57 protein-coding genes and 1 pseudogene (2 of these 58 only partly in view) are annotated in these 56,807 nt (G+C 55.9%); 42 read left to right on the top strand and 16 right to left on the bottom strand.

Features of this window, described 5'->3' with window-relative positions:
* On the top strand, positions 1-275 hold the end of the coding sequence (locus BLV48_RS03530; protein WP_091823191.1) for an ATP-binding cassette domain-containing protein. It extends 1,600 nt beyond the left edge of the window; the window shows 275 of its 1,875 coding nt (coding positions 1,601-1,875); its start codon lies off the left edge, out of view; the stop codon is at positions 273-275.
* Here BLV48_RS03530 and BLV48_RS03525 read toward each other — a convergent pair.
* The 3 genes from BLV48_RS03525 to pgi all read right to left on the bottom strand — a co-directional run bounded on the left by BLV48_RS03525 (position 272) and on the right by pgi (position 3,670).
* Entirely contained in the window at positions 272-712 is a 441-nt protein-coding gene (locus BLV48_RS03525) for a universal stress protein (protein WP_091823188.1), read from the bottom strand. The two genes, BLV48_RS03530 and BLV48_RS03525, sit on opposite strands and share 4 nt — an antisense overlap.
* A gap of 79 nt (positions 713-791) precedes the next feature.
* Positions 792-2,039, bottom strand: coding sequence for a UDP binding domain-containing protein (locus BLV48_RS03520; RefSeq protein ID WP_091823185.1), 1,248 nt, complete (start codon positions 2,037-2,039; stop codon positions 792-794).
* On the bottom strand, positions 2,033-3,670 hold the full coding sequence (pgi, locus tag BLV48_RS03515; protein WP_254774960.1) for a glucose-6-phosphate isomerase: 1,638 nt from the start codon (positions 3,668-3,670) through the stop codon (positions 2,033-2,035). Before pgi ends, BLV48_RS03520 begins: the two co-directional genes overlap by 7 nt.
* Before the next feature lie 195 nt (positions 3,671-3,865).
* Here pgi and BLV48_RS03510 point away from each other — a divergent pair, with 195 nt between their 5' ends.
* Positions 3,866-4,372, top strand: coding sequence for a hypothetical protein (locus BLV48_RS03510; RefSeq protein ID WP_091823178.1), 507 nt, complete (start codon positions 3,866-3,868; stop codon positions 4,370-4,372).
* A 41-nt stretch (positions 4,373-4,413) separates the two neighbouring features.
* Here BLV48_RS03510 and BLV48_RS03505 read toward each other — a convergent pair whose 3' ends face one another.
* Complete coding sequence (locus BLV48_RS03505) at positions 4,414-5,133, bottom strand: DNA topoisomerase I (protein ID WP_091823175.1); 720 nt, start codon at positions 5,131-5,133, stop codon at positions 4,414-4,416.
* Positions 5,134-5,309: 176 nt separating this feature from the next.
* On the opposite strand from BLV48_RS03505, the gene topA reads away from it, so the two are divergent.
* The gene (gene topA, locus BLV48_RS03500; RefSeq protein ID WP_091823171.1) at positions 5,310-7,943 is read left to right on the top strand and encodes a type I DNA topoisomerase; all 2,634 of its coding nucleotides are present in this window, start codon (positions 5,310-5,312) and stop codon (positions 7,941-7,943) included.
* Positions 7,944-7,986: 43 nt separating this feature from the next.
* A complete protein-coding gene (locus BLV48_RS03495; RefSeq protein ID WP_091823168.1) occupies positions 7,987-8,514 on the top strand; it encodes a DUF6586 family protein in 528 nt (175 codons plus the stop codon).
* On the opposite strand, the gene BLV48_RS03490 is transcribed toward BLV48_RS03495, so the two are convergent.
* Complete coding sequence (locus tag BLV48_RS03490) at positions 8,515-8,922, bottom strand: SulA-like leucine-rich domain-containing protein (RefSeq protein ID WP_091823165.1); 408 nt, start codon at positions 8,920-8,922, stop codon at positions 8,515-8,517.
* Between the two features lie 15 nt (positions 8,923-8,937).
* Positions 8,938-9,546, bottom strand: coding sequence for a transcriptional repressor LexA (lexA, locus tag BLV48_RS03485; protein ID WP_091823162.1), 609 nt, complete (start codon positions 9,544-9,546; stop codon positions 8,938-8,940).
* A gap of 122 nt (positions 9,547-9,668) precedes the next feature.
* Here lexA and dinG point away from each other — a divergent pair, with 122 nt between their 5' ends.
* The 7 genes and pseudogenes from dinG to BLV48_RS03450 all read left to right on the top strand — a co-directional run bounded on the left by dinG (position 9,669) and on the right by BLV48_RS03450 (position 16,894).
* Positions 9,669-11,780 (top strand): ATP-dependent DNA helicase DinG, encoded by a 2,112-nt coding sequence (gene dinG / locus BLV48_RS03480; protein WP_091823159.1) that lies wholly within the window; start codon positions 9,669-9,671, stop codon positions 11,778-11,780.
* An 8-nt stretch (positions 11,781-11,788) separates the two neighbouring features.
* A pseudogene (gene rhlB / locus BLV48_RS03475) lies at positions 11,789-13,111 on the top strand (ATP-dependent RNA helicase RhlB); the annotation flags it as partial.
* Positions 13,112-13,398: 287 nt separating this feature from the next.
* Positions 13,399-13,611 (top strand): hypothetical protein, encoded by a 213-nt coding sequence (locus BLV48_RS03470; RefSeq protein ID WP_091823153.1) that lies wholly within the window; start codon positions 13,399-13,401, stop codon positions 13,609-13,611.
* Positions 13,612-13,656: 45 nt separating this feature from the next.
* Positions 13,657-14,688, top strand: a complete 1,032-nt coding sequence (locus BLV48_RS03465; protein ID WP_091823150.1) for an NAD(P)H-dependent glycerol-3-phosphate dehydrogenase — start codon at positions 13,657-13,659, stop codon at positions 14,686-14,688.
* Positions 14,685-15,170 (top strand): SixA phosphatase family protein, encoded by a 486-nt coding sequence (locus BLV48_RS03460; protein ID WP_091823147.1) that lies wholly within the window; start codon positions 14,685-14,687, stop codon positions 15,168-15,170. Before BLV48_RS03465 ends, BLV48_RS03460 begins: the two co-directional genes overlap by 4 nt.
* Entirely contained in the window at positions 15,157-16,005 is an 849-nt protein-coding gene (locus BLV48_RS03455; protein WP_254774959.1) for an alpha/beta fold hydrolase, read from the top strand. Before BLV48_RS03460 ends, BLV48_RS03455 begins: the two co-directional genes overlap by 14 nt.
* 31 nt (positions 16,006-16,036) lie before the next feature.
* Positions 16,037-16,894 carry a DUF4892 domain-containing protein gene (locus BLV48_RS03450; protein WP_091823143.1) on the top strand — a complete coding sequence of 286 codons (858 nt, stop codon included), beginning with the start codon at positions 16,037-16,039 and terminating at the stop codon, positions 16,892-16,894.
* 28 nt (positions 16,895-16,922) lie between these two features.
* Here BLV48_RS03450 and folE read toward each other — a convergent pair whose 3' ends face one another.
* The 3 genes from folE to BLV48_RS03435 form a co-directional block, all read right to left on the bottom strand.
* Entirely contained in the window at positions 16,923-17,462 is a 540-nt protein-coding gene (gene folE, locus BLV48_RS03445) for a GTP cyclohydrolase I FolE (protein WP_091823808.1), read from the bottom strand.
* 99 nt (positions 17,463-17,561) lie between these two features.
* Positions 17,562-18,641, bottom strand: coding sequence for a PilT/PilU family type 4a pilus ATPase (locus tag BLV48_RS03440; RefSeq protein WP_254774958.1), 1,080 nt, complete (start codon positions 18,639-18,641; stop codon positions 17,562-17,564).
* Between the two features lie 105 nt (positions 18,642-18,746).
* Positions 18,747-19,322 (bottom strand): Smr/MutS family protein, encoded by a 576-nt coding sequence (locus tag BLV48_RS03435; protein ID WP_091823140.1) that lies wholly within the window; start codon positions 19,320-19,322, stop codon positions 18,747-18,749.
* A gap of 70 nt (positions 19,323-19,392) precedes the next feature.
* Here BLV48_RS03435 and prmB point away from each other — a divergent pair, with 70 nt between their 5' ends.
* The 7 genes from prmB to phaR all read left to right on the top strand — a co-directional run bounded on the left by prmB (position 19,393) and on the right by phaR (position 25,162).
* On the top strand, positions 19,393-20,310 hold the full coding sequence (gene prmB / locus BLV48_RS03430) for a 50S ribosomal protein L3 N(5)-glutamine methyltransferase (RefSeq protein ID WP_091823136.1): 918 nt from the start codon (positions 19,393-19,395) through the stop codon (positions 20,308-20,310).
* 17 nt (positions 20,311-20,327) lie between these two features.
* Complete coding sequence (aroC, locus tag BLV48_RS03425) at positions 20,328-21,419, top strand: chorismate synthase (RefSeq protein ID WP_091823133.1); 1,092 nt, start codon at positions 20,328-20,330, stop codon at positions 21,417-21,419.
* Positions 21,420-21,701: 282 nt separating this feature from the next.
* Positions 21,702-22,199 carry an adenosylmethionine decarboxylase gene (gene speD / locus BLV48_RS03420; protein ID WP_175527570.1) on the top strand — a complete coding sequence of 166 codons (498 nt, stop codon included), beginning with the start codon at positions 21,702-21,704 and terminating at the stop codon, positions 22,197-22,199.
* Positions 22,177-23,034, top strand: coding sequence for a polyamine aminopropyltransferase (gene speE, locus BLV48_RS03415; RefSeq protein WP_091823130.1), 858 nt, complete (start codon positions 22,177-22,179; stop codon positions 23,032-23,034). The genes speD and speE overlap by 23 nt, the downstream gene beginning before the upstream one ends.
* Positions 23,035-23,097: 63 nt before the next feature.
* Complete coding sequence (locus BLV48_RS03410) at positions 23,098-24,252, top strand: MFS transporter (RefSeq protein ID WP_091823127.1); 1,155 nt, start codon at positions 23,098-23,100, stop codon at positions 24,250-24,252.
* A 66-nt stretch (positions 24,253-24,318) separates the two neighbouring features.
* Positions 24,319-24,573, top strand: coding sequence for a DUF6489 family protein (locus BLV48_RS03405; protein WP_091823124.1), 255 nt, complete (start codon positions 24,319-24,321; stop codon positions 24,571-24,573).
* A gap of 13 nt (positions 24,574-24,586) precedes the next feature.
* A complete protein-coding gene (gene phaR, locus BLV48_RS03400) occupies positions 24,587-25,162 on the top strand; it encodes a polyhydroxyalkanoate synthesis repressor PhaR (protein ID WP_254774957.1) in 576 nt (191 codons plus the stop codon).
* Positions 25,163-25,200: 38 nt separating this feature from the next.
* Here phaR and BLV48_RS03395 read toward each other — a convergent pair whose 3' ends face one another.
* From BLV48_RS03395 to BLV48_RS03385, 3 genes are read right to left on the bottom strand one after another with little or no spacing between them, the layout of a single operon-like run.
* Entirely contained in the window at positions 25,201-26,271 is a 1,071-nt protein-coding gene (locus BLV48_RS03395) for an alpha/beta fold hydrolase (RefSeq protein WP_175527569.1), read from the bottom strand.
* Complete coding sequence (locus BLV48_RS03390) at positions 26,252-27,151, bottom strand: poly(R)-hydroxyalkanoic acid synthase subunit PhaE (RefSeq protein ID WP_139253877.1); 900 nt, start codon at positions 27,149-27,151, stop codon at positions 26,252-26,254. Before BLV48_RS03390 ends, BLV48_RS03395 begins: the two co-directional genes overlap by 20 nt.
* Positions 27,152-27,209: 58 nt before the next feature.
* Positions 27,210-28,079: a LysR family transcriptional regulator gene (locus tag BLV48_RS03385; protein ID WP_091823115.1), complete on the bottom strand. Its 870-nt coding sequence runs from the start codon at positions 28,077-28,079 to the stop codon at positions 27,210-27,212.
* A 152-nt stretch (positions 28,080-28,231) separates the two neighbouring features.
* Here BLV48_RS03385 and leuC point away from each other — a divergent pair, with 152 nt between their 5' ends.
* From leuC to BLV48_RS03310, 15 genes are all read left to right on the top strand, one after another.
* Positions 28,232-29,650 carry a 3-isopropylmalate dehydratase large subunit gene (leuC, locus tag BLV48_RS03380; protein WP_091823112.1) on the top strand — a complete coding sequence of 473 codons (1,419 nt, stop codon included), beginning with the start codon at positions 28,232-28,234 and terminating at the stop codon, positions 29,648-29,650.
* Between the two features lie 14 nt (positions 29,651-29,664).
* Complete coding sequence (gene leuD, locus BLV48_RS03375; RefSeq protein ID WP_091823109.1) at positions 29,665-30,312, top strand: 3-isopropylmalate dehydratase small subunit; 648 nt, start codon at positions 29,665-29,667, stop codon at positions 30,310-30,312.
* Positions 30,313-30,342: 30 nt separating this feature from the next.
* Positions 30,343-31,425: a 3-isopropylmalate dehydrogenase gene (leuB, locus tag BLV48_RS03370; RefSeq protein WP_091823105.1), complete on the top strand. Its 1,083-nt coding sequence runs from the start codon at positions 30,343-30,345 to the stop codon at positions 31,423-31,425.
* Between the two features lie 102 nt (positions 31,426-31,527).
* A complete protein-coding gene (gene asd / locus BLV48_RS03365; RefSeq protein ID WP_091823102.1) occupies positions 31,528-32,643 on the top strand; it encodes an aspartate-semialdehyde dehydrogenase in 1,116 nt (371 codons plus the stop codon).
* Positions 32,644-32,766: 123 nt separating this feature from the next.
* Complete coding sequence (locus BLV48_RS03360) at positions 32,767-33,771, top strand: Asd/ArgC dimerization domain-containing protein (protein ID WP_091823099.1); 1,005 nt, start codon at positions 32,767-32,769, stop codon at positions 33,769-33,771.
* Between the two features lie 133 nt (positions 33,772-33,904).
* Complete coding sequence (locus tag BLV48_RS03355) at positions 33,905-36,646, top strand: FimV/HubP family polar landmark protein (RefSeq protein ID WP_091823096.1); 2,742 nt, start codon at positions 33,905-33,907, stop codon at positions 36,644-36,646.
* Positions 36,647-36,658: 12 nt separating this feature from the next.
* Positions 36,659-37,489: a tRNA pseudouridine(38-40) synthase TruA gene (truA, locus tag BLV48_RS03350; RefSeq protein WP_091823093.1), complete on the top strand. Its 831-nt coding sequence runs from the start codon at positions 36,659-36,661 to the stop codon at positions 37,487-37,489.
* Between the two features lie 63 nt (positions 37,490-37,552).
* On the top strand, positions 37,553-38,173 hold the full coding sequence (locus BLV48_RS03345; protein WP_091823090.1) for a phosphoribosylanthranilate isomerase: 621 nt from the start codon (positions 37,553-37,555) through the stop codon (positions 38,171-38,173).
* Positions 38,174-38,264: 91 nt separating this feature from the next.
* Complete coding sequence (accD, locus tag BLV48_RS03340; RefSeq protein ID WP_242529958.1) at positions 38,265-39,185, top strand: acetyl-CoA carboxylase, carboxyltransferase subunit beta; 921 nt, start codon at positions 38,265-38,267, stop codon at positions 39,183-39,185.
* Positions 39,151-40,437: a bifunctional tetrahydrofolate synthase/dihydrofolate synthase gene (gene folC / locus BLV48_RS03335; RefSeq protein ID WP_254774956.1), complete on the top strand. Its 1,287-nt coding sequence runs from the start codon at positions 39,151-39,153 to the stop codon at positions 40,435-40,437. Before accD ends, folC begins: the two co-directional genes overlap by 35 nt.
* 5 nt (positions 40,438-40,442) lie before the next feature.
* The gene (locus BLV48_RS03330) at positions 40,443-40,994 is read left to right on the top strand and encodes an SPOR domain-containing protein (RefSeq protein WP_091823084.1); all 552 of its coding nucleotides are present in this window, start codon (positions 40,443-40,445) and stop codon (positions 40,992-40,994) included.
* Between the two features lie 67 nt (positions 40,995-41,061).
* Positions 41,062-41,556, top strand: a complete 495-nt coding sequence (locus BLV48_RS03325; RefSeq protein WP_091823082.1) for a CvpA family protein — start codon at positions 41,062-41,064, stop codon at positions 41,554-41,556.
* A 50-nt stretch (positions 41,557-41,606) separates the two neighbouring features.
* On the top strand, positions 41,607-43,130 hold the full coding sequence (gene purF / locus BLV48_RS03320; RefSeq protein WP_091823079.1) for an amidophosphoribosyltransferase: 1,524 nt from the start codon (positions 41,607-41,609) through the stop codon (positions 43,128-43,130).
* Between the two features lie 9 nt (positions 43,131-43,139).
* Positions 43,140-44,363 (top strand): O-succinylhomoserine sulfhydrylase, encoded by a 1,224-nt coding sequence (locus tag BLV48_RS03315; protein WP_091823077.1) that lies wholly within the window; start codon positions 43,140-43,142, stop codon positions 44,361-44,363.
* A 54-nt stretch (positions 44,364-44,417) separates the two neighbouring features.
* Positions 44,418-45,389: a tRNA dihydrouridine synthase gene (locus BLV48_RS03310; protein ID WP_091823074.1), complete on the top strand. Its 972-nt coding sequence runs from the start codon at positions 44,418-44,420 to the stop codon at positions 45,387-45,389.
* Here BLV48_RS03310 and amrS read toward each other — a convergent pair.
* Positions 45,357-46,445, bottom strand: coding sequence for an AmmeMemoRadiSam system radical SAM enzyme (gene amrS, locus BLV48_RS03305; protein WP_091823071.1), 1,089 nt, complete (start codon positions 46,443-46,445; stop codon positions 45,357-45,359). The two genes, BLV48_RS03310 and amrS, sit on opposite strands and share 33 nt — an antisense overlap.
* 64 nt (positions 46,446-46,509) lie before the next feature.
* On the opposite strand from amrS, the gene amrB reads away from it, so the two are divergent.
* Both amrB and amrA read left to right on the top strand, forming a co-directional pair.
* Positions 46,510-47,310, top strand: coding sequence for an AmmeMemoRadiSam system protein B (gene amrB, locus BLV48_RS03300; protein WP_091823068.1), 801 nt, complete (start codon positions 46,510-46,512; stop codon positions 47,308-47,310).
* Positions 47,297-47,896 (top strand): AmmeMemoRadiSam system protein A, encoded by a 600-nt coding sequence (gene amrA, locus BLV48_RS03295; protein ID WP_206834355.1) that lies wholly within the window; start codon positions 47,297-47,299, stop codon positions 47,894-47,896. The genes amrB and amrA overlap by 14 nt, the downstream gene beginning before the upstream one ends.
* Here the strand turns inward: amrA and BLV48_RS03290 are convergent, their stop codons facing one another.
* From BLV48_RS03290 to BLV48_RS03280, 3 genes are all read right to left on the bottom strand, one after another.
* A complete protein-coding gene (locus BLV48_RS03290; RefSeq protein ID WP_091823064.1) occupies positions 47,897-48,319 on the bottom strand; it encodes a DUF2185 domain-containing protein in 423 nt (140 codons plus the stop codon).
* A 165-nt stretch (positions 48,320-48,484) separates the two neighbouring features.
* Positions 48,485-51,082: a bifunctional aconitate hydratase 2/2-methylisocitrate dehydratase gene (gene acnB, locus BLV48_RS03285; protein ID WP_091823800.1), complete on the bottom strand. Its 2,598-nt coding sequence runs from the start codon at positions 51,080-51,082 to the stop codon at positions 48,485-48,487.
* Positions 51,083-51,335: 253 nt separating this feature from the next.
* Entirely contained in the window at positions 51,336-51,566 is a 231-nt protein-coding gene (locus BLV48_RS03280) for a hypothetical protein (protein WP_091823061.1), read from the bottom strand.
* A 404-nt stretch (positions 51,567-51,970) separates the two neighbouring features.
* Between BLV48_RS03280 and BLV48_RS03275 the strand changes: the two genes are divergently transcribed.
* The 7 genes from BLV48_RS03275 to BLV48_RS03245 form a co-directional block, all read left to right on the top strand.
* Positions 51,971-52,441 carry a hypothetical protein gene (locus BLV48_RS03275; protein ID WP_139253876.1) on the top strand — a complete coding sequence of 157 codons (471 nt, stop codon included), beginning with the start codon at positions 51,971-51,973 and terminating at the stop codon, positions 52,439-52,441.
* Between the two features lie 22 nt (positions 52,442-52,463).
* Positions 52,464-53,735, top strand: a complete 1,272-nt coding sequence (locus BLV48_RS03270; protein ID WP_091823054.1) for a BAR domain-containing protein — start codon at positions 52,464-52,466, stop codon at positions 53,733-53,735.
* Between the two features lie 44 nt (positions 53,736-53,779).
* On the top strand, positions 53,780-54,412 hold the full coding sequence (locus BLV48_RS03265; RefSeq protein WP_242529955.1) for a hypothetical protein: 633 nt from the start codon (positions 53,780-53,782) through the stop codon (positions 54,410-54,412).
* 64 nt (positions 54,413-54,476) lie between these two features.
* The gene (locus BLV48_RS03260; RefSeq protein WP_091823051.1) at positions 54,477-54,839 is read left to right on the top strand and encodes a roadblock/LC7 domain-containing protein; all 363 of its coding nucleotides are present in this window, start codon (positions 54,477-54,479) and stop codon (positions 54,837-54,839) included.
* A gap of 77 nt (positions 54,840-54,916) precedes the next feature.
* Positions 54,917-55,378 (top strand): PAS domain-containing protein, encoded by a 462-nt coding sequence (locus tag BLV48_RS03255; protein ID WP_091823048.1) that lies wholly within the window; start codon positions 54,917-54,919, stop codon positions 55,376-55,378.
* A 12-nt stretch (positions 55,379-55,390) separates the two neighbouring features.
* The gene (locus BLV48_RS03250; protein ID WP_091823046.1) at positions 55,391-56,137 is read left to right on the top strand and encodes a PhnD/SsuA/transferrin family substrate-binding protein; all 747 of its coding nucleotides are present in this window, start codon (positions 55,391-55,393) and stop codon (positions 56,135-56,137) included.
* A 74-nt stretch (positions 56,138-56,211) separates the two neighbouring features.
* Positions 56,212-56,807: the 5' portion of a MiaE family protein gene (locus tag BLV48_RS03245; RefSeq protein WP_091823043.1), read on the top strand. The gene runs 34 nt beyond the window's last position; only the first 596 of its 630 coding nucleotides appear in the window; the start codon lies at positions 56,212-56,214; its stop codon lies beyond the right edge, outside the window.

The raw sequence follows: 56,807 nt of genomic DNA, 5'->3' as shown, positions 1-56,807 counted from the left end.
AGGCCGAGAAGCCAAAGCCTGTTGCCGCGAAAAAGCCGACGGCCAAAAAGCTGAGTTATAAGCTGCAGCGAGAACTGGATCTGTTGCCACAGCAGATGGAGGAGACAGAGGCTGAGCTGGAGCGGTTGCACGCTGTCACCGCATCACCCGAATTTTACGCTGGTGATCAGACCGAGATTGCCAACACGCTCGAGTTGCTGCAACAGCAGGAGCAGCAGCTCGAGGCGTTGATGGAGCGCTGGGTTGAGCTGGAGTCAATGCAGGAGGGGGGTTAGTCCTCCTCTTTTACCCGAATTGCCAGCACATCACATTTGGCGCCATGCAGGACACCATTGGCGGTCGAACCAAGCAGCAGGGCAAGCCCATGGCGGCCATGGCTGCCCAGGATTACCAAGTCGGTGTTGTGCTCTTCGGCAGCACGGTGAATTTCCGTCTCGGTATGGCCTGTCACGATAATTTTGTTACTGACAGGGTAGCCAATCTTTTCTGCATACAGGTCCAGCTTGGTGCGTGCATGCTCGTCAAGCTGCTCCTGTATGGTCGTCAGGTCCATGGGAACATCGCCGCCATAGGCAAAGCTGAGAGGCTCCACTACGTGAATCAGGTTGAGTTCGGCGCCGAAAGCTTTGGCCATCTCGGCCGTTTTCATTGCCAGCTGTTCCGATTCATCTGACAGATCCAGCGCAAGCAGAATGCGGGAATAGATACTCATCGTTATATCCTTCCAGTTGAGTGTGCCTCTAGAATAGCACTGCATGTGCCCGGCGCACACTCCGGATGCTTGACGTTTTTCAGCGTCCTACGCCGTAATAGGTAAATCCAAGCTGGCGCAGGTAGTCCGGCTCGAACAGGTTGCGACCATCAACAATCAGCGGTGTTTGCATCAGCTGCAGCAGGCGCTCATAGTCCGGAGAACTGTACAGGGGCCATTCGGTTAGCAGCAGCAGCGCATCGGCCTGCTGTGTTGCTGTGTAGGGGTCTTGATGCAGTGTGAGTCCGGTGCTTTGCCCCAATTCGCTCTGAAGGGCACTCAGTGCTTCGGGATCATGCACCTGAACCTGTGCTTCCTGTGCCAGCAGGGCACGAATGACGCGCAATGACGGCGCGTTATCCACGCTGGCGACCCCAGGCTTGAATGCGCAGCCCCAGATGGCGATGCGTCGACCGCGCAGATCACACCGATAGTGCTGCCAGAGTTTGCGGAAAGGCAGCTCTTTCTGACGCTCGTTTTCATTCAGCACGGTGTTGAGCAGGGTTGAGTGGCGGGTTTCTGCCAGGATGTCGGCCAGTCCCTCAATATACTGGGTGAAATGGTGGCCACCAAAACCGCAGCCCGGGGACAGATAATGCTGGCCAATGCGCTTGTCACTGCTCATGCCCTGTCGTACCACTTCAATATCCACGTCAAGGCGGTCTGCCAGGTTGGCCAGCTCATTGATATATCCAAGGCGCAGGGCAAGCATCCCGGAGATAGCAAACTTGCTGAACTCGGCCTCCCGTCGACTCATCCACTGAATCTGCTGCAGGCGAGAAGAAAACGGTCGCAGCAGAGCCTGTAGCCGCAGGCGCGCAGCATCATCCTCGCACCCTACAAGCAGCGTATCGGGAGTTGCAAACTGCTGCAGTGCCTGTCCCTGCTGTAGAGTATCTGGCAGGCAGACCAATGACTGCTGGCGGGCAGAATCAAGCAGGGCGTGCAGCCGGTCGCTGGCACCAATGCCGAAGTTGCTCTGATTGATCAGCACCAGGTTGTCCGGGCCCTGCTGGCTGAGATCACGACAGACGCTTTCGGCATGGCTGATATCGGAAGGGTGGGAGGCAAGCCAATGCCAAGGGGCCTGCAGTGCTTCCTGGTGGCTGCACAGTCGGATGTTGCCGGATGTCATGCCTGCTGCAAGGCTGTCCATCAGCCCGGGTTCGGCGCGATGGCTGCTTTCACCCGGAGCTGCTTGCTGCAGAAGTACGTGGTTCCCGGTGCGAGCAAGTTCGACGGCTGCCACCCAGGCACCCAGTTCGTCCCCCCATATCGCAATCAACATTCTGTACTCTCCCTGTCGCTCCATTGACCATGCAGCTGATTCAATACGCCTTCGGTCGCGATATCAAACCGGTCAGTCGTTGCCGGGGTGCCGATTATATCCAGCAGGCTGTTGGCCACCTGCTTGCCAAGCTCGACGCCCCATTGGTCGAAGGGATTGATGTTCCAGATGACAGACTGAACAAACACCTTATGTTCGTACAGGGCAATCAGAGCCCCCAGTGACGCGGGTGTCAGCTCGTCCAGCAGGATAAGTGTACTGGGCTGATTGCCCTGGTAGCGCTGCCAGGGCGTTGCATTGGATTGATCAACCGCAGCATCGCCCAGTGCCAGGACTCGTGCCTGTGCCAGGCAGTTTGCCAGTGTAAGACGGTGCTGAGATTGCAGGGCATCGCTCTGGTCGGCGTAGCGCCGTGCCGGAACAATAAAATCACACATGACCGCTTCACTTCCCTGATGCAGTAACTGGTAAAACGCGTGCTGGGCGTTGGGACCGATTTCACCCCAGAGCACCGGACAGGTGTGGTGTTCAATTCGATTTCCCTGTCGGTCGACGCTCTTGCCGTTGCTTTCCATCTCCAGCTGCTCAAGATAGGCGGGAAGGTGTGCCAGTCGGCCATCGTAGGGGAGAATGGCGTGGGCATGGATGCCAAGGAAGTTGATATTCCAGACTTCGGCCAGTGCCAACAGGACAGGCAAGTTGTGACTGAAGTGGGTGTGTCGAAAATGCATGTCCATGCGGTGAGCCCCGTCCAGCAGGGCTCGAAAACCGCTCATACCGATCCTGACAGCGATCGCCAGTCCAATAGTTGACCAAAGCGAATAGCGTCCTCCGACCCAGTCGCGAAAATGAAGCTGGTTCTCAACAGGAATGCCCCAGGCCTCTGCACGTGGCGCATTGGCGGTTACAGCAATGAAATGGCGTCGAGCAAGCAGCTCAGTGGTGAGGCCGCTGGCACGGATAAGCCAGTCCAGTGCCGTCGCGGCGTTGGCGAGGGTGTCGGCGGTGGAAAATGACTTGGATGAAACAACAAACAGGGTGCGGGCCGGATCAAGCTGGTCCAGCAGGCCTGAAATCTGGCTGCCATCCATGGACGATATGAAATGGGTTGTGATCTGGCGTGCTTCCGGTGCTTGAAAGCCGTCCAGTGCGCGGCAGACCATCATTGGACCCAAGTCTGATCCGCCGACTCCTACATTGACCAATGTGTCGATCGGTTCGCCGCTAAAACCGCGCCATTGGCCCTGATGTAGTTGTTCCACCAGGTGCTGCATGCGCTGGAGATCAGCCTGCACCAGTGTGACAAGGTCTTCCCCCTGATGTTCAAGCGTTGCTTCGGCGGGCAGCCGAAGGGCTGTGTGCAGTGCGGCGCGGTTTTCTGTGTGGTTGATGCGATCGCCCTTGAACAGGGACTCGATCCACTGTGCCAAGTCGCAGCTGTCAGCGAGTTGCAGCAACTGGGTCAGGGTATTCGTGGTCAGCCGTTGTCGGGACAGATCGAGCAGCAGCTCATCCTGACGAAAACTGAACCGGGAAAACCGGTCCTTTACCTGCAGCAGGTCGCGCAGGTGCAGAGAGGATTCAGTGGCGCAGAGCTGTTCCAGCTGTTGCCAAACCCTGTGCTTGTCCAAGGCGGCTCCTTGCATCTTTACTAATGAGTTGTTGGCAGCGGCTGCCAACCTGAGGCGCATCTTAGTCAGAAACGGCTTTCAGTTAAAGCACTGGTCCATGGCCGTTGCGTTCTGCCGGTGCGTCATACTGTCGTTTATGTGGTCTTAGCGTTACTATTCGCGCCTGTCCCTGACCTCTGACCTGGAGTCTGTCGAATGAAATGGTTCATCATCTCACTGGTAGTTGCCTCACTGATAGGCTCGGTCATGTGGGTGATGCCCAGCCCGCGACAGCGCTATCAGGCAAACCTCAGGCTCAAGGCACGTCAGTTGGGCATTCAGGTGCAGATGGCGCGGGTATCCCTGCCGCGAGCGCTTGGCGAGATGGAACCTGAAGTACGTACAATCCCGGCCTATCGTATTGCAAGAACCAATCTGGAGCGAGGTGAGCGCGACAACTGGAGTGGTTGGGAGGTGTTGCGCGTTGATACCCTGGATCACCTTGGCCTGATTGAAAACTGGAGCTGGAGCAAAGGACAGGGAACGCTGCAGCCGGAAGCGCTGGAGCGGTTAAACAGCCTGCTGGAGCAGCTGCCGGATGACGTGCTGGGTGTTGAGTCAACTCCGCTCAGTTTAACGTTCTACTGGGATGAGCGTGGCGACGAGACACGTTTGGATCTATTGTATCGCCTGGCTCAGCCAATGTTGGAGCAGAAAATCTGATAGCGATGACGCTGGGTAGAGGGGTTGAACGAGAAGCGGCTTCAGGGCTGTTTTTCATTCAGGTAATCGTCCAGTGACTCTGCAAGGGCGCCGGCTCCCCAGTTGCGTTTGGGCTGAATTCTGTCGATTTCAGCTTGTAGCTCATCCAGGCGTGGCTGCTTCTGTCGTTGCGGTGCGGTAGCCCGAACGAGAACCGCCTTGGCGTGTTTCAGGTGAGAAAGGGCCGCAAGCTTGTCACCGGATTCAATCAATCTGGACGCCTGATACTGGTGGGCGTCGGCCACCAACGATACGTTAAGCCAGTACAGCTCTGTTTGATATGTACGGGCAAGCTGACCGGTCATCTTGCCGGCCTGTGCCATCTGCACGATCAGCTTTTCCGCAAAATTGATGTAAATCTGGGCCCGTTTGACGGCTCGGTCACTGTTGAACCGGCTTTTGTCAGGCTTGCTGCGGTCACTGCTTTCTTTCAGTTTGCTGATTTCGGACATCAGTTCGGAGTCCGGTGCCAGCAGGCTGATCTCCTCGATAAGCGCCATCGCATGCTGGTTGAGCTTGTCGATAATATCCTGCCGGCAGCCGCTTTCTTTCAGAATGGCCAGGGCGTGCAGGGTGTGCTCCGCCTGTGTTTGCAGCCAGCTCAGCCTTTCTCGGCGCGCTTCGGTCTGCTGTTCGCGCGTGGTGACCACATAGTTGATCGCCAGCGCCAGAATACCGACTCCGGCGATGAGGATTACAAGATACAGGTTGTCTCCAAGCATGGTGTTTGGCACTCTGAAAAGAGATGTTAATTATAGGATGGTGTGTACATGAATTGTAAGGCATCCGCGTGCGGACTGGTATCGCCGGTCTCAGACACTGCTTGACGCTGGCAGCACCACCCCTTATATATGCTCGCAGTTTCTGAGTTGCCCGTTCTAAAAAGGATCCGTATCTCATGGGAAAAACCCTAGTCATTGTCGAATCACCGGCAAAGGCCAAAACGATCAACAAGTATCTGGGCAGCCAGTATGTTGTCAAATCGAGTGTGGGTCATATTCGCGACCTGCCAACCAGCGGCAGTGCCAGCAAGAGCGATCCCAAGGAACGGGCGCGTCAGGCAGCCTTGACGCGCAAAATGTCGCCGGATGAGAAGGCGGTCTATAAAAAGCGCAAGTCTCAGGAGCAACTGGTAGCGCGTATGGGGGTCGATCCCGAGCATGACTGGGAAGCCCACTACGAAATTCTTCCCGGCAAGGAAAAGGTCGTTGAAGAGCTGCGCAAGCTCGCCAAAAACGCTGATGAAATCTACCTCGCAACGGACTTGGACCGCGAAGGGGAGGCGATTGCCTGGCATTTGCGCGAGGCGATCGGCGGTGATGACAGTCGATTCCGGCGCGTAGTTTTTAACGAAATTACCAAGAAGGCGATTCAGGAGGCGTTTTCCCAGCCGAGTGATCTGGACCTTAACCGTGTCAACGCCCAGCAGGCACGGCGTTTTCTGGACCGTGTTGTGGGCTATATGCTGTCACCTCTGCTGTGGGAGAAGATCGCCCGTGGCCTCTCGGCCGGACGGGTACAGTCCGTTGCCGTGCGCCTGATCGTCGAACGTGAACGCGAAATCCGTGCCTTCATACCTGATGAATACTGGGAAGTGCATGCCGACTCGGAAACACAGGCCCAGCAGGCGTTGCGGCTTCAGGTCAGCAAATATGCAGGCAAGACATTCCGTCCAGAGAGTCAGGCCGAAACCGAGACCCATCTGGAACGCCTTCGCAACGGTGCACTGGCTGTACGTGCGCGCGAAGACCGCCCCACCAGCAGCAAGCCGTCGGCGCCATTCATTACCTCTACACTGCAACAGGCTGCCAGTACGCGGCTGAGCTTTGGCGTCAAGAAAACCATGATGATGGCCCAGCGGTTGTATGAAGCGGGCTATATCACCTACATGCGTACCGACTCGACTAACCTAAGTGCCGAAGCGGTGGAAGCGTGCCGTGAGTTTATTGCTGAACAGTACGGCAAGGAGTACCTGCCGGAAGAGCCGGTCAGCTACTCAAGCAAGGAAGGGGCACAGGAGGCGCACGAAGCGATTCGGCCTTCTGATGTAAATCTGACGGTTGATGCTCTCAAGGGCATGGAGCCGGATGCCCAGCGCCTGTATGACCTGATTCGGCGTCAGTTCCTGGCTTGTCAGATGATGCCTGCACTGTACACGAGTACCCGTATTACCGTTGAAAGTGGTGTTTACGAGCTTACTACCAAAGGTCGTATTCTGCGTTTTGACGGTTATACTCGCGCGTTGCCGGCCAAGGGGCGCAGTGACGAAGATGTCATTCTGCCGGATGTAGCGCAGGGCGAAGTGCTGGAGCTCAAGTCGCTGGACCCGAAGCAGCACTTTACCAAGCCGGCACCACGCTACAGCGAAGCCAGTCTGGTCAAGGAGCTTGAAAAGCGTGGTATTGGTCGTCCTTCCACGTATGCCTCCATCATTTCAACAATTCAGGATCGCGGCTATGTACAGGTGCAGGGGCGTCGTTTCTATGCCTGCAAAATGGGTGACATTGTCACCGAGCGATTGAACGAGAATTTCTCCGATCTGATGGATTACAGTTTCACCGCGCGTATGGAGCAGCGTCTTGATGACGTGGCGCAGGGTGAGGTGAACTGGAAGGAGCTGTTGAATCAGTTCTACAGCGGCTTTACCGACAAGCTGCAGGAGGCACAAAGTGCTGACCACGGCATGAGGCCCAACAGCCCGACGCCGACAGATATTGATTGCCCCGAATGCGGTCGCAAGATGATGATCAGAACGGCAAGTACGGGCGTGTTCCTGGGCTGCTCTGGCTATAACCTGCCGCCCAAGGAGCGCTGTAAGTGCACCATCAACCTGATACCTGGCGACGAAGTGGTCAGTGTGGATGGGGATGATGAAGAAGAGTCCCGCATCTTGCGCAACAAACATCGTTGCAAGCTGTGTGATGCGGCGATGGACTCCTACCTGATCGATGAGAAGCGCAAGTTGCACGTGTGCGGCAACAATCCCGACTGTCCTGGTTTCGAGGTTGAACAGGGTAGCTTCAGGATCAAGGGCTATGATGGGCCCAGTATCGAATGCGACAAGTGTGGCTCCGAAATGCAGCTAAAGACCGGTCGTTTCGGCAAGTTTTTCGGCTGCACCAATAGCGAGTGCAAGAATACGCGCAAACTGCTGAAAAGCGGTGAGCCGGCGCCTCCCAAAATGGATCCGGTACCAATGCCGGAACTGCAGTGCGAAAAGGTTGAAGATACCTACGTACTGCGTGATGGTGCCAGCGGCCTGTTCCTGGCGGCGAGTCAGTTTCCGAAAAAACGGGAAACGCGTGCGCCGCTGGTGGCTGAGCTGGTGCCGCACCGTGATGAGATCGATCCCAAATACGCCTATCTGATGGATGCGCCGCAGAAAGACCCCGATGGTAATCCGGCAGTAATTCGTTACAGTCGGAAAACCAAAGAGCAGTATGTGATGACGGAAGTTGAGGGCAAGGCAACCGGCTGGAAAGCGTTCTACCGTGACGGGCGCTGGCAGGAAGAGCAGGGACGTAAGCGCTGAGCGTGAGACCGAGACCGTCGGCGCATTCAATGGAGTACAGGTAATGAGTGATATCTATGCGGTTCGTACCAATCAGAAGCTGAATTTTGCGCGCCTGCATATCAAGGCGCTGGAGCAGGCGGAAGAGGCCTCACAGTGGAGCAAGCATGCCAGAATCGAGTCCTATCATGAGTCGATCCTGTTCTTCATGGCAAGTGGATACTCGGCGCTGTTGCGCGAGATTGCAGAAAACTACAATCTCGATGTGGATCGGATCCATCGCTTCACTGATCTGTCTGAGCAACTTGAAGTGACTGGTCAGGAATCCCCCGAAGTAACTGAGCTTGAACAGTTGGAGCGGGACAGAGGAAGTTGGCTGCACAAAATGCTGTCTGCTTATGAGGCCTGCTGGCAGGCGTCAGACTACCACCAGGCAAAAACCGAGGTAGACAGCAGCATTTCCGAAATTCATGTATTGCAGATCAACCCGGACCATTCGGAAGACAAGGATGTGTTGGCTGAATACAAGGCTTGGTTACAGGCGTTCCGTGAACTGATAGAACGCCTGCGTGCTGGCATGCAGGAGTGGTGATCAGGTCCGCACCAGAATGCCCAGTGCATCCCCCTGGCTTGCTGACTGATTGAGTTGATCGAGCGATGGTGCAGCACCGCTGCACCAAGCGATGACCGTGTGGCATGTGCCGGCAGCCAGTGCCCGTCCGCATAGCAGCTCGGTTTGATCGAGACTGCAGGTATTCAAGACCAGGATGTGACGTGTACAGGCGCCGGCCTGCTCCAGTGCCTTGCGGGTGATATCATGTGGCGGGTTAATCAGGACCAGCCAGCGGTCTTCACGACTCAAGCCTGCGATCATGGGCAGCAGCAGGGGCTGCAGGCAAACTGAGCTGTTATGCAGCAAAATCTCGGTGACCCGGCTCTCAACGCATTCACGTTTGCTGTGAGGGTTCGAGTTCGTTGCTGTTGCATGAATTGCAGACATGGCGAGTGACCTCTGTCAGTTGCCTTGCCGGATAACGCCAACACCCAGTCCTTCGATGATCAGTTCCTGTTCACTCAGGTCTACCTCGATCGGGCTGAAGTCTTCGTTTTCGGCAATAAGAAAGACTTTGCGGCCATCACGCTTAAAGCGCTTGACCGTTACTTCGTCGCCGATCCGTGCGACCACAACCTGCCCGTCCCGGGCCTCTCGGGTTTGATGTACGGCGAGCAGGTCGCCATCCATGATTCCGATGTTTTTCATGCTCATCCCCTTGACCCGCAGCAGGTAGTCAGCGCGGGGGTGGAAGAAGTCTGCCGAGATGGTGCAGTGGTCCTCGACATGCTCCTGTGCCAGGATGGGTTCACCTGCTGCCACTTGACCAATAACGGGCAGGCCTTCGGTATCCGGTTGCTCGGCTTCCGGCAAGCGAATGCCTCTTGATGTGCCCTTGGTCAGTTCGATGGCGCCTTTGCGGGCCAGTGCCTTCAAGTGTTCTTCAGCCGCATTGGCTGACTTGAATCCCAGTTCGCGTGCAATATCGGCTCGGGTGGGCGGGTAGCCTGTTGTTTCGATATGTTTGCGAATGCATTCCAGTACTTCAGTCTGGCGATTGGTCAATTTCATGGCATCTGTTCCCTATCCGGTTACTGTGATTCTATACAGTGAATGAGCAGGGTCAAGCATTTTTCTGTTTATATATCCAGTATCTTGCTAGAATCGCCACACAGATCGGATGAGGATTGAGCGTGCTGAGCGAGGTGCAAAAAAAAGAGATCCAGGAGGCCTACAGTCGCTTCCTGAAGAGTCGTGGCCTGACTGCACGACCGGCACAGAAGCAGATGATCGCAGCCGTGGCGCGAACCCTTGCAGCGGCTGCTGTTCCACGCAGTGAAACGGATGATCTGCATCCCGCCGTGGGTGTTGTTGAAGCCGGAACCGGTACCGGCAAGACGATCGCCTATCTGTTGGCGGCCATCCCCTTGGCTCGGGCTCAGGAGTGCAGGTTGGTGCTGTCTACGGCAACCGTGGCGCTGCAGGAACAGCTCATCAACAAGGATCTGCCCGAAGTTGAAGCGCATACAGGCCTGCCAATGCGCTACCGGCTTGCGAAAGGGCGAGGGCGTTACCTTTGCCTGAACAAGGTGGAAGGCCATCTTGAACAGCAGGGCCTGCTGGGCCAGATGGCGTTATATGAAGATGAGGCAGCTGAAAAGCTGCCCGATGATGTGCTGCAACTGTATCAGCAGTTGATGGACAGCTATGCCTCAGGTCAGTGGGACGGGGATCGTGATGCACTTGCAGATGAAGTGGATGATGCCATCTGGCGGCCATTGACCAGTGATCACATGCAGTGCAGCAACCGCCGTTGTCTGAATTTCAGTGCCTGTCCTTTCTACCGGGCTCGTGACCGGTTGGAAGAGGCAGACGTGATTGTTGCCAACCACGACCTGGTGCTGGCCGATCTTGCGCTTGGTGGCGGAGCCATCCTGCCCGAGCCAGAAAAAACCATCTATATCTTCGATGAAGGACATCACCTGGCTGACAAGGCGAGTGGTCACTTTGCTTTTGGTGCAAGGCTTGAGGGCAGTCGTCGATTACTGAAATCTGCACAAAAGCAGCTGACTCAGTTGGTGACAGAGACCGGTTCACCGGTGCAATTGGCAGATCCGGTAGAGCGACTGCATCGTCCTTTTGAAGAGATGGGGCTTGCGCTTGAGCAGCTTGAGCTGCTGCTGCGGCCACTGTTTGCCGAGAGCGTCAAAGACCGCTATCGCTTTGCACAAGGGCGGGTACCCGACCCACTGCTGGAGCCCTGCTTCAGCCTTGGTCAGGCGGCCGACCGAGCGCAGCAGCATCTTGAGCAGGTCGTCGATTTGCTCAAGGAGGCGATGGAAGGTGGTATTGCCGATATCCCCCGTGCAGTTGCCGAGCGATGGTTTCCCCAAATTGGCAGTTTGTTGGGGCGTGTGCAGCAGATAGCGTGGCTGGCACATGCCTATGCGCGGCCGGACCCGGAAGGTAGCTCGCCCACTGCACGATGGATCAATCGGATCGAGAGTCCTGCCGGTGAAGACCTTGAGCTTAGAAGTGCACCTGTTTCTGCGGCTGATACCCTCTCGGAACACCTCTGGAAAGTCTGTCATGCTGCCGTGATAACCTCTGCAACATTGACGGCATTGGGTCGCTTCGATCAGCTGTTTTCAGCGTTGGGGCTGTCGCCACAAACATCGGCACTGCGTCTGAACAGCCCGTTTGATTACGCCAATTGTGGTGTGTTGCAGGTGCCGGCGATGCGAACCGATCCGGGGCAGCCTGATGCACATACCGATGAGGTACTGGAATATCTCAATACCGAGTTGAAGTCGGTTGCCGCGGCGCTGGTGCTGTTCAGTTCATGGCGCCAAATGCGCTCGGTGCTTGATCAACTCGATGAATCCATTAAAAATAGTGTGCTGGCACAAGGGCAGTACAGCAAGCAGGAAACGCTGCGCCTGCACCGCGAACGCGTGGATGAAGACAAACGCAGTATCATCTTCGGCCTTGCCTCCTTTGCGGAGGGGGTCGATCTGCCGGGGCGGTATCTAACCGATGTTTTTATCACCAAGCTGCCGTTCAGTGTCCCGGATGATCCGGTAGATGCTACCATGGCGGAATGGATAGAGCAGCGTGGTGGTAACGCCTTCACCGACTGGACAGTGCCGGCTGCCTCGATGCGACTGACGCAGGCCGTAGGGCGACTGCTGAGAACGGAACAGGATCGAGGGCGGGTGGTACTGCTGGACCGGCGTGTAGTAACGCGCCGTTACGGTCGACAACTGCTGGATTCCTTGCCTCCTTTCCGGCGCGAAATCAACTGACAATCTGAATGGATCCGATTTTGAGTACTGAAGAGAAACAGAGTACAGCCACGGCAACCTCAGAGCCCAAAAATAACAGCAATCGCCCACGTCGGCGCCGTCGTTCGCGCAAGCCGCGCGATACAGGTCGCCAGTCCGGCTGGAGCCCGGTCAAGTTCAATGTTCCTGTTGCTGAAGGCAAGCGCCGCTTCCATGATTTCGGCTTGCCGGACGTCTTAATGCGTGCGATTGCCGACTTGGAATTTCAATACTGCACGCCGATTCAGGCAGCGACGATCCCGCATGCGCTTAACGGTCGAGACTTGATCGGCAAGGCGCAAACGGGTACCGGCAAAACAGCGGCGTTCCTGATCGGCATTATGACCGACCTGTTGGACTACCCGCTGGAAAGCAATCGGAAGCTGGGTGAGCCGCGTGTTCTGATCATTGCGCCTACTCGAGAGTTGGCACTTCAAATCGCCTCCGATGCCGAGGCTCTGGGCAAGTATACTGATCTGTCCACTGTATCACTGGTTGGTGGCATGGATTACGAGAAGCAGCGTAAGGATCTGGCCGCCAGGCCGGTCGACATTCTGGTGGCGACACCGGGGCGCTTGATCGATTTCGTGCGCTCCCGCGAAGTTGATCTGTTCAATGTGGAAGTGCTGGTACTGGATGAAGCGGACCGCATGCTCAGCATGGGTTTTATCCCGGATGTCAGAACCATTATTCGCAGTACGCCGCGTAAGGGTGAAGAGCGGCAAACGTTGCTGTACAGCGCGACCTTTACCGACGATGTAATGCGACTGGCAGAGCAGTGGACGCACAATCCGGTCACCATCGAGATCGAAAACGAGCGCAAAACCACTGATAATGTGGCACAGAAGGTATTTTTGGTATCCAGTCATGAAAAATACCAGTTGCTGCGTAACTATCTGCGCGTCAATGGCATTGATCGTGCGATCGTTTTTGGCAACCGCCGTCATGAAACCCGTGCGCTGGCAGACCGGCTCTGTAAGGACGGTATCAAGGCAGCCTTGATGTCGGGCGAAATTCCTCAGAACAAGCGTCTGCGGACATTGGAAGATTTCCGCAGTGGCAAGATCGAAGTATTGGTGGCGACCGATGTAGCGGGGCGGGGTATCCATATCGATGGCGTTACCCACGTAATCAACTACCAGCTGCCCGAAGATGCCGATGATTATGTGCACCGTATTGGTCGCACCGGTCGTGCCGGTCTGAGTGGGACATCAATCTGCTTTGCCTGTGAAGATGACTCATTTCTGATCCCCGATATCGAGCGAGAAACCGGCGTCAAGCTCGAATGTATACATCCAGATGCAGAGCTGTTGAAACCACTGGCGGAAGTAGATCGAGATATTGCTGACAGGGTTGTAGCCTCGCCGGAGCCGGAAAATGCTCAGGCAGAGATACAGGAGGCACCTGCTGATGTGGTCGCTGAAACCGCTGCTGATTCGGAGCAAGAGGCGGCTCAGCCGCAGAGTATAGCTGCAGATGATCGCCAGTCTGATGCGAGTGCGCAGGTCGATGCTACCGATGTCGCTGAAGCAGAATCTGAATCTGAATCTGTAGCGGACAGCGAAGCCGAAGAGCAGAAACACTGAAAACGGACCGGGTCATGAGTGACAGACACAACCTGAAACGAATCAGTTCGGTGCTGGGTATTGTGCTCAGCGCCTTTTTTGCCGCTATTGCGGTGGCGGGCTACCAGCGAACCGGTGACCTCCTGCAGCTGTTTCTGTTTCTGTTGCTTGCAGGGCTCGCGTATGCGGTGGTCAAGCTGTTGTTCTTCGGTATAGGCCGACTGCTCGACAAGCTGGACCCTTCTTGATTGGATCGACCGGGGAGTGTAGCCACTCCTCTTCTAGGAGATAGCATGCAGAATCAGTCACCTGTTGCCGTTCTTGGTGGCGGCAGCTTCGGCACAGTGCTGGCAAACCTGATGGCTGAAAAGGGGCTTGATGTCAGGCTCTGGATGCGTAATGAACAGGCGGTTGACGAAGTCAATGCGCATCATCGCAACAGTCGTTACCTGCCAGGAGTTGATCTGGCGCCAGGGCTCAGAGCGACCACCGACCTGCAGGAGGCGTTGAGCGGAACCGAAGCGATATTTATTGCCATCCCGAGTAGTGCTTTCAGAACAGTAGTGCGCCAGGCTGTGCCATTTTTGCGGCCGGAGCAGCTTCTGGTCAGTACTACCAAGGGGGTTGAGTCAGTGACCTTCTGTTTGATGAGTCAAATCATTGAACAGGAGTTTCCGGGTGCCCGAGTGGGGGTGCTCAGTGGTCCCAATCTGGCTAAGGAGGTCGCCCGCAAGCAATTGACCGCAACAGTCATTGCCAGCACAGATGGCCTGCTTCGCGAGCGGGTGCAGGCTCTGCTCCATACATCCTTTTTCCGTGTGTACGCCAGTACCGATACCTACGGTGTTGAGCTTGGTGGCACTTTGAAAAACATCTATGCCATCGCGGCAGGCCTTAGTGCGGCCTTGGGTATGGGTGAAAACACCAAAAGCATGTTGATGACGCGCAGTTTGGCCGAAATGAGCCGATTTGCTGTAAGTCTTGGAGCCAATCCGTTTACCTTTCTGGGTCTGGCGGGGGTTGGTGACCTGATTGTTACCTGTATGTCACCCCTGAGTCGCAACTATCGAGTGGGCTACGCACTGGGCGAGGGCAAAAGCCTGGAGCAGGCGGTCGAGTCTCTTGGTGAAGTTGCAGAGGGTGTCAATACCCTCCGGATTGTCAAAGAAAAAGCGGAAGAGCTGGAAATCTATATGCCACTGGTCAGTGGTCTCTATGAGGTGGTGTTCAATGCGGCACCGGTGAAAGAGGTCGCGCGGGGCATGATGCTGAATGTGCAGAGCACCGATGTGGAGTTTGTATTGCCGCGACAGGAGCAGGGATGAAGCTGCTTTTGCTGCGACATGCACAAGCGGTAGCCGGTGGAGATCTTGATCCTGACCGGGTGCTGACGCCCGTGGGTGAGCGACAGGCGGCTGCCATGGCTTCTCGGGTTGTCAATATGCTGCCTGGAGCCTGTATCGTTACCAGTCCATGGCGACGGGCGCAACAAACCGCTGAAATCATGGCTCAAGGGCTGGGTGCTCGGTTGGTACTGAATGATTCGCTGACAGCCAAGGGTAATGCTCCTGTAGCTGCGACAGCCCTTGAACCGTATTTCTCGGATCAAGGGTCACTCATTGTGGTCACCCATCAGCCGCTTTGTGGTCAGTTGATCAGCTGGCTTACGGACGGAAATCTGTATGGGCAGGTGGTATCGCCCTGCAGCGGTGCACTGCTGGAGCTTGATTGGCCGGCTCGGGGTATGGCCAGGCTGCTGAACGGGTGTGATGGTGCCGTGCAGGGAGATGATCATGCAGGCAGATGAACTCAGATTTGAAGTGAACGGCCATCTGATAGCGGCACGGGCAACCGGCCCTGAAGACGGGCTGCCTGTTTTGGCGCTGCATGGATGGCTGGATAATGCAGCTACTTTCAAGGCGCTTGAGCCGGCGCTTGAGGGTGTGCGATTGGTGGCGCTGGACCTGATGGGGCACGGTTTTTCCGACCATCGTCCCGCCAGCATGCCTTACTACATCTGGGATAACCTGTCAGATGTGGTAGCGGTTGCCGACGAGCTCAACTGGCAGACGTTTCATCTGCTGGGGCACTCCATGGGAGCCAGTATCAGCAGTCTTCTCGCCGGTGCCATGCCTGAGCGGGTCGAGAGCCTGATTCTACTTGAGGGGCTGGGGCCTCTGGTGGATGCACCGACAGACCTTCCGGAGCAGATGGCGCAGGCAATCCGCAGGCGCAGTCGTCGCAATCGTAAACCTCGGTTCTATGCCAGTATTGAAGAAGCCGTAGCTGCTCGGATCAATGGTCGCTTTCCGGTTGGGGAACAGGCAGCGCGCTGGCTGGTCGAACGTTCCATAGTCCATACTGCAAGGGGGTTTCGCTGGCGCAGTGATCCAGCCCTTAACCTGCCCTCCGTATTACGGATGAGTGAAGAGCAGGTAAGAGCGTTCCTGCTGCGTATCAGTTGCCCGTCACTGCTGGTGCTGGGCACCGGAGGAGTGGCAACCGATTTGACCCAGGCAAGAGCTGGCTGCATTAATGGACTGCAACGGCTAACCCTTGAAGGAGGGCATCATCTGCACCTGGAGCAGGGTGTAAGCGAGACAATAGCACAGGCCATCAACCGTTTTTACGCAGCGCTCTGAACCCCGCGCGGCGCAGAGGAAGGAGCCAGGCATGAAACAGTATCTGAAGACGCTAGCGCTATTATTGCTGGTTACCCCCGCGCTGCAGGCAGCCGAGTTTGAGATTCCTCTGCAGCTGAATCCTTTTCCGCAATCTCAGCTGATCAGCTCAGAGCAGCGACAGGAGCCAGACTATCGCCTGATGCTCAGTGGCATCATGAAAATTAACGGCCGGATTCGTACGGACCGTGATCAGAGGCTTCAGGCCAGTCTGTCACGTATGACCTGGCAGCTGCCGGATGGTTATGATCCTCAGTCAGGGTTCAGCTTCTTGCGTGCCCAGCTTGACGACAGAGGGGCTCAGGTGATGTTTGAATGTTCTGGTCGCCAGTGTGGTCCGAGCAGTATCTGGGCAAATGACGTCTTTGGTCAGTCACGTTTGTACGGGATCGACAATACACAGTCTTATGTGGCCATGCGGCTGGATCAGGCTCACGTGGCACTCTATGCCGTACGCAGAGGAAATGGCCGAGTTTTTCTTCACATGGATGTGCTCGAAAATGAAAGTCAGACCATCAGCGACCCTGTAGCTGTGTTGGCACAGCAGGGTTATGTTGAGCTTCAGAACTGGCCTGAGTCGTCGGATCGAACCGTCGCTTCCGTGCTGGATATGATGCGGGGCATGCCGGGGCAGGAGTTGTGGCTGGTTGTGCATTGGCAGGGTCAGGACCTGGAGCTGACTCTGCGCCAGTCTCAAGAAGCCGCCGACCGTTTGTTGCGACAGGTGGTGGAGAAGGGAGGCGATGTGCGCCAGCTCAAGGCCAGAGGTGTTGGCAGTCTCGTACCTAGTGTGCTGGGCAGTCGACGACAGGTTGCGATCGTTGTAATGCGAAGGGGGAGTGGCCGCTGATATGGGCGGCCACCCCTGGTTTTTTGGGTCAGCGAATCAACGACAGAAACTCGGTACGGGTTGCCGGGTTTTCTCGGAAAGAGCCCAGCATCATTGAGGTTTTCATCATGGCGTTTTGCTTTTCCACGCCGCGCATCATCATGCACATATGCTGTGCCTCAATCACAACCCCAACGCCCGCTGCATCCGTAACTTGCTGAATGGCTTCGGCAATTTCTTTAGTCATGTTTTCCTGGATCTGCAGTCGGCGTGCATACATGTCAACAATGCGGGCGATTTTGGACAGGCCTACTACCTTGCCCTGAGGGATATAGGCAACATGCGCCTTGCCAATAAACGGCAGCAGGTGATGTTCGCACATGGAATACAGCTCTATATCCCGTACCAACACCATTTCACTGTTATCTGAGGAAAACAGGGCGCCATTGACGACCTCATCCAGGCTCTGGTTGTAACCGCGTGTCAGAAAGCGCATCGCCTTGGCAGCACGTGCCGGCGTGTCACGCAAACCGTCGCGGCCAATATCTTCTCCGAGCTGTTCTATGATGCTGGCGTATTCTGCTTCCATCTGCTGCATTCCTCAGGAGTGGGGCTGGCTTGGGTGAAAACCGGTTAAAATACCCGAACAGAGCACTCGGGTAAAGGCCGTTGCGCTGTGAGTTGGGGATCAGCCTCCCAGAAGCTTGAGTCTCAGTGACACATTGTTGCGTGAATCGGCGTTGTGTAGTGCCTCTTCGAGCGTGATTTTGCCGTCCTGATATAGATGCAACAGGTTGGCGTCAAAGGTGTGTGCGGCGCTGTTGCTGCTCTGTTCAATGGCTTCTCGGATACGAGAATACTCTCCACGGGCAATCAGTTTGGCGATATAGGGGGTGTTGATCATCACTTCAGTGGCTGGGATGTGGCGCTCGTTTACATCCCGGATCAGCCGCTGGGCCACGACCCCCTTCAGGTTGAGTGACAGGTCCGTGTTGATCTTGTGCATTTCTGCTTCATGGAAGAAATTGACGATATGCTCCACAGCCTGAACGCTGTTGTTGGCATGCAGGGTTGAGATGCACAGATGGCCGGTTTCAGAGTAGCGAATCGCCTGTTCCATGGTTTCTCGATCACGGATCTCGCCAATCAGGATTACATCCGGGGCTTCGCGCAGAGCATTCTTCAGGGCATTGCTGTAGGACAGGGTATCGACACCCACTTCGCGTTGATTGATCAGGGATTTTCGGTTGGTGTGCAAAAATTCAATCGGGTCCTCGATGGTGAGGATGTGGCCGGTAGTGCGCTGGTTACGATATTCAATCATCGAAGCCAGCGAGGTTGACTTGCCTGAGCCGGTTGAGCCGACCAGTAGTACCAGTCCGCTGCGCAACATTACCAGACTTTTCAGAATCGAGGGCAGATTCAGTTCTTCAATGGATGGAATCTTGTGGCGAATCATGCGAATCACCAGTGCAACATCACCGCGCTGTCGGTAGACGTTCACCCTGAAGCGACCGGTATCGGGTACGTCATAGGCAAAATTCATTTCCAGCTCACGTTTGAACTGTTCCTGCTGATGGTTGGTCATCAAACGGTTGGACAGTTCTTCAGTGGAGCCGGGGGGCAGTGGGGTTGTATCAACCTCACGCATACTGCCTTCAACCTTGATCTGGATCGGAGTGTGGGTACTCAGGAACAGATCTGATGCACTGGTATCCGCCATCAGGTTAAGATATTTGTGAAGATCGATCATCGCAGGTCCCAGCATCAGCGTTACCGGCCTGCATGCCCTGAAGGCGGGGGGCCGGAAATAAGAGGTCAGATTCACAACATCTGCATCATAGCAGAGCTTGTCCGGAAACGGAGGAAAAGCTCAGCCTCCCTTCCTGCGGAGCAGTACATAAACCGCGCCGGTACCTCCATCCCGTGGCTGGGCAGAGCTGAAAGCCAGTACATCGTGCAACTGGCGCAGCCAGTCGTTGACGCATGACTTGAGCAGGGCTGGCTGGCCGGGCTGAGTGTAGGCCTTGCCATGGATAATCAGTACACAGCGCAGCTGTTGGCGCGATGCGTCTCGAATGAATCCGCTGAGTTCATCCCGGGCCGCCTCGACCGTATAGCCGTGCAGGTCAAGCCCGGCCTCCCAGGGCAGGTGGCCAAGTCGCAGGCGCTTGAGCAGCCGCAGCTGAACGCCGGGAGCCGCAAACAGCAGCTCATCGGCAGAATCGACGATCTGGGAAGCTTCAGACGACAGGCCATCAATCACCTGTTCAACCTCCTGTTCAGCGGCCTGCCGGCGAAAGCGAGTGGCGCTGTCCTGTTTGCGTCGCAGCTTCAGCTTGCCCGCATCGGGGTCTACATGGCGATCGTGACGTATCCGTGTAACGCCCTGCATGGCAGAGTCGAAGTCGAGATCGTCGTCCTGCTCCTGGTCAGAAGGATAAGACATGGCGTTCAACGGGGGATTTCATTAACATAACCGGCCTGAATCAACATAATTCCGCATTATCGGGCGAGAGATGAATCCGGATCAAGTGGCGATTACTTCCGAACTGCATACCCTGCGTGATTATATCCGCTGGTCGGTATCGGCTTTCCATCAGCATCAAGTCTGGTTTGGGCACGGTCATGTGACCGCCTGGGACGAAGCCAGTCAACTGGTGCTCAATGCGGTGCATCTTCCCTGGGATACCGATCCTGTCGTGCTCGATGCGCGCCTGACCCAAACCGAAAAAGAGCGCGTACTGGATTATGTGCACCAGCGAGTGGAGCTGCGGCGCCCTCTGCCTTACATCACGGGTGAAGCTTGGTTTATGGGGTTGCCGTTTCATGTCGACGAGCGTGTGTTGATCCCGCGCTCACCCATTGCGCAGTTGATTGAGACCGGTTTTGAACCCTGGCTGCGCCCCGGGTCGGTTAACCGGATTCTGGATCTCTGCACCGGCAGTGGCTGTATCGGTATCGCCTGTGCCTATGCCTTTGAGGAGGCTGAGGTTGACCTCGCTGATATCTCCACCGATGCGCTTGAAGTGGCTCAGCGCAATATCGAACGTCATCAATTGGGTGATAGGGTGTCGGCCCGCCAAGGTGATCTGTTCGAGAACCTGCAGGGTGAGCGATACGATCTAATCGTGAGTAACCCTCCGTATGTGGATGCAGATGACCTGGCCAGTATGCCGGCCGAGTATCAACATGAGCCGGGTCTGGCGCTGGGTTCTGGTGATGATGGGCTTGATATCACCCGCCGCATTTTGCGCGAAGCGGCCGACCACATGACTGATGAAGGCCTGCTGGTGGTTGAGGTCGGCAACTCAGAGGTGCATCTGATGCAGGCCTATCCTGAGCTGCCGTTGATTTGGGTCGAATTGGATGCCGGTGGCAACGGCGTATTTACCATTACAGCGGCAGAGCTGCGGGCTCATGCGGCGCTTTTATGAACCTACAGAGATAGCGTATGTCGGGTAACAGCTTTGGCAAACTCTTTACCGTCACTACTTTCGGCGAAAGCCACGGGCCGGCACTGGGCTGCATAGTGGATGGCTGTCCTCCGGGGATTGAGCTGAGTGAAGCGGATCTTCAGGCGGACCTGGATCGCCGCAAGCCGGGTACATCACGCCACACCACTCAGCGTCGTGAGCCGGATCAGGTGCGAATCCTGTCCGGTGTGTTCGAGGGCAAGACCACGGGCACTCCGATTGGATTGTTGATCGAAAATACTGATCAGCGCTCAAAGGACTATTCCAATATTGCCGAGACCTTCCGCCCGGCACACGCAGATTATGTGTATTCGCACAAGTATGGTTTTCGTGATTACCGTGGCGGTGGTCGTTCTTCGGCACGGGAAACCGCCATGCGTGTTGCTGCAGGCGCCATCGCCAAGAAAGTACTGGCTCAGAAAGGTGTGCAGGTGCGTGGCTACCTGTCCCAGCTTGGGCCGATCGTGATCGACATGAGTCGCTTCGACTGGAATGAGGTGGATAATAACCCCTTCTTCTCGCCAGATGCAGACGCGGCTGCACAGATGGAAGTCTACATGGATGAGCTGCGCAAGGAGGGTAACTCCATCGGTGCGCGTATCTCCGTGCAGGCCTCCGGTGTGCCGGTCGGGCTCGGGGAGCCGATCTTTGATAGACTGGATGCCGATCTGGCACATGCCTTGATGAGCATTAATGCGGTCAAAGGTGTCGAGATTGGTGACGGTTTTGCCGTGGTAAATCAGAAGGGTACCGAGCACCGTGATGAGATGACGCCTGAGGGATTTCTTTCCAATCATGCTGGCGGCATTCTGGGTGGCATTTCGACGGGGCAGGCCATTGAGGCGCATATCGCGCTTAAGCCAACCTCCAGTCTGCGTTTGCCGGGTCGAAGCATCAACGCTTCTGGCGAAGCGATTGAGGTGGTGACCAAGGGGCGGCATGACCCTTGCGTCGGCATCCGCGCAACCCCCATTGCCGAGGCGATGATGGCCATAGTACTACTGGATCACCTTCTGCGTGATCGTGGTCAGAATGGAGATGTTGAGACAAACCTTCCGGTGCTGAGCTGAGTCAGGTTTGTAACCCTTTGAGTTTAATGGAGCAATATTAATTTTTTCTGACTGCAAGCCGTTTTTTGCTTGAAATTTAAGCATAACGCGGTATAAATGCGGCAGAAATTCCCTACGTCCCAACCCTTTGGGGTGTGCGAAATCTGTAACGCGCTGAGAAGGTGTCTGAATATACGCCCTTCGACTTTTACTGGCGCTGCTGCAGGGTTCAGCGCAACCTGAGAGGTTGGGTTTTTGTTTTTTATCTGTGCGCAAGCACAGGCTTGTCTGGAGTCACTCCCCATGCAAGAAGCGATTGACCTGGCGTCAGAAGTCAACGACCAAGAGGTTGAAGGCAGTGTTGCTGATTGGCCAGCCTACACACAGGGCGACGATGAAGAGCGTCTGGACTTTTTCATTGAACGCGACGGACACCGCTATGCCGGTACTCATCTGATCATCGATCTGCGCGGCGCTTCCCGCCTGGATGATCTTGAAGTGATGGAAAAGGCACTGCGTGAATCCGTAAAGGCTGCCAAGGCAACACTGCTGCACATTCACCTGCATCACTTTACCCCCAATGGCGGTATCTCGGGTGTGGCGGTGTTGGCAGAATCCCATATCAGTGTACACACCTGGCCGGAGCGTAACTTTGCGGCATTCGATGTGTTCATGTGTGGCGAATCGGAGCCGGCCAAAGCCATTCCGGTACTGGAAGCAGCCTTTGCCCCGTCAAAGGTTGAAGTTGAAGAGATCCTCCGAGGCAAGGTGAGCATTGATGACGACGACTACCTACGTTGAGAAGTTGTACGCAGGTTACGGTCAGAGCTTTACGCTGGATCAGGTGTTGTTTGAACACCGAACCGAACATCAGGAGCTGATCATCTTCCGTAACCGGGAGTTCGGTACGGTGATGGCGCTTGATGGCATTATTCAGACCACGGAGCGTGATGAGTTCATTTACCATGAGATGATGACTCACGTGCCACTGCTGGCGCACGGCGATGCCAGGCGTGTCCTGATCATTGGCGGTGGAGACGGCGGTATTCTGCGCGAGGTGCTCAAGCATGCCAGTGTTGAGCATGTCACTCAGGTCGAAATTGATCAAGCCGTGATCGACATGTGTCGTCAGTACCTGCCCAATCATTCCGCAGGCGCTTTCGATGATCCACGCGCCAATATCGTGATTGCGGACGGCGTTGAGTTCGTGAGCGAATGTCAGGAAACATTCGACGTGATCATCTCTGACTGTACCGATCCGGTTGGGCCGGGTGAGGTGTTGTTCTCCAGTCGCTTCTATGAAGGCTGCAAGCGTTGCCTGAATGAAGGCGGTGTATTTGTGGCACAAAACGGTGTGCCGTTCATGCAACCGGATGAAATTCTCACAACCCGCCGGCGTCTGGGCCCCTATTTTGCCGATCAAACCTTCTACAATGCGGCAGTGCCCACCTATGCGGGCGGTGTGATGACTTTTGCTTGGGCGACGGATAATCCGGCGTTGCGTCAGCTTGATCTGAACACTGTTCAGATGCGCTATGAGGCCAGCGAGATTTACACCCGTTACTACAATCCGGCGTTGCATGTTGCCAGTTTTGCACTGCCGCAATATGTTGTGACCGCACTGGATTCACTCTGACGCTCGCGTCAGACTCGATCTTCCAAGCCGGCCACAGTGCCGGCTTTTTCGTGGTTTTGACCTATGCCTCATGTCCGCCTGTCCGGCTTCTATTTTTTCTATTTTGCCCTGTTGGGCACACTGGTCCCCTATTGGACCCTGTGGTTGCAGTCGCTGAGTTTTGGCGCCACTGCGATCGGCTGGCTGATGGGCATACTCCATGTGTCGCGAGTCATAGCGCCCAACCTGTGGGGCTGGCTTGCGGACAGAACCGGACAGCGGGTGCGAATTGTTCGCTTCGGAGCATTGGCAACCTGGCTGATCTTCATCCTTGTATTCTGGCAGACCAGTGCACTGGGCATAGCGCTGGTGATGGCGGGCTTCAGTTTTTTCTGGAACGCGGTGCTGCCCCAATTTGAAGTGATAACCCTGGGCTATCTGGGTAAGGAAAAAGCCCGCTACAGTCGCATTCGTGTCTGGGGTTCGGTGGGCTTCGTGCTTGCAGTGGTACTGATCGGATGGCTGTTGGATTTCGTCGGCATTGCCGTGCTGCCCTGGGTGGTAATGGGGCTGATGCTACTGATCTGGCTCAATACGCTTATCATTCCCGCGCCTCCCGAGCGGCCTGCTCGACCAGGCGATGGCGGTGATGCGATCGGTGTCATTCTACGCCAGCCACAGGTGATCGCTTTTTTTGCCATCTGCTTTCTGGTGCAGCTCAGTCACGGGCCTTACTACACCTTCTACAGTGTGATGATGCAGGACCTAGGGTATACGCGCAGCGAGATCGGTTTGCTTTGGGCGCTGGGGGTGGTGGCCGAGATTCTGTTGTTTATCCTTATGCCGCGTTTGTTGCGACAATTCAGTCTGCGTCACATCATGCTGGTCAGTTTGCTGCTGTGCGTGCTGCGCTGGAGTCTGACCGCCATGCTGCCGGACTTGCTGCCGGTCATGCTGTTTGCGCAGCTGCTGCATGCGGCGACCTTTGGCAGTCTGCATGCGGTGGGGATTGCATTGGTGCAGCATTATTTCGGGAATGCAACTCAGGGGCGTGGGCAGGCGCTGTTTTCATCTCTTGGCTTTGGCGCAGGTGGAGCGGCGGGTGCGATTCTTTCCGGGCAGCTCTGGAGCAGCTTGGGGCAGTGGAGTTTTCTGCTGGCGGCAGCAGCGGCTGCGGTGGCTATTGTGTTGACATTGATCTGGATATATCCGGAAAAAGCGCAGCAAAGTGCGAGCTGAAGTTGTTTTGCACTGCAGTTGCTATAGTATGAACCTTAATTACGGGTCAGATCGGTTGGAGTAAACATGAACTTCAGAGTTGACATTGAGATGACACCGGAGGAGCTGCGTCGAGCCCTGGGGTTACCCGATGTGGCGAGCCTGCAGCAGGAGATGATTGCCAAGGTGCGTGAGCAGATGGAAGCGGGGGCGGAAGGTTATGACCCGCTCACGCTGCTTAAGCCCTATCTTAATAACGGTATCGGCTCGATGGAGGCTTTCCAGAAGCTGCTGTTCAGCATGATGAACCAGTATGGAAGCAGCAAGCGCGATACCGACTGAACGGAAGTGACGGATGAGTCAGAGTGGAACAGGAGAAGCGGCAGTGCGGATTCTGCGTAAATACACCAATCGACGCCTGTACGATACATCGCGCAGTTGTTACGTCACCCTTGAGGACGTGAAGCAGCTGGTACTCAGTGGCGAGAAATTTCAGGTTCAGGACTCCAAGACCGGTAACGACCTGACCCGCAACATTCTGCTGCAGATCATCAGTGAGCAGGAGGCGGAAGGGCATGGCACCCTGCTGACCAATCAGGTCCTGCAGCAGCTGATCCGCTTCTATGGCGACAGCATGCAGGGGATGATGAGTCAGTATCTGGAGCAGAGTATTGCCGCCTTCCTCGAGCATCAGGATCGGATCCGTGAGCAGATGCAGACCATGATGGGCGCAGCCAACCCGCTGACCATGATGGGGCGCTTTGCCGATCAGAATATGGCGGTGTGGAACATGTTTGCCCCTCGAGGCTCTGAAGCCACTGAAGAAGAGCAAACCGCGGACGCATCAGCCAAGACTGAAGCGACGCAGGAAACAGCCAAAACCGGCGATAGCACAAAGGCTGCGTCCAGCAGCAAATCAAGCAAGACGTAAAACCGCTTTCGGCCTGTTACCTGCTTACCAGTTACTGATTAAAAGTCCCGCTGCCTGAGCCATTGTGCAATGGCGGTTGGGACCTTCTCCAGAGCCCTGCGCCCGGTCAGGGTACCGATATGACCTGCCTTGACCGTAAGTTCAGTGTAGTCGCCACTGCCGGTGATCTGTTTTAGTGCAGAAGCGGTTTCCGGCGGTACCAAATGGTCTGACAGACCGAAGATATTGAGCAGGGGTTGTGTCAGCGCCTGCATCCTCAGAGTTTCACCAGCCAGTTCAAATCCTTCCGGTTTCAGCAGGGCGTTGTCCCTGAAAAACAGCTGTACAAACTCCTGCAGCGCCGCACTGGCAAGATCCGGGCAATCATTGAGCCAGCGCTCCATCAGCAGATAGTTCAGTGCGCGCTCGGAATCGCCGCTCAGCTCCTTGCCCGCTCGAAGCCGCTTTTCCAGCCCCAGTCGCATCGGTTTGAGTGCCTGATAAATCTCGTTGAGCAACGGCCCTGGCAGATTGCCGTAGGCAGCGCCTGCCAGCTCCAGGTCGATATGGGCGGTCAGCCGTCCAAGTCTGAAGCTCGGTTGGGCGCTGTCGACAGGTGTTACCAGCGTAATCAAGTTGCGAACCTTATCGGGATGCAAGGCGGTATAACAGAGGCTTAATACCCCCCCTTGACAGATGCCGGCCAGATTCAGTTTTTCTCCGGCGCTGTGCTGCAACACCCGGTCCACGCAGCGGTCCAGATAGTCCTCAAGATAGTCTTCGAGCTGCAGAAAACGGTCGCTGCGACTCGGATAACCCCAGTCGATCAGGTAGACGGGAATGCCTTCATCCAACAGGCGGCGAATAAACGAGCGCTCGGGGCTGAGATCCAGCACCCAGGGACGATTGACCAGCGCATAACAGATCAGCAGCGGGGTCTGAGTGCGCGAGCGTGTTGTGGGGTGATAGTGGTAAAGACGCACGCCATCGGCGCTGAAAATTTCATTCCGTTCGGCGCTCTGGTGGCGGCTGTCCAGCTGACTGAGGTTGCTGATGCTGTCATTCAGATGTTGTGTTTGTGCGGCCAGTTGTTGGCGGGCACGCTCGGCATCAAGACTGATCTTGGGCATGGGTGTCCTTGTGATCGGAAGCGGGGGCGTGCACTGCGCGCAACTGCTGCAGCTCGCGCTCAAGCGTGCGTACCCGACGGCGCAGCTGATGATGGCGCAGGGCCAGTTCGTCATGGCGGGTGTCGGTTACCAGCCCCAGGGCCGAACAGAAGCGGTCGCGCTGCTGCTGCCAGCCCTGGCGCAGCGCCATGGCGGCGTTGCTGATTTCACCCAGGGCCAGGCTGTACTCTTCGCTGGCAATTCGTTGTTGGTACACCGACTCATAGCATTCGATCCAGAGTTGGTGCAGATGGTCGATATCGGTAATGGCATCCCGCTCAAGCTGTTCGCTCATCCGCTCCAGCGCCAGGGTATTGATAGCGCTCAGTTGAGCCATGTAGGCGGTACGTGCCTGCTGAAAGCGCTCCAGCAGGCTGATGGACTCTCGCAGCTGACTGATCAGGTCGGGCCGGGTAAGCGGTTGCAGATTGGCCAGCAGTCCTGTCAGCAGTTGGGTAAACTGGTTCAGGCTGTCCTGCCATGGTGCCTGCTGCAGATTGAACAGGCCCAGCAGCATGCCGAGCTGTTCCGGCAGCTGCCAGCTGTGCAACACCCAGTCACGCGTCAGCTCATCCAGATGTTGCTTGAAGTGCTCAAGCAACTGTTCAGAGTCGATGCTGCCCTGTTCGGCCTGTTGCAGAAGTTCGGTGGCGAAGCGATTGAAACCGGCGCTCTGGCGGGTCAGTTTCAGCAACAGTTCGGCGTGTTCCTCGGGCAGTTGCCGGTCATTGACCTTGTTCAGCAGCTGCTGCAGTTGTTCCCAGCCTGGTTGCTCGCCGGTGGTGTGTTGCTCCAGTTGATCGAGCCACTGGCGCATGATGTTCAATAGTTGCTCGCTCACCTGTCAGGACTCCGCGTGGGCTGGAGGGGTTTTGATCTTAAACCATGCGCGGTACAGATTAAACGCCGGGTTCAAGCAGCTTGACCAGTTCCCGCGCCGCATTGCTCAGGGTGCGGTCACGGTGGTGGATATAGCCCAGCGGGCGCACGATTGGTTCGGTGCCGGTATTCAGTCGTACCAGCTGGTCATCAATCATGGTCTCTGGCAGCAGACTCCAGCCAAGGCCAATGCTTACCATCATGCGTATGGTATCCAGATAATCGGTGCTCATGCCAAGATTTGGTTCCAGTCCCTGCAGCGCCAGTTGCTGCCTCACGCGTTGGTGGGTAAAGGTATCGGCACCGGGCAGAATGGCCGGGTAGCGGTTCAGTTCGGTGAGTGAGGGGCGGTTTAGTTGTGCCAGTGGATGATTACGCGCCACCATATATTGCAGCCGATCATGCCATACGGTACGTGCACAAATACGGTCGTCCTGTTCCGGTGCCAGTGTAATCAGCGCCAATTCCAGCTCGCCCTTGAGGACGCCTTCATAGGCGACCTCCGAGGCAGCAAACTGCAGATCCAGCTCAACCTCAGGGAAACGATCGACAAAGGTTTTGAGAATCGGCGGCAGGCGATGCAGGCTGATGTGATGGCTGGTGGCCAGTGCCAGTCGCCCGCCGATCATGCCGGACAGATTGCCCAACATGCGTTCGGCATCCTCAATCGACAGTAGAATCTGGCGTGCGCGCGGCAGCAGCGCCAAACCGGCTTCGGTCAGCATCACCTGGCGGCCGATGCGGTCAAACAGGCGGCAATCGAGCTGGCTTTCCAGTAGGGCGATGCGTTTGCTCACCGCGGACTGGGTCAGAAACAGAAGTTGGGCGGCTTGGGAGAAAGAGCCGCAGTCGGCCACGGTGACAAAGGCATGCAGTCCGGCAGTATCCATGCAATCGCTGATTCCGGTGAAGAGATATGGCTTAGTCTATCTATTCCTTTTCGGAATTCAAATCATAAAAATTATGAATTTGTGTGTTGGGCAAGGCTGCACTAGGATGATCACCTATTGCCATGAGACCGGATAACATGAGGGGAGATAACATGGCCGGAAAAACCTTATACGACAAGCTCTGGGACGCCCATCTGGTGCGCCAGAACGAAGACGGCAGCGCGTTGATCTACATCGATCGTCAGATTTTGCACGAAGTGACCTCGCCGCAGGCCTTCGAAGGCCTGCGTCTGGCTGGCCGCAAGCCTTGGCGTATCGATGCCAACCTGGCCACCCCTGACCACAACGTGCCGACCACTCAGCGTGACGGCGGTGTGGATCAGATTGTGGACCCGGTCTCCCGAATTCAGGTGAAAACCCTCGATGCCAACTGCGACGAGTTCGGCATTACCGAATTCAAGATGAACGATCAGCGTCAGGGCATCGTGCATGTGGTCGGCCCCGAGCAGGGCATGACGCTGCCGGGCACTACTGTGGTCTGCGGTGACTCCCATACTTCCACCCATGGTGCCTTTGGCGCACTGGCTCACGGTATTGGTACTTCCGAGGTTGAGCATGTGCTGGCAACCCAGTGCCTGATCGCCAAAAAAATGAAAAACATGCTGGTGCGCGTGGATGGAGAACTGGGTGCCGGTGTTACCGCCAAGGATGTGGTACTGCACATTATTGGCGTGATCGGTACAGCCGGTGGCACCGGCTATGCCGTTGAATTCGGCGGGAGTGCCATCCGTTCAATATCCATGGAAGGGCGTATGACCATCTGCAACATGGCGATCGAAGCCGGTGCTCGCGTCGGTCTGGTGGCCGTTGATGACACCACGATTGAATATTTCCGGGGCCGCCCGTTCTCGCCCACGGCAGATCAGTGGGATGCCGCCGTGGCTGCCTGGAAAGGTCTGGTCTCCGATGAAGATGCCCGGTTTGATACCGTTGTCGAGATCAAGGCCGAGGATATTCAGCCGCAGGTGACCTGGGGTACTTCTCCTGAAATGGTGGCACCAATAAGTGCACTGGTACCCAACCCGGAGGCGGAAACCGATCCGGTCAAGGCTGATGGCATCCGTCGTGCGCTCAAGTACATGGGGCTGCAGGCCGACCAGAAGATCACCGATATTCAATTGGATCGTGTATTTATCGGCTCCTGCACCAACTCTCGCATCGAGGACCTGCGTGCTGCCGCCGATGTGGTGAAAGGTCGTAAGGTAGCGGCGAATATCAAGCAGGCGCTGGTGGTGCCGGGCTCCGGTCTGGTGAAGGCGCAGGCCGAAGCTGAAGGGCTGGACAGGATCTTTATCGAAGCCGGTCTTGAATGGCGCGAGCCGGGCTGCTCCATGTGTCTGGCGATGAACCCGGACAAGCTGGGGCAGGGCGAACACTGTGCGTCCACTTCCAACCGTAACTTCGAAGGGCGTCAGGGCTTTGGTGGTCGTACTCACTTGGTCAGCCCTGCCATGGCTGCTGCCGCTGCAGTGACTGGCCATTTCATCGATGTACGTGAGCTGATGCAGTAAGACGGGAGAGCGAAATGAGACAATTTACCCAACACACCGGTATTGCTGCGCCGCTGGATCGTGCCAACGTCGATACCGATATGATCATTCCCAAGCAGTTTCTGAAATCGATCAAGCGTGCCGGTTTTGGCCCGAACCTGTTCGACGAGCTGCGTTATCTGGATGAAGGTCAGCCGGATCAGGATTGCGCCGGTCGTCCGCTGAACCCGGATTTCGTGCTTAACCAGTCACGCTACCAGGGCACCAGTGTGCTGCTGGCGCGGGAAAACTTCGGCTGCGGCTCCAGTCGTGAACACGCGCCCTGGGCGCTGGATGATTTCGGTATTCGTGCCATCATTGCGCCGAGCTTTGCCGATATCTTCTACAACAACTGCTTCAAGAACGGCCTGCTGCCGATCGTGCTGCCCGAGGCACAGGTGGACCAGCTGTTCAAAGAGGTTGAAGCGACTGAAGGCTATCAGCTGACCGTGGATCTGGAGCGTCAGGTTGTGGTTACCCCGTTCGGCGAAGAGTTTGCCTTTGAAGTCGACAATTTCCGCAAACACTGTCTGCTCAACGGTCTGGATGATATCGGCCTGACCCTGCAGCACGCGGACGAGATCAAGGCGTATGAAGCGCGCCGTCGTCAGGAAGCACCTTGGCTGTTTGATGCGATCAAGTAAACTGAACTGAATTTTTGAGGAAGAACCCAGATGGGCAAGAAAATACTGGTACTGCCGGGTGACGGCATTGGTCCCGAGATCGTAACCGAAGCACGCAAGGTGCTGGATGTGGTCAACGCACGTTTTGAGCTGGGGCTGGAGATCAGCGAAGCACTGGTCGGCGGTGCTGCCATCGACGCCACCGGCGTACCGCTGCCGGATGAGACGCTGGCCGCCTGCAAACAGGCCGATGCGATTCTGCTGGGTGCCGTCGGTGGCCCCAAGTGGGACACCAACCCCGACTTCGCCATCCGTCCGGAAAAGGGTCTGCTGGGTATCCGCTCCCAGTTGCAGCTGTTTGGTAACCTGCGTCCGGCGATTCTCTATCCGCAGCTGGCACACGCTTCTACGCTGAAGCCGGAAATCGTTTCCGGTCTGGATATCCTGATCGTGCGTGAACTGACCGGCGGCATCTACTTTGGCCAGCCGCGCGGCGTTCGCGAGAAGGAAGGCGGCATCCGTGAAGGCTTCAACACCTACGTCTACGATGAAAACGAAATCCGCCGCATCGGGCGTGTCGCGTTTGAAGCGGCCCGTGCGCGCAACAAGCGCCTGTGTTCGGTCGACAAAGCCAACGTATTGGAAGTGACCGTGCTCTGGCGCGAGATCATGGAAGAGCTGAAAAGCGAGTACCCGGACGTGGAGCTTAGCCACATGTACGTGGACAACGCCGCCATGCAGTTGGTGCGTGCGCCGAAACAGTTCGATGTGGTCGTAACCGGCAACATGTTCGGTGACATTCTGTCTGACGCTGCGGCCATGCTGACCGGTTCCATCGGCATGTTGCCGTCCGCGTCACTGGATGAAAACGGCAAGGGCATGTACGAGCCCTGTCACGGTTCTGCACCGGATATTGCCGGTCAGGGCAAGGCGAATCCGTTGGCAACCATCCTCTCAGTCGCTATGATGTTGCGTTATTCCCTGAATGCGGGCGAAGCGGCTGATCAGATTGAAGCCGCCGTGAGCAAGGTGCTGGATCAGAATCTGCGTACGCCGGATATCATGTCCGAAGGCATGCGCGCGGTCAGCACCACCGAAATGGGTGATGCGGTTGTTGCCGCACTGAACGCCTGATTTCGTCCGTATCCGCCGGGTAACTGAGCAGCCTGGAGCTGCCGTTGCCCGGTGTTTCGTATTCGGGATTCGTTTTAAAGCTAATTATATTTGGGGGCACGAATGAAGCGTGTAGGTTTTGTAGGCTGGCGTGGTATGGTCGGCTCGGTTCTGATGCAGCGCATGCTGGAAGAGAACGACTTCAACCATATTGCGGAGCCGGTTTTCTTCACTACTTCCCAGACCGGAGCGGCAGGTCCCGACATCGGCAAGGATATCCCGGCACTGAAAGATGCGCGTGATATCAACGAGCTGAAGCAGATGGACGCCATTGTTTCCTGCCAGGGCGGTGACTACACGACTGAAGTGTTCCAGAAACTGCGTGAGTCTGGCTGGAATGGCTACTGGATCGATGCGGCCTCTACTCTGCGCATGGCCGATGACAGCCTGATCGTGCTGGACCCGGTCAATCGTGATGTGATCGACCGTGGCATCGACGCCGGTATCAAGAACTTTGTTGGCGGCAACTGCACCGTTTCTCTGATGTTGATGGGTTTGGGTGGTCTGTTCAAGGCCGGTCATATCGAATGGATCTCCTCCATGACCTATCAGGCAGCGTCCGGTGCCGGTGCCAAGAACATGCGTGAACTGATCACCCAGATGGGCCAGATCCACGCCGGTTCCGAAGCGCTATTGGCCGACCCGGCTTCTGCCATCCTGGATATCGACCGTCAGGTCGTCGACACCATGCGCGGTGATGCCTTTGCCACCGATAACTTCGGTGTGCCCCTGGCTGGCTCTTTGATCCCCTGGATCGACAAGGCGGTGGAAGACGGTCAGAGCAAGGAAGAGTGGAAAGGTTTTGTTGAAACCAACAAAATCCTCGGCCTGTCCGACAGCCCGATTCCCATCGATGGTACCTGTGTGCGCATCGGCGCCATGCGTTGTCACAGCCAGGCGTTCACCGTGAAGCTGAAGCAGGATCTGCCGCTGGACGAGATCGAGCAGATGATCGCCGAAGCCAACGACTGGGTCAGCGTGGTACCGAACGAGCGTGAAATCACCATGCGTGATCTGTCGCCGACCAAGGTGACCGGTACGCTGAATGTGCCTGTTGGGCGTCTGCGCAAAATGAAGATGGGGCCGACCTTCCTCAATGCGTTCAGTGTGGGTGACCAGCTGCTCTGGGGTGCGGCCGAACCGCTGCGCCGTATCCTGCGCATTCTGATCGAGCGCTGATAGCGTTCAGCAATAGCTTTTTCAACAGCCCGGCGTACGTCCGGGCTGTTTTGCTTATACACTGAAGTAAATGTGCCGCAGATCGCTGACTGTTCTGAAGGCCTGTGAGAGAAACTGACCAATATGCCGTTGAAGATTGCACTGCTGGGGCCTGCCACGCTGGCCGGTGAGAAACTGCTCGAACTGCTGGATGAGTCGACCTTCGAAGTCGACACTCTCACCCTGTTTGAACCTGAAGAGCAGGCTGGGCGCAGCCTGATGTTCAGAGGGCATGCGCATCGAACCCGCCCTCTGGATGCTTTCGATTCGTCGTTACCGCAGCTCACGTTTGTCTGTGAGGCCGAACTTGGCCCCGAGCTGAAGCAGGCTCTGCTTGCGGCTCCGGGCCGGGTCATCGACCTGTACCCTCAGCGATACGAGGTGGGTCAGGTATTTCTGACCGTTCCCGAGCTGAATGGTGATGAGCTTGCTTCGCTTGATCCAGGTCGTGTTATCGGTATCCCGAATTCGGCTACCATTGCAGCCGCGCTGGCGCTGGCTCCTTTGCATCGTGCTTGCGAGATTCTGAAAGCGAATCTCGTGTTGTTGAGCCCGGTTTCTTCAGCAGGGCATCCCGGTGTCGAAGCCTTGGCATCCGAGACGGCACGGCTGTTGAATGGACGAGACCCTGAGTCAGGTCATTTCGGCCAGCAGATTGCGTTTAACCTGATACCGCAGGTTGGTACTCTGCTTGACAGCGGTTACACCGACATCGAAGCGGCTGTGCGTACCCAGTTGCCGCTTGTACTGGATGATGAGGGGCTGGAGCTGGAAGTCAGTGCCGTTCAAGTGCCGGTATTTTATGGCGACATGGTGGTAATTCAGGCTGAAACGCACCAGCCGCTGAATATGGATGAGGTTCAGCAGTTGATGGATAAGGCTCCAGGTGTGTGTTTTGATCAACATGCCAAACAGGTTCCGAGTCTCATCAAAGATGCAATCGGTCAGCAACAAGTGGTTGTGGCGCGGCTACGTCCGGGGGCTGAAGGCGAAGCCGGATTTGCTCTGCATGCCATGATTGATGACCTTGGGCGGGGCAGTGCCTTGACAGCTCTTGGGGCCGCCATGCGTCTGGTGACGGAAGGGTAGCAAACGGTCGAAGGTGGTTGTCTTGACCGCCAGCGCCATAATACATAATACTTGCAACGACTATGGAGCCGTAACTCTCTGATTCTTCGGAAAGGGACGAGAGACGGGCACACGATATCAAAGGGAGTAACCGATGCTGCGTAAACTAGCTTTAAGCCTTGCGGTCTCTGCAGCTCTGGGGGTGTCACAGGCACACGCCCTCGGCCTGGGAGAGATTCAAGTCAATTCAGCTCTGAATGAGCCGCTCGATGCAGAAATCAAACTGACGCAGGTTCGTGACCTCTCTCCGTTGCAGATTCAGCCACGAATGGCAGCGGTGGATGAATACTCCCTGTCAGGTGGCGTCAGCCAGGGGCGCTACCTGCGCGATATCCAGTTTCAGGTGCTGCTGACTCCCGATGGGGCTGGCAGTATCCGACTACGCTCCAACGAACCGATTCAGGAGCCGTTCCTGAACTTCATGGTTGAGGTGAACTGGCCCAGCGGTCGCATGGTGCGAGAGTACACCCTGCTGCTTGACCCTCCCGTGTTCGATCCAACGCCCGTGCAGCGCACCGTGCAGCCGGCACAGGTGCAGCAGCCTGCAGTAGCGGAGCCTGCTGCAAACCAGCAGCGTCAGGTGACAGGGACGACTTCAAACATCCGCACTCGCATGAACAGCGAGAGTCAAGTTTATGTCGGGGTTGATGAAACCCTGTGGGAAATTTCGGCGCGGCACAAGCCTGCCAATATCAGCGAGCATCAAATGATGCTGGCTTTGTTCCGCAAGAACCCAGCGGCTTTCCCCTCAGGTAATATCAATTCCATGCGAGCCGGTGTGGTCTTGAATCTGCCAACGCAGGATGAAGTAACCCGCTTGACGCATCGTGAAGCGGTTGCTGAAGTCGCACGACAAACGCAGATGTGGCGAGAAGGGCGCACCTCGCGTCAACAGGCAGAAGAACCCAAGGCTCCAGTGGACGTGAGCCGACAGCAGGACGATCAGGCGTCAACCGATGAAGGTGCGGCCACTGCGCCGGCTGACAAGCCTACCGAGTCGGCGCAGGATGCAACCGCCCCCGTTGACGAAGGGCAGCTGAAGATCGTGGCGCCTCAGGAAGAGTCTGAAGCAGACGCACAGGACGATGCCGAAGCGGGCAGTGAAACGGTTACTACCGAAGAGGCGGGCGCGCCGCAGCAGGATCCATCTGTAGTCTCGGCTGCTCAGGAAAATCTCGAAAATGACGTTCTGATTGCGCAAGAGAAGATCGATCGCCTGGAGCGTGAAAATACCGACCTTAACGACAAGCTCAATTCTGTTCTGGAACAGCTGGAAGCTCAAAGTCGCCTGCTGGAGCTTCAATCTCAGCAGATGGCCACCCTCCAGACCGAGTTGAGCCGTAATGCAGCGCCTTCCGCTGTTGAGTCCGGCGCGCAAGATGACAAGAGTCTGTTGCAAAGCCCCGCCGTGCTTGGTGGCATAGGTGCCGGCGCTGTGGCGATTTTGGCAGGGCTTTGGCTGATGCTGCGTCGTCGTGGTTCATCTGCACCGGACAAAAAACGCGAGCTGGTCAATGTGCCGAGCGATCTGCGTGACGGCGATGATGATGCCGATTCCCCTGCCGACGGGCGAGATGCGGCTACATCAGCGGCTGTTGCCGGCGGTGCAGCAGCGGTAGCGGCGGCTGTAGCAGCCGATGATGATGAAACTGAACGACCAGCGCCACTAGCGCCCTTGTCAGGCGAAGGAGATGAGTTTTCGCGTCCGCCGATGCAAAACCTGGCGCCGGATGAGCCTGATGCCGGCAGCGACGATCTGGAGCAGGATTTACAAAGCCTTGATCTGGATATGGATCTGGATCTTAACGATCTCGATATTGATGACGAATCTGATCTTGACCAGGTCGATGATGATGTCGAGCAGCTTGCAGGCAGTGATGAGCGTATTGATGCCACTGAGTTTGATCTCGGAGCTGAAGACGAGCCGCTAGCCGAGTTGGCGCCGCTGGCTGGGGCAGAAGGGCCTGCCGAAGAGGATAAATCAGGGCCAGAGCCTCTGTCTGCTGGTGATGAGCTCGAGTTCAGTGTCAAGCCTCAGGAACCGGAAGAAGAGCCATCCGAGTTGGATGGTATGCTCGGAGATGACGAGAGCTCCGATGACCTTGATTTCCTGCTTAATGGCGCAGAAGACAATGATGATGACACCGCGCAGGCGGTAAGCGATGACGAATCGCTGCTTGAAGATGCTCTGAAGGAAGATAACGGTTTCAGTCTTGCGGATGATGCAGTTGCAACCACTGATGATATTAGCCTTGATGATGACTTGTTCGGCGAGCTGGAAGCCGACGAGCCGGCAAGCGACAATAGCCTGCATGAAACTGTCTCTGCATTGGATACTGACGATTATGAAATCGACCATGATCTGGAAGCGATGTTGCAGGGAAGTGCTGACGAGCCTGATGATCAGGAAGCAGAGACTTCAGCTGGTGATAGCGCAGATGAGGATCTGGACAGTTTATTGGCGTCTTTTGACCCTGAGAATGATGTTTCCAGCGCAGTCGCGCCGGCTCGTACCGGTGAGCAGGTTGAAGAAGAGCTGACTGCAAACATTTCGCATGATCTGGAGATGGATCTTGACTCCGAAGTTGATGAGCTGTTGAACAGTACCGATGACGAAATCGCTCTGGAAGAGCAGCGCAACGATGAAGCAGTTGATGTCCTTGATAAGATGAATCTGCTCAGTGGTACCGATGAGACTGAAACCAAACTGGATCTGGCGCGCGCCTACATGGAAATGGATGATAAGGATGGTGCACGCGATATCCTCAATGAGATCACCAGTGAAGGTTCGGATAAGCAGCGCCAGGAAGCGCAGAAGCTGCTGGACTCACTCTGATAAAGACATTCAATGAGTAAACAGAACTCTTCCGGGGCGATTTCGATCGCCCCTTTTCGTTATGCTCTCGCTGTTGAGTATGTAGGAGCCGCCTATCGTGGCTGGCAGTTGCAGGCACATGACAAGGTTCCCACCATTCAGGCTGAGGTAGAGCGGGCCCTGTCGGTAGTGGCCAATCATCCTGTTCAGGTTGTATGTGCCGGTCGTACTGATGCTGGCGTCAATGCCAGTCATCAGGTGATTCACTTTGACAGTTGGGCCGAGCGTGATGAGCGTGCCTGGGTGCTGGGTACCAACTGCCATCTGCCGGACGATATCTCGATTAAATGGGCCACTGTCGTACCTGGATGCTTTCATGCCCGCTTTTCAGCGCGGGAACGACGCTACCGTTACCTGATCTACACGTCGCCCTCACGCCCGGCAGTGTTGGCAGGGGGGGTAACCTGGACGCATCGCACGCTGAATACCGAACGTATGCAAGAGGCTGCCGAGCACCTGTTGGGCGAACATGACTTTACCTCTTATCGAGCTGTCGGGTGTCAGGCACGCAGCCCGGTACGGGAAATACGCAAGTTGAGCGTGTACCAGAGTGGACGTTTGGTTGTGATTGATGTCAGTGCCAACGCATTCCTGCATCATATGGTACGCAATATTGCCGGCGTGCTGATGGCAGTAGGTGCCGGAGATCGATCACCTGATTGGGCACTTGAAGTATTACAGGCCCGAGATCGGCGCCAGGGGGGCGTTACCGCGCCACCGGATGGTCTTTATTTCGTGGATGTACGCTATCCGGACATATTCAGATTGCCGCCGTCAGATCCGGGTCCTTATTTTCTGTCATGAGGAAACTGACGCCTCGCCGCGGCTTTGCTAATATTATGCGCTTGCCTCCGAGATGAGAATGCAATGACCACTCGAATCAAGATATGCGGTATTACCTGCCGTAATGATGCGGCCGCTGCAGTAGCGGCAGGGGCGGATGCGCTTGGATTTGTGTTCTATGAACCCAGTTCACGTTATGTTGATCCTGTCGTAGCGGCTGATATCATCAGCACACTGCCGCCGTTTGTGACCAGTGTGGGGCTGTTTGTCGATGCCTCTCAGGAACAGGTTCAGCATGTCATTGATTTGGCAGGGTTGGATCTGCTGCAGTTTCATGGAAATGAAACCGAGCAGCAGTGCAGTCGCTTCAGTCGCCCCTATATTAAGGCGCTGCGTGTGCGCCCGGGGCTCGATGTCGAATCTGCGGCTGCAGCCTACCACACTGCTCGGGGGTTGCTGCTCGATGCCTATCGTCCAGGAGTCCCGGGCGGAACGGGCGAGGTGTTTGACTGGGGGCTGATTCCTCAGGCGCTTGCGGGGAATATTACCCTGGCGGGTGGTTTGAATCCCGCTAACGTGGCAGCGGCGATCACTCAGGTAAAACCTTATGCCGTTGATGTCTCGGGCGGGGTTGAAGCGGCACCGGGGCGGAAGGATACGGCAAAAATGTGCGCCTTTGCCGCTGCAGTCAGGGCCCAGAGTTGAGTTTCGGTCGCGCTGTGGGTGCAGGCTTAACGAATTCATATCGCCAGTGGGTGCCGAAAGGACCGGCTGGCCGCCGATAGGATAGTAAGAGATGAGTAACTGGCTGGAAAAGATTGTACCTTCGCTGGTCCGCAACGAAAAAAAGCGTACCAATATTCCTGAAGGCCTTTGGAAAAAGTGTCCCAAGTGTGACTCCATACTCTATCGCCCAGAGCTTGAGAAAAATCTCAATGTTTGCCCCAAGTGCGATCATCATATGCGGGTGCATGCACGTCGCCGCCTTGAGTTGTTTCTGGATGATGGTTCACGTGAAGAGATCGGGGCTGATGTAACGCCGGTTGACCGTCTCAAGTTCCGTGACTCCAAAAAGTACAAGGATCGCCTGTCCGCGGCACAGAAGGAAACCGGTGAAAAGGATGCCCTCATTGCCATGCGCGGTACGCTCGAAGGGTTGCCGGTTGTTGCGGTTGCGTTCGAGTTCAGCTTTATGGGTGGCTCTATGGGGGCGGTCGTCGGTGAGCGCTTCGTGCGTGCTGCCAATGTTGCGCTGGAAGAGGGTATCCCGCTGATCTGTTTCTCGGCTTCAGGTGGCGCGCGCATGCAGGAGGCTCTGATCTCCCTGATGCAGATGGCCAAGACAAGCGCTGCGCTTGAAAAGCTCAAGCAGGCGGGGATTCCGTATATTTCCGTACTGACCGATCCCGTCTATGGTGGTGTTTCTGCATCATTGGCGATGCTGGGTGACCTGAACGTGGCTGAGCCCAATGCACTGATCGGCTTTGCCGGTCCCCGTGTCATTGAGCAGACCGTACGCGAGAAGTTGCCGGAAGGCTTCCAGCGCAGCGAATTTCTGCTGGAACATGGTCAGGTCGACATGATCATCAGCCGTAATGAAATGCGTACACGCCTCGCGTCCATTCTCTGCAAACTGACGCTGCGCCCCATGTGTGGTGTTGCCGACGATGACGAGAGTGTTGATGAAGACAGTGAAGTGGTCCGCGATGACAGCTGAGCGGCCGCTGGATCTTTCGGGCTGGCTGGCGCGCATCGAAGCCTGTCACCCGGCTGAAATTGAGCTTGGACTTGATCGGCTGCAGCAGGTTGCACAGCGCCTGCCAATCGACCTGGAGTCTGTCTGCAAGATCGTAATAGCAGGCACCAACGGCAAGGGCTCAACGCTTGCCATGCTGGATGCCATTCTCAGTCGCGCCGGTTATACAACCGGCAGCTACACGTCTCCGCATTTTCTGCGCTACAACGAGCGTGTCTGTGTCTCGGGCAAGCCTGTAGATGATGCCGCCCTCTGCGAAGCCTTCACGTTGATTGAGCAGGCACGAGGTGAGACCTCGCTGACCTATTTCGAATACGGTACGCTGGCTGCGCTGCTGATTTTCAGTCAGCGTCAAGTTGATGTGGCGCTGCTGGAAGTAGGGCTTGGGGGGCGGCTGGATGCGGTCAATATCGTGGATGCCGATATTGCACTGGTCACCACAGTTGCACTGGACCATACCGATTGGCTGGGCCCGGACCGAGAATCCATCGGGCGTGAGAAGGCGGGTATATTCCGTGCCGGCAAGCCCGCTCTTTGCGGTGACCCGAAGCCACCGGCAACTTTGGTTGACTATGCTCGCACACTGGGAGCGCCGCTTCAGCTTCAGGGTGTTGATTTCAGTTATGAGCTCAAGACCGATCAGTGGTCCTGGCAGAGTGATTGCAGGCATCTTGATGCGCTGCCAGTACCAGCGCTGCCGCTGCCCAATGCAGCGCTGGTATTGGCTGCGCTGCAGCATTTTCCCCACCCTGTTTCTGAGCAGGCAATTCGAGAAGGTTTGGTACACGCATGCCTGAAGGGGCGTCTGCAGCCTGTGCAGCTTGGGCAAATAAGGGCTACCGTGGATGTGGCCCACAACCCCGAGGCGGCAGGATATCTGGCTCACTGGCTGTCGCAAAGACCTTGTGGTGGGCAGGTTCACCTGATATTGGGAATGCTGGCAGACAAGGATATTGAATCCGTCGTGCAGGCGTTGACCCCTGTGGTTGATGTCTGGCACCCGGTGTCACTGGATGTCCCACGAGGTGCGCCGCGGGAACGGCTGGAGGCCGCACTGCTGGGAGCTGGTGTGTCCCGAGACCGTATTCGAGGGGCTGACAGTGTTGCCGTGGCTGTTAATCAGCTGCAGTCGATGCCGGCTGCAGACCAACTGCTGCTGGCGGGCTCATTCTTTACAGTCGCACAGGCACTGGAACTGGCGGAACAGGAATAACGGCCATGACCGAGCAACAGAAAAAGCAACTGGTGGGTGCCGCTGCACTGCTTGTGTCCGCCCTGATACTGTTCCCACTGTTGCTGGATGGCTCTGGCTATCGTGAGCGCCATCTGCAAGAGCGCATCCCCGAAGCGCCCGAACTGCCTGACAGGGTGGATATTGAGCCGGTAGAATCGATTCCCGAACGTGAATCTGAGCCCGCAGCGCCGCGAGAGCCGGCGGTGGTGAGTGTGCCGGTACCTGAACTGGCGGATGCCGTTGATGCTCAGAAACCTCAGATCAATGCTCATCAAGACACGCCTGTGTTGGATGAGCAACAGGTTCCGGTGGCCTGGACTCTGCAGTTGGCCAGTTTTAAGGACGAGGCCAATGCTCGCTCCCTGCGCAGTGAGCTGGTGGATGCCGGCTACAAGGTCTACATCCGGCATGGGCCTGATCTGGTGCGTGTTTTTGTTGGTCCTGATCTGCAGCGCTCACGTCTGGAAGCACTGCAGGCACGGCTCAAGTCGGATTATGCGCTCGATGGCATGATCGTGCGCTTCACGACACAGTGAATTGGTCATTGGGTTGGGCTGCTGCCTCTGATAGAATGCGCGCTGTTTTCAGGACTGGCGACTGACGATGAACTGGGCTGACTGGACCATTCTTGCCATCATAGCGATCTCGACTCTGATGAGCCTCAAACGCGGCTTCGTACGAGAGGCGATCTCTCTGCTGACCTGGGTGACGGCGTTCGTAGTTGCACGTCTTTTTGCCGGCTCTCTGAGTCATCTGCTTGAGGCTTACGTTCAGACGCCCTCACTGCGCTTTGCTGCCGCCTTTGCTATTCTGTTTATCGTTACGCTGATTGCCGGCGCACTGGTGGGTGCCCTGTTTACTGCATTGGTGCAGGCCACGGGGCTTACGGCATCAGACCGGGTGTTGGGCATGGGGTTTGGTGCAGTTCGTGGCGGGTTGGTCGTGGTCGTGATCGTCGCATTGCTGGGCATGACGCCTGCAGTGCAGGATCAATGGTGGCAGGGGTCCCAACTGATTCCCCATTTTGTACTGCTTGAAAGCTGGACCAAAGAGGTCGCCAGCGACGTTGGGCAGGTAATCTGGAATATTGGTCGCTGAGTCTGGAAGTCAGCACCATCCTAAAGCTACATCCTTCTGAGGTGGATTGAATGTGCGGTATCGTCGGCGTAGTTGCCAAGTCGTTTGTTAACCAGACTATTTTTGATGCACTGACGGTGCTTCAGCACCGCGGTCAGGACGCGGCCGGCATGGTTACCTGTGAAGGTGATCGTTTTTTTCTGCGCAAGGATAACGGGCTGGTGAACGAGGTGTTCCGCACCCGTCACATGAAAAAGCTCAACGGCAACATGGGGATTGGTCATGTGCGCTACCCGACAGCCGGCAGCAACAGTTCAGCTGAGGCGCAGCCGTTCTATGTCAACTCCCCCTACGGGATTGCACTGGCGCACAACGGCAATCTGACCAACGCTGACAAACTGGCGGATGAGATTTTCCGTTCCGATCTGCGTCATATTAATACCACCTCAGATTCCGAAGTGCTGCTGAACATTTTTGCCCATGAGCTGCAGCAGATTGGCAAGCTTCAGCCTACGGCCGATGATATCTTCAATGCGGTTGAAAAAGTGCATGCGCGCTGTCAGGGTGGTTATGCGGTGGTGGCAATGATCACCGGGTACGGTATCGTTGCATTTCGTGACCCCTGTGGCATTCGCCCGCTGGTGTATGGCCAGCGCGTAACTGACAAGGGCGAAGAGTACATGGTTGCATCCGAGAGTGTGGCGCTGGACACGTCCGGCTACACGCTGGTGCGTGATTTGGCACCGGGTGAAGCGATCTTCATCGATACTCAGGGACAGGTCTCCACACGTCAGTGCGCACAGGTAAGCCGTGTCGCACCATGTCTGTTCGAATTTGTCTATCTGGCACGTCCTGACTCGATTATTGACGGTGTTTCCGTGCACCATTCCCGTATGGAAATGGGCGTCAAGCTGGCGGAAAAAGTGATGCGCGAACGCCCGGATCATGACATAGATGTGGTCATTCCGATTCCTGACACCAGTCGTACAGCGGCACTGGAAATGGCCAATACGCTTGGCGTCAAGTTCCGTGAAGGCTTTATCAAGAACCGCTATATCGGCCGTACCTTTATCATGCCGGGGCAAACTCTGCGCAAGAAATCCGTGCGTCAGAAGCTGAACCCGATCATGGCTGAATTCCGAGACAAGGTCGTAATGCTGGTAGATGACTCTATCGTGCGTGGTACTACCTCAAAGCAGATCGTTCAGATGGCACGAGATGCCGGTGCCCGCAAGGTCTATTTTGCCTCGGCCGCGCCTGAAGTGCGCTTCCCGAATGTGTATGGTATCGATATGCCTTCCGCCAGTGAACTGATCGCCCATGGCCGTACTGCCGATGAAGTTGGCGAGTATATCGGCTGTGACTGGATGCTGTATCAGGATCTGGATGACCTCAAGAAGTCCGTTACCTGCTTCAACCCGGAAATCACCGAGTTTGATACCTGTGTGTTTGATGGGCGCTATGTCACCGGTACGGTGGACGAGGACTATCTCGCGCGCGTGGATGCGAAGCGAAACGATGGTGCCATGTCGGCGTCTGACCCTTCGGTGGAAGACAGTAACGAGTCGGCTGATCTGCACAGCAAAATCGACTGAGGGACGGGAATGAGCCAGTCTAGATTCGAGCGTGAAGCGCGCATCCAGTTCAGCCCTGAAGGGTATGAGCTTGATACGTTGTCCGTGCGTGCCGGTCAGCACCGTACCGCCGAGGGTGAGCATGGTGATCCGATTTTCACCACCTCCAGTTTTGTTTTCTCAAGTGCCCGTGAGGCTGCCGCCCGTTTTGGTGGTGACGAGGACGGCAATATCTATTCCCGTTTCACCAACCCAACGGTACAGGCGTTCGAAGAGCGAATTGCGGCGCTGGAAGGAGGAGAGCGGGCAGTTGCAACGGCGTCAGGCATGGCAGCGATCCAAAGCTTGGTACTGGCACTGCTGAAACAGGGGGATCATGTTGTCTGCTCGCGCAGCGTATTCGGTTCGACGGTATCCCTGTTCAACAAATACATCAGCCGCGCCGGCATCAGCACAACGTTTGTTGATCCGACCGATGTATCAGCCTGGGAAGCGGCGATTACTCCGACGACACGCCTGCTGTTCATGGAGACACCGTCCAATCCGCTTGCAGAGCTGACAGACATTGCCGCTGTAGCCGAGACTGCTCATCGCAATGATGCGCTGCTGGCCGTTGACAACTGTTTCCTGACGCCGGCATTGCAGCGGCCGTTGCTGCTGGGTGCCGATATCGTCATGCACTCCGCAACCAAGTATCTGGATGGCCAGGGTCGTTGTGTCGGTGGTGTACTGGTGGGACGCGATAAAGAGATGGAAGAGGTGTTTGGCCTGATCCGTACCGGTGGCGCCTGCATGAGCCCGTTCAATGCCTGGGTATTTCTCAAGGGGCTTGAAACCCTGCCGCTGCGGATGCGTGCACATTCCGAGAGCGCGCTGGAAATGGCGAGCTGGCTGCAGCAGCAACCGGGTATTCGCAAGGTCTACTATTCGGGGTTGCCATCACATCCGCAGCATGAGCTGGCCTGTCAACAGCAATCAGCTTTCGGCGGTGTACTTTCGTTCGAGGTTGAAGGCGAGCGTGAAGAGGCTTGGCGTTTTATCGATGCCACGCGCATGGTTTCGATTACCGGCAACCTGGGCGACGTCAAAACTACCATCACCCATCCGGCAACCACAACACATGGGCGCATGAGCGTCGAAGAGCGTGAAGCGGCCGGTGTGCGTGAAGGCCTTATCCGTCTGTCGGTAGGACTGGAGTCTCTGGATGACATCAAGGCCGACATGCAGCTTGGCCTTGACGCGCTGCGTAATTAAATACCTCCGGCTGCGGGCGTTCTGTCCGCGGCCCGTTTCCTGATATCGTACTTGATGAAAATCCTGCTGGCCCCGATGGAGGGCGTTCTCGATCATACCCTGCGAGATATCCTGACGCGTGTTGGCGGCATTGACCTGTGTGTCACCGAATTCATCCGTGTGACCGACCAGTTATTGCCGCAATCCGTGTTTCACCGTCTGGCGCCTGAGCTGGGCGAAGGGAGTGTAACCCCTTCGGGCACTCCGGTGATCGTTCAGTTGCTGGGTAATGATCCGGTGGCGCTGGGTGAAAATGCCGTGCGGGCGGTTGATATGGGGGCTCCCGGCATCGACCTGAATTTCGGCTGTCCGGCGAAGACCGTTAATAAAAGTCGTGGCGGCGCCATTCTGTTGAAAGACCCTGAAGAGGTATATTCAATCACGGCTGGTGTGAGCCGGGCGCTGCACGATCGTGTGCCTCTAACCGCAAAAATGCGGCTCGGTTTTTATGACAAGCTGCTGGCACTGGAGAATGCGCAGGCGTTGGAAGCGGCGGGCGCGCGTCAGATTGTGGTCCATGCGCGGACCAAGGTAGAGGGCTATCGCCCTCCGGCACACTGGGAGTGGATCGCCCGTATTCGTGAATCCGTTTCCATTCCGGTGATTGCCAATGGTGAGGTATGGACGGTGGATGATCACCGGCGCTGCCGCGAGGTCAGCGGCTGTGAGGATGTGATGATCGGTCGTGGCCTGATAGCGAACCCTTTCCTGGCGTTGCAGATCAAGGGACTAAGGGGGCACGAGGCACATGATCGGTGCTGGCCTGAAGTCCTGTGGCTGGTACTTGAGTACCACCGACTGGTCATGCAGCGGATACAGCCCCGCCATGTCCATGGTCGCACCAAGCAGTGGCTGCAGATGATGAAGCGATACTACCCCGAAGCTGAGCTTCTGTTTACCCAACTGCGTACCGAACGTGATGCGCAGGCCATTGAATGCCTGCTTGTCCGAGAATCAGACCGCCTCGGTATCAATCCGGATCGGTAACCGGCATGAGCCCCAGTGGCCATGATCGGCCTCGAATACACCCGGAATGCGGTACTGGCATTGAGTACAGCAGCCGTCAGCCGTCAAATTCCATTCGGTAATACGATAGCCATCACGACAAATCACGGCGCTGGCGCATTGTGGGCACCAGGTTGTATTGCCTTCGGGGTCGGGCAGGTTGCCGGTATAGACAAAGTGCAGGCCCTGCTCAAGTGCGATCTGACGAGCGCGCCGCAGTGTTTCGATGGGTGTTGCCGGATAGTCCAGCATCTTCCAGTCGGGGTGAAAGGCCGTGAAGTGCAGCGGTACATCAGCCCCTAGGTGGGTGAATATCCAGTGGCTTAGCGCCTCCAGTTCCGTGTCACTGTCATTCTCACCCGGTATCAGCAGGGTCGTGATTTCAAGCCAAGTGCTGGTTTCATGGTAGATGTATTCCAGTGTGTCCAGAACCGGCTGTAATTGGCCACCACATATTTTTTCATAAAAGCGTTCGCTGAACGCCTTCAGATCTAGGTTGGCGGCATCCATCACGGTATAGAACTCCTTCCGTGGCTCTGGGCAAACATAGCCCGCAGTGACGGCGACTGAGCGAATGCTCTGTTCATGACAGGCCCTGGCGATATCAATCGCGTATTCGTGAAAGATAACCGGGTCATTGTAGGTGAAGGCAATACTGCGACAACCGTGGTGGGCGGCCGCCGCTGCAAGGTCTGAGGGTGAGGCCTGATCGCACAGCCGGTCGGTTTCCCGTGAGCGCGAAATGTCCCAGTTCTGGCAGAACTTGCAGGCGAGATTGCAACCGGCGGTTCCAAATGAGAGTACGGGGGTGCCAGGCAGGAAGTGGTTCAGTGGCTTTTTCTCGATCGGGTCGATACAGAAACCGCTGGAGCGGCCATAACTGAATAGACGGATCTCACCTTGCTCACGGCCACGAACAAAGCAGAGTCCGCGTTGGCCTTCATTGAGCTGGCAGAAGCGGGGACAAAGGTCGCACTGCACCTTGCCGTTGTCCAGACGGTGCCAATACTGTGTTGGAACACTGGTTTCAGGCTTCATGATCTGCGAATTCACTCTTTATGACTATACTTTGAGCATAGCAAAGCATTTGTGGAGAGAGCTGATGACTGCAGCCATACGCCCGGCAGCGGTTGCTGGAATGTTTTACCCTGCCAGTGCGCCGGCGCTCAGTATGTTAGTGGATGATCTGCTGGAACGTGCAAAGGAACCCGAGCAGTTGCCGCGGCAGCCACGAGCGCTGGTGGTACCGCATGCAGGTCTGGTTTACTCCGGGCCGATAGCAGCACTGGCATATCGTCTGTTACAGCGTGAGTTGCCACGGACACAATGGCGGCGCGTGGTGCTGCTCGGGCCCAACCATCGATTGCCTTTGCGTGGCATGGCGTTGCCTGAAGAGGAGGGTTGGCATACCCCGCTGGGCGATACGCCTTTGGATGTTCCGTTCATGCAGCAGTTGCAGCAGACATTCGACCTCGCAATGCGGTCTGATGTCCATCTGCCGGAGCATTCACTTGAGGTCCAGCTTCCGTTCCTGCAGAGGGTAGCGGCTGGGCTGAAGCTGGTGCCAATACTGGTTGGGCAGACAGAGGCTGATTGGGTCGCACGACTAGTTCAATACCTGTGGCAGGATCCCCATACGCTGGTACTGATCAGCTCGGATTTGAGTCACTATCATTCCTGGCAGGAAGCATGGCGGCTGGATGAGCTAACCACTGAGATGATTCTGGCCAGAGAGCCGCAACTGGGGTCCGAGCAGGCCTGCGGTTGTCATGCGCTGAACGGTCTGTTGCTGGCGGCACGGCAGGAAAAACTGGAACTGAGATGTCTTGGTCAATGCACCTCCGGTGATACGGCCGGTGACAAGACGCAGGTTGTTGGCTATGGAGCTTATGTCTGTTTCTGAATTTACAACCACGCAGCGTTCACAGATGCTGGCGATGGCACGCAATGCCATCACAGCTGTGCTGAATGCAGAGCGGCCAGACCTGCCGTCAGTCGATGCCTTGCCTGACTGGCTAAAACCCATACGGGCCTGCTTTGTCACGCTGGAAAGTCATGATCGCCTGCGGGGATGTATCGGTACTCTGGAGCCGCACAGACCTCTTGGACAGGACATCATACTGAATGCTGTCAGCGCGGCAACGCGAGACTATCGCTTTGACCCTTTGCAGCGGGGTGAGCTCATAAGGGTCAGTCTATCTGTGCTGTCGCCTCTGACGCCACTGTCGGTATCAAGTGAAGCCGAGCTGGTGGCGGTGCTGCAGCCAGAGGTGGATGGGGTGGTCCTGGAAGCGGGTGAGCACCGTGCGACTTTTTTGCCGGTGGTATGGCAAAGCCTCTCAACGCCCGAGGCATTCATATCGGAGTTGAAACGCAAGGCGGGGCTGCCGGGGGATTACTGGTCCGACAATGTACGTATTTGGCGCTATCATACTGACAGCTTCGGTGAGGAGGGGGAGATGCCGGTTGTGGAAACCGGCACCCGCTGATCAGGACTCGCTGCGTTTGGTCGCGAACTGATCCACATCGTTGGTAATGCTGACATCCACTTTGGGTGCGGGGATGCGGAAATCGTACACTCGCTCCCAGCCATCAGCGTCCGGCGCGCGCTCCCATACTGTACCGGCGTTGTACTCGACCAGCTCAGTCAGGGAAGGGTCAATTTCACATACTCTTTCCAGCGGGATCGGGATCAGGTTGATCTGTTCATTTTCCAGAAATTCTTCAGTTTCATACCCGGTGAACATGCGCCAGCCAGTATCGTTCAGATGTTCTGGCACGGTCTTGTACATGAACCGGATCGGCAGCTTTTCCTCCAGCAGCAGACGCGAGACCAGTGCAAGATAGCCGTTCTTGGTCTGGGCTGTTTCATCGGCCTGGCTCAGTGGCTGATCGGGATTGGGTGATTTCATCGGTATGGGCCTTACGCTGTTTCGGGTAGCTTACGCAGTGCGGAGTATAACAGTTCGCCTGCGCCTGTCGGAAATCAGCCGACGAGACAAACGAAAACCCCCGTCACTGGGACGGGGGTTCTGGGGTCGCTTCAGGGGTGACTTACATCACCCCGGTCGGCGCAATCAGGCTTCAACGGTCGGGATGACAGTAGCGGCCTTGGCTACGTAGTTTTCCATCTGATCGAAGTTCAGGTAGCGGTAGATTTCACCCGCCATGCTGTCGATCTTGTTGGCGTAGGCCATGTACTCGTCAACGGTCGGCAGTTTGCCTTCCAGTGCCGCAACGGCAGCCAGCTCGGCAGATGCCAGGTAGACGTTGGCGCCATCACCCAGACGGTTCGGGAAGTTACGCGTAGAAGTGGACACTACGGTGCTCTTCGCAGCAACACGCGCCTGGTTACCCATGCACAGTGAGCAGCCCGGCATTTCCATGCGCGCGCCGGCCTTGCCGAAGATGTTGTAGTAGCCTTCGTCGCTCAGCTGGGCCTGGTCCATTTTGGTCGGCGGGGCGATCCACATGCGAGTCGGGATCGACTTGCCGGAGGACTCCAGCAGTTTACCGGCGGCACGGAAGTGACCGATGTTGGTCATGCAGGAACCGATGAACACTTCATCGATGCTCTGGCCAGCCACTTCAGACAGCAGGCGAGCGTCATCCGGATCGTTCGGAGCACACAGGATCGGCTCCTTGATTTCGGACAGATCGATCTCGATCACTTCAGCGTACTCGGCATCAGCGTCTGCACGCATCAGACTCGGGTTCGCCAGCCACTCTTCCATGCCCTTGATACGACGCTCAATAGTACGTACATCGCCGTAGCCTTCAGCGATCATCCACTTCAGCATGACGATGTTAGAGCGCAAGTACTCGGCAACAGAGTCTTCAGACAGAGTGATGGTGCAGCCTGCAGCAGAACGCTCTGCGGACGCATCAGACAGCTCGAACGCCTGCTCAACAGTCAGTTCTTCCAGGCCTTCGATCTCCAGTACGCGACCAGAGAAAGCGTTCTTCTTGCCAGCCTTTTCTACGGTCAGCAGACCCTGCTTGATGGCGTAGTAAGGAATGGCGTGTACCAGGTCACGCAGAGTGATGCCGGCGTTACGCTTGCCCTTGAAGCGAACCAGGATTGACTCCGGCATATCCAGCGGCATGACACCGGTGGCAGCTGCGAAGGCGACCAGACCTGAACCGGCCGGGAAGGAGATGCCCAGCGGGAAACGGGTATGGGAGTCACCACCGGTACCCACGGTATCCGGCAGCAGCATGCGGTTCAGCCAGGAGTGGATAACGCCGTCACCCGGACGCAGCGATACACCGCCACGGTTCATGATGAAGTCCGGCAGGGTGTGGTGGGTATTCACGTCAACCGGCTTCGGATAGGCTGCGGTGTGGCAGAAAGACTGCATGGTCAGGTCGGCTGAGAAGCCCAGGCATGCCAGGTCTTTCAGTTCGTCACGGGTCATTGGACCGGTGGTGTCCTGAGAGCCAACGGTGGTCATTTTCGGCTCGCAGTACATGCCCGGACGTACGCCGTCCATGCCGCAGGCCTTGCCGACCATTTTCTGAGCCAGAGTAAAGCCCTTGCCTGTGTCAGCTGGCTGTTCCGGCTTGCGGAACAGGTCAAAGCCTTCCAGGCCCAGTGCGGCGCGTGCTTTTTCGGTCAGGCCGCGACCGATGATCAGCGGGATACGACCGCCGGCACGTACTTCGTCCAGCAGCACTTGAGTCTTCAGGCTGAAAGTGCAGATGACTTCATCGGTACCGTGCTTGCATACTTTGCCTTCGTATGGGTACACGTCGATCACGTCACCCATGTTCAGGTTTTCAACCGGCATTTCGATCGGCAGAGCGCCGGCATCTTCCATAGTGTTGTAGAAGATCGGGGCGATCTTGTTACCGAAGCAGTAGCCACCGGCACGCTTGTTCGGCACGAACGGGATGTCGTCGCCGAAGAACCACAGCACGGAGTTGGTAGCAGACTTACGGGAAGAACCGGTACCCACAACGTCACCCACGTAGGCAACAGGGAAGCCTTTGGCTTTTACTTCTTCGATCTGGGCCAACGGGCCTTTCACGCCGGGTTCTTCCGGGTTGATGCCGTCGCGTTCCATCTTCAGCATGGCATTGGCATGCAGCGGGATGTCAGGACGTGACCAGGCATCCGGAGCCGGAGACAGGTCGTCAGTGTTGGTTTCGCCTGGCACCTTGAATACGGTTACGGTGATTTTCTTGGCAACTTCAGGCTTGGAGGTGAACCACTCGCCGTCGGCCCAGGACTGCATTACCTGCTTGGCGTGCGCGTTACCTGCTTCAGCCTTTTCCTGAACATCGTGGAAGGCATCAAACATCAGCAGGGTGTGAGACAGCGCCTTGGCTGCGGTCGGGGCCAGTGCATCAATGTCCAGGCACTCAACCAGCGGTGCGATATTGTAACCGCCGAGCATAGTGCCCAGCAGCTCAACGGCTTTTACCTTGTCGATCAGAGGGGAGGTCGCTTCACCCTTGGCAATCGCAGCCAGGAAGCCAGCCTTGACGTATGCAGCCTGGTCAACCCCCGCCGGAACGCGGTTGGTGATCAGGTCAAGCAGGAACTCTTCTTCGCCTGCAGGCGGGTTTTTCAGCAGCTCGACCAGGGCAGCGGTCTGTTCGGGATCAAGCGGCTTCGGCGGTACGCCTTCTGCAGCGCGTTCTTCTACATGTTTACGATAAGCTTCAAGCACGATATGGCCCTCATCTGTTTTCACCGCCGGACGCCGGAGTGGTACTACTCCACCGACGGCGTATCGACTAGGTATCGAATGGTGATTGGCGAGCGAATTCTAGCGGAAGGGGGTGACAAAGTTAAGATGTGTCGACAATCGTCTTACCAAAGTATAAGAGCACATGGCCTGAAGGGTTCAGGCCGTAAAGCCATTGCAGTCCTGCTGCCAGCACTGATGTCCAGCAAACTTGTCAGGTTTGGCAGGTGAGGCGTTAGCCCAACCTTAGGATCTCGTCCTCGCCCGATACCTGAAACTCGCCTTTTTTGTTATCCAGAACGTTGACCTGGCGACCATCCTGAGTGAGGTACTCCGGAAGCTCCTGTTCCCATTCAGTTCTTTTTTTAAGGCTCCAGGGGGCTCGGTAATGTTGCCGCATCACCAGCATGACAAATCGACCATCTTCACCGTGGGTGGGAAAGCTGCTGTCGTAATACTTGCGCATCTGAAAATACCAATTCTTGTTATTGGGAGGTTGCTGAGACTGAGGCTCGGTGCATGGATAGCACGAGTGCATTTAACCGTAGACCACATAATCAATATGGGCAAATTAAAGAGGACAATATTTTATTCATCTTGGGTATTTTTGATTCAGTTTAAACCGCGAATCAAACAATGGTTTTAATAAAATGTTACCTAAAAAAGACACCGTTTTTAAACGATTGATTGCATTCAAGCCCTGTGATGGCGGTAAAGAGGATGCAGGTGGCGATATCGGGTAGCCCTGTGTATTGAAAAGCTGATTCGATGCTGTTGATGCCGGTCAATAATAGTGAAAGCGGGTTTGAAATCATCTCGAAAGCTAAGTATAACACTCTGATACATTATCTCAGGCAGGAGGTAGCCTTGATGAACTCGGCAGTCAGTCAGGCTGAAGTCGCACAGGAAGAGCGTCCGGTAAATGCTGATTTGCAGTTAAGCAAACTGCAAATCATGTTTAATTTACAGGTCGACAAGCGACTGATCTATGCCGGTACCCAGCCAACTGTTGCACTGCGTTATCTCACGCGGCTAGTCGCCGCACGTCCTCGCACCCTGCGAAACCATATCCGACGGATCTATCTTGCCATTCAGTGTGCTGACAGCGATAGCGTTACCGGTGCATTGATCGACTTGTTGCTGGTTCTGCGTGGCAGAGGGCAATTTCTTGTCAATCGCCTGATTCAACAGGCTGGCCCATTGCTGAAGTCGGAATGCCGGATTGCAATGAACAAGGCCGTCGATACTCGTGACCTCTCTCGTTTGGCAGAGCTTCCACTGGAGCATGCTGTCCTCAGTAATGGACGCTGCATGCAATTCTCCAGGCAGAAACTTCACTGAGCAGTTTTAGAAGGAATGTGCAATGCCGGTCAGTGGTAAGCATTCAATAGGCATTATCGGTTTTGCGGCCAACGAGGCTGCAATGCTTGAGATATTTTTTAACGGCAACAAGGCCAAGGGTTTCCACCTCGTGCCAGCTGAGAGTGCGGAGTCGTTGCTGATTGGGATCAGTGATGCCAGTAGCCGGAAGCAAGTAGAGGGGTGGTTGCGTCAAAATGGCAATCGTCCTTTCATTGCCGTTGTAGACCCTGGTACGGCCGAAAAAGTTAATGGCAAAAGCATTCGCTTGACTCGTCCCTTGAGTATGGGAACCTTGCAGCAGGCGCTGGCTGATCTGCGACTGCAGCTCGACGCGATGTCTACTTCGCCTGCAGTTCAGGCAGCATCGCCTGAGCATCCGCTGGAGAGCCTGCGGGATCAGCGTACAGTCGCCTTTGCAGAGTGGCAGGCGCGCAAGGAGCGAAGCAGTCAGGCACTGAGTGCCTGGAAAGGCGGTAACAGTCAGCGCCAGACTGAAGCGCTTCGCAGTCGTTTCAGTCTTGAGCGGAATGAGTTAAACAGTCTGATTCTGGATGCACAAAATCAGCTCAGGCAGCAACATTCGCAGGCAAATGACTCCAGATCCTCGGCTTTGTCTATGGAAGCGGAGTCACAGGAAACAGAATCCCTGTTGTCTGATGAACTGCAGACACCGCGCATATCGGCCGAGATGATTCAACAGTGTTGCGGTAATCTGCCGGACGTGAATCTTGACTCTGCAACTGAACGTCGGCGTGTGTATTTCAGCCTTGATGGGCTTTTATTGCCCTGGATCATGCGGTGTATTGAGGCGGGCAACGCATCAGGGAAGCCACAACAGGTAGTCGGTGTTCCGGGTGCACTGTTTTACCTGCCTGCGGATAAGGAGTTTTTGGTCACGCTGGACGCTGATCTGCTGCTGCAGTTGACCAGGACTCGATTTGGTTTTGAAGAGATTTCACTGCTCGAGCGGGAGCCGGATGCCGAACTTCCCAAGGGTCGGCGGGTTGCCTCTGACGAGCTGCTTTGGCAGTTGGCATTGTTTACCGCTCGTGGTCGTCTGCCTGACACGCTGTCCGCGGAAGAGCCGCGGTTGCTTAATTCAATTCCTGACTTTGAACGCCTGCTGGAGACGCCTCATGCCCGGAGCATTGCTGAGCTTTGGCAGAGCCAAAGATTGTCAGCCCAGAATATTGCCTCAATGTTAGGTGTGCCTCAGCGCTTTGTGTTTTCGTTCCTTGTGGCAGCGGACGCCATCGGTCTGTACTGTCAATGACCGGAAAAGTGTGTATCACACCATGGATCTTTCGGAGTTAAACCGTGAATCAAGAACAGAATGATACCCCGCGGTATTTTCAGGTGACGCCCAGTGGCGCTTACTACGCGACACTGAACACCGAGCCAGAAGCACTGCGTGCCTTGTTGTTGCAGTTGTTGAGTGCAGATACCCATATTCCGTATCTCAGCTCACTGCTGCAAAAACTGACGGGGATGGGCGAGGCAGAAGCACAGACATTGCTCGATAAGGCTGTGCAACACGGCTTTGTTGATCTACCGCAAAACCCTGAGCCTATCGCTGCTGGCACTATTGAACATCTGTTGCCTGAATATTTACCGCAACTTGCCGATGGTCGTGTGCTGTTGGCAGATGATCAGGGTTTCTGTCTGGGGCAGTCGGGCTTCGGTGCAGAAGAAGCTGAAGCGGTAGCGGGGATGGCAGCAGACTTGGTCTCCATGCATGAGCGCCATCAGGCGCTGCTTGGCAGACACCTTGGTTTCGATGGTTCGTCCTGGGCGCTTGTGGATGCTGTAGGACAAAGTGAGCTGGGTTTTTGGACGCTTCACGTAGGTGAACAGAAATTCCTGCTAATTCTGGAAGGGATGCCTCATTTGAATCGGCAGCCTTTTGTGGACTTGATGTCGGTGCTGATCCGACGCTACCTGGATTACTGATAAAACGGACTGGCCGTTTTATACAGGATTAAAACCAGCGCTAATGGCCTAAAAGGAGACTACCATGCGCTCAGAAATGTTGACTTCCATTCTCAACGATCTCAACGGAACATCTGCAGAAATTGAAGCGTCTGCTGTGATTTCTACAGACGGTCTCGTTATTGATGCTCTCCTGCCTGCCGGTATGGATGAAGACCGAGTTGGTGCAATGAGTGCAGCCATGCTGTCGCTCGGCGAACGTACCTCTCAGGAACTGGCCCGTGGTGAGCTTGAGCAGGTGCTCGTCAAGGGTAAAGAAGGCTATATCCTGATGACTCATGCAAACCCTGAATCGGTGCTGACTGTTGTTGCCAAGACCAATGCGCGATTGGGTCTGATCTTCCTTGATGTCAAGCGCGCTGCAGAGGCTATCGGTAAGATTCTCTGAACCTTGTCAAAGTGCTGGGCGTGCATGGAAACATCAGTTAACTGATATGCACGCTTTTCTATCGGCCTGGAGTGTCTATGTCCGAACAAGATACCGGTGCCACCACAGAGGTGCTGCTCAAATATTTTGATGGCACTGAACGGCTGGCGAAGATCGTGGATCGCGAGGTGCCCTATCCGGATGGCAAATTGATCGTGTCCCGTACTGACCCCCAAGGCATCATTACTCACGCTAACCGTGCATTTATTGAAATGTCGGGTTACACCCGTGAAGAGCTGCTGGGAACCAATCACTATATTCTGCGCCATCCAGACATGCCCGCTGTGGCATTCAAGGACCTTTGGGATACCGTAGCCCAAGGTAAGAAGTGGCAGGGTTATGTGAAAAATCTGCGTAAAGATGGCGCGTATTACTGGGTGAAGGCGACGGTCATCCCGAATATCCGTAATGGCGAGCTGGTCGGCTATACTTCGGTCCGACGCAAGCCATCACGCAGCAAAATCAAAGAAAGCGAAGCCCTCTACGCGACGCTTAGGTAATGGGGTGCTGCGATGACTCTTAATTTATCGGTCAGTCCTGACTTTCCGCCGTCACATCTGTCGGGCTGGTTTATTTTCAACACCTGGCTGCAGCGTCAGTTGGGTGCGGGTGTGCATCTTGAGCTATATGACAGCTTCGAAGCGCAGCGTGAAGACATTCGTAGTGGCAAAATTGATCTGATCTATGCCAACCCCTACGATGCGTCAATGCTGGTGCGTGAGCTGGGTTTTAAAGTGTTGGTGCGACCGCGCAATCTCTCTGATGAAACGCTGATAGCCACGCTGGCATCAGACCCTCGAGAAACGGTCGAAGACCTGGAGTCGGGTATTACCGTTGCAACCACTGCTGACCCTGATGTGCATACAATGGGTATGATCATGCTCGAGTCGGCAGATCTTGATGGCAGTAATGTTACTTTCCTTGAGCTGGACAGTTATGTTTTGGTGGCAAAAGCACTGTTGAACGGCAATGCTGATGTCGGCTTTTTTCTGCAGGCGGGGTTTGACGAACTCTCTGAGCTGATTCGAAAGCAGATGAAGCCTTTGGTTAACAGTCAGATCAGTGTGGTGCATCATACACTGGTGGCCGGTCCCCGAATGGAGCAGCATATCCCGTTGTTGGTTGAGCGTTTGACCAACATGGAACATGATCCAAAGGGTCAGGATGTGCTCAAAAGCATGGGGCTGGATGGATGGGATCAGATGCATGAAGAACAGACAGAGTTCATGATTGATCTCATTGATACGCTGATTGACTGATCCATCGGCTGTCGAGAGAGCGGGGTGCTGTTATAATGCGCCCCGTTTTTATTTGCAGAAACAGGTAATGCTGGATGGACGCCCTGAGCGAAATCAAAGACTTTCTTGGCTGTGAAACTCCGCAGGAGTGGCTTGAACTGGCTGCGAAGCCCGAATCCCAGCTGATTCTGCTCACCGATCACGCTCATTGCGAGAAAAAAGCCGCCTCTACTGCAATGACATTGATGTTCCGTTACGTGGATCGCTCTGATCTGCTGAACAAGATGTCGCGGCTGGCACGGGAAGAGCTGATCCATTTTGAGCAGGTATTGGCGTTGATGGAGGCTCGGGGTCATCGTTATGACCATATGAGTCCTGCGCGCTATGCAGGCGGTTTGCGTACCGGTGTTAGAACGTCAGAACCGGGGCGGTTGATTGATGTATTGATTATTGGGGCGTTTATCGAGGCTCGCTCCTGCGAGCGTTTTGCTGCTTTGGCGCCTTCGCTGGATGATGAGTTGGCAAAATTCTACCGTTCTCTGCTGAAGTCCGAAGGGCGTCACTATCAGGATTATCTGCAGCTTGCACGAGACTATGCAGGTGAGCCGATCGATGATCGTATCGAGTATTTTCGTCAGATAGAGTGCGAGTTGATTCTGGCCGAGGACGACGAGTTTCGCTTCCACAGCGG

Origin of the sequence: Marinobacterium iners DSM 11526 (genome assembly GCF_900107855.1) — a bacterium.
GTDB lineage: Bacteria > Pseudomonadota > Gammaproteobacteria > Pseudomonadales > Balneatricaceae > Marinobacterium > Marinobacterium iners.
Note: the sequence above shows the minus strand (reverse complement) of the source record. Positions and strands in the feature narration are given on the sequence as shown.

Coding starts and splice junctions, on each gene's coding strand:
- BLV48_RS03525 (WP_091823188.1), bottom strand. CDS start 712: ATGAGTATCTATTCCCGCATTCTGCTTGCGCTGGATCTGTCAGATGAA.
- BLV48_RS03520 (WP_091823185.1), bottom strand. CDS start 2,039: ATGTTGATTGCGATATGGGGGGACGAACTGGGTGCCTGGGTGGCAGCC.
- BLV48_RS03510 (WP_091823178.1), top strand. CDS start 3,866: ATGAAATGGTTCATCATCTCACTGGTAGTTGCCTCACTGATAGGCTCG.
- BLV48_RS03505 (WP_091823175.1), bottom strand. CDS start 5,133: ATGCTTGGAGACAACCTGTATCTTGTAATCCTCATCGCCGGAGTCGGT.
- topA (WP_091823171.1), top strand. CDS start 5,310: ATGGGAAAAACCCTAGTCATTGTCGAATCACCGGCAAAGGCCAAAACG.
- BLV48_RS03495 (WP_091823168.1), top strand. CDS start 7,987: ATGAGTGATATCTATGCGGTTCGTACCAATCAGAAGCTGAATTTTGCG.
- BLV48_RS03490 (WP_091823165.1), bottom strand. CDS start 8,922: ATGTCTGCAATTCATGCAACAGCAACGAACTCGAACCCTCACAGCAAA.
- lexA (WP_091823162.1), bottom strand. CDS start 9,546: ATGAAATTGACCAATCGCCAGACTGAAGTACTGGAATGCATTCGCAAA.
- BLV48_RS03470 (WP_091823153.1), top strand. CDS start 13,399: ATGAGTGACAGACACAACCTGAAACGAATCAGTTCGGTGCTGGGTATT.
- BLV48_RS03465 (WP_091823150.1), top strand. CDS start 13,657: ATGCAGAATCAGTCACCTGTTGCCGTTCTTGGTGGCGGCAGCTTCGGC.
- BLV48_RS03460 (WP_091823147.1), top strand. CDS start 14,685: ATGAAGCTGCTTTTGCTGCGACATGCACAAGCGGTAGCCGGTGGAGAT.
- BLV48_RS03455 (WP_254774959.1), top strand. CDS start 15,157: ATGCAGGCAGATGAACTCAGATTTGAAGTGAACGGCCATCTGATAGCG.
- BLV48_RS03450 (WP_091823143.1), top strand. CDS start 16,037: ATGAAACAGTATCTGAAGACGCTAGCGCTATTATTGCTGGTTACCCCC.
- folE (WP_091823808.1), bottom strand. CDS start 17,462: ATGGAAGCAGAATACGCCAGCATCATAGAACAGCTCGGAGAAGATATT.
- BLV48_RS03440 (WP_254774958.1), bottom strand. CDS start 18,641: ATGCTGGGACCTGCGATGATCGATCTTCACAAATATCTTAACCTGATG.
- BLV48_RS03435 (WP_091823140.1), bottom strand. CDS start 19,322: ATGTCTTATCCTTCTGACCAGGAGCAGGACGACGATCTCGACTTCGAC.
- prmB (WP_091823136.1), top strand. CDS start 19,393: ATGAATCCGGATCAAGTGGCGATTACTTCCGAACTGCATACCCTGCGT.
- aroC (WP_091823133.1), top strand. CDS start 20,328: ATGTCGGGTAACAGCTTTGGCAAACTCTTTACCGTCACTACTTTCGGC.
- speD (WP_175527570.1), top strand. CDS start 21,702: ATGCAAGAAGCGATTGACCTGGCGTCAGAAGTCAACGACCAAGAGGTT.
- speE (WP_091823130.1), top strand. CDS start 22,177: ATGACGACGACTACCTACGTTGAGAAGTTGTACGCAGGTTACGGTCAG.
- BLV48_RS03410 (WP_091823127.1), top strand. CDS start 23,098: ATGCCTCATGTCCGCCTGTCCGGCTTCTATTTTTTCTATTTTGCCCTG.
- BLV48_RS03405 (WP_091823124.1), top strand. CDS start 24,319: ATGAACTTCAGAGTTGACATTGAGATGACACCGGAGGAGCTGCGTCGA.
- phaR (WP_254774957.1), top strand. CDS start 24,587: ATGAGTCAGAGTGGAACAGGAGAAGCGGCAGTGCGGATTCTGCGTAAA.
- BLV48_RS03395 (WP_175527569.1), bottom strand. CDS start 26,271: ATGCCCAAGATCAGTCTTGATGCCGAGCGTGCCCGCCAACAACTGGCC.
- BLV48_RS03385 (WP_091823115.1), bottom strand. CDS start 28,079: ATGGATACTGCCGGACTGCATGCCTTTGTCACCGTGGCCGACTGCGGC.
- leuC (WP_091823112.1), top strand. CDS start 28,232: ATGGCCGGAAAAACCTTATACGACAAGCTCTGGGACGCCCATCTGGTG.
- leuD (WP_091823109.1), top strand. CDS start 29,665: ATGAGACAATTTACCCAACACACCGGTATTGCTGCGCCGCTGGATCGT.
- leuB (WP_091823105.1), top strand. CDS start 30,343: ATGGGCAAGAAAATACTGGTACTGCCGGGTGACGGCATTGGTCCCGAG.
- asd (WP_091823102.1), top strand. CDS start 31,528: ATGAAGCGTGTAGGTTTTGTAGGCTGGCGTGGTATGGTCGGCTCGGTT.
- BLV48_RS03360 (WP_091823099.1), top strand. CDS start 32,767: ATGCCGTTGAAGATTGCACTGCTGGGGCCTGCCACGCTGGCCGGTGAG.
- BLV48_RS03355 (WP_091823096.1), top strand. CDS start 33,905: ATGCTGCGTAAACTAGCTTTAAGCCTTGCGGTCTCTGCAGCTCTGGGG.
- truA (WP_091823093.1), top strand. CDS start 36,659: ATGAGTAAACAGAACTCTTCCGGGGCGATTTCGATCGCCCCTTTTCGT.
- BLV48_RS03345 (WP_091823090.1), top strand. CDS start 37,553: ATGACCACTCGAATCAAGATATGCGGTATTACCTGCCGTAATGATGCG.
- accD (WP_242529958.1), top strand. CDS start 38,265: ATGAGTAACTGGCTGGAAAAGATTGTACCTTCGCTGGTCCGCAACGAA.
- folC (WP_254774956.1), top strand. CDS start 39,151: ATGAAGACAGTGAAGTGGTCCGCGATGACAGCTGAGCGGCCGCTGGAT.
- BLV48_RS03330 (WP_091823084.1), top strand. CDS start 40,443: ATGACCGAGCAACAGAAAAAGCAACTGGTGGGTGCCGCTGCACTGCTT.
- BLV48_RS03325 (WP_091823082.1), top strand. CDS start 41,062: ATGAACTGGGCTGACTGGACCATTCTTGCCATCATAGCGATCTCGACT.
- purF (WP_091823079.1), top strand. CDS start 41,607: ATGTGCGGTATCGTCGGCGTAGTTGCCAAGTCGTTTGTTAACCAGACT.
- BLV48_RS03315 (WP_091823077.1), top strand. CDS start 43,140: ATGAGCCAGTCTAGATTCGAGCGTGAAGCGCGCATCCAGTTCAGCCCT.
- BLV48_RS03310 (WP_091823074.1), top strand. CDS start 44,418: ATGAAAATCCTGCTGGCCCCGATGGAGGGCGTTCTCGATCATACCCTG.
- amrS (WP_091823071.1), bottom strand. CDS start 46,445: ATGAAGCCTGAAACCAGTGTTCCAACACAGTATTGGCACCGTCTGGAC.
- amrB (WP_091823068.1), top strand. CDS start 46,510: ATGACTGCAGCCATACGCCCGGCAGCGGTTGCTGGAATGTTTTACCCT.
- amrA (WP_206834355.1), top strand. CDS start 47,297: ATGTCTGTTTCTGAATTTACAACCACGCAGCGTTCACAGATGCTGGCG.
- BLV48_RS03290 (WP_091823064.1), bottom strand. CDS start 48,319: ATGAAATCACCCAATCCCGATCAGCCACTGAGCCAGGCCGATGAAACA.
- BLV48_RS03280 (WP_091823061.1), bottom strand. CDS start 51,566: ATGCGCAAGTATTACGACAGCAGCTTTCCCACCCACGGTGAAGATGGT.
- BLV48_RS03275 (WP_139253876.1), top strand. CDS start 51,971: ATGAACTCGGCAGTCAGTCAGGCTGAAGTCGCACAGGAAGAGCGTCCG.
- BLV48_RS03270 (WP_091823054.1), top strand. CDS start 52,464: ATGCCGGTCAGTGGTAAGCATTCAATAGGCATTATCGGTTTTGCGGCC.
- BLV48_RS03260 (WP_091823051.1), top strand. CDS start 54,477: ATGCGCTCAGAAATGTTGACTTCCATTCTCAACGATCTCAACGGAACA.
- BLV48_RS03255 (WP_091823048.1), top strand. CDS start 54,917: ATGTCCGAACAAGATACCGGTGCCACCACAGAGGTGCTGCTCAAATAT.
- BLV48_RS03250 (WP_091823046.1), top strand. CDS start 55,391: ATGACTCTTAATTTATCGGTCAGTCCTGACTTTCCGCCGTCACATCTG.